This is a genomic window from Variovorax sp. 05N34, assembly GCF_056397405.1.
On the sequence record NZ_JBFTNI010000004.1, the window covers coordinates 452,498 to 509,477 of the forward strand.

50 protein-coding genes, 1 tRNA gene and 1 riboswitch (2 of these 52 cut by a window edge) are annotated in these 56,980 nt (G+C 64.0%); of the genes, 31 read left to right on the forward strand and 20 right to left on the reverse strand.

The features are described 5' to 3' along the window. Window positions 1–916, reverse strand: partial view of a bifunctional diaminohydroxyphosphoribosylaminopyrimidine deaminase/5-amino-6-(5-phosphoribosylamino)uracil reductase RibD gene (gene ribD / locus AC1DMA_RS14060; RefSeq protein ID WP_478144658.1) — the 5' portion only. The gene continues 227 nt to the left of window position 1, outside the view; 916 of the gene's 1,143 nt are visible here — the first part of the coding sequence; its start codon is at window positions 914–916; its stop codon lies off the left edge, out of view. 143 nt (window positions 917–1,059) lie between these two features. Here ribD and pilV point away from each other — a divergent pair, with 143 nt between their 5' ends. The 6 genes from pilV to AC1DMA_RS14090 all read left to right on the forward strand — a co-directional run bounded on the left by pilV (window position 1,060) and on the right by AC1DMA_RS14090 (window position 8,168). Continuing rightward, on the forward strand, window positions 1,060–1,659 hold the full coding sequence (pilV, locus tag AC1DMA_RS14065; RefSeq protein WP_478144579.1) for a type IV pilus modification protein PilV: 600 nt from the start codon (window positions 1,060–1,062) through the stop codon (window positions 1,657–1,659). Next, entirely contained in the window at window positions 1,660–2,613 is a 954-nt protein-coding gene (locus tag AC1DMA_RS14070) for a PilW family protein (protein ID WP_478144580.1), read from the forward strand. Further along, on the forward strand, window positions 2,610–3,224 hold the full coding sequence (locus AC1DMA_RS14075; RefSeq protein WP_478144581.1) for a pilus assembly PilX family protein: 615 nt from the start codon (window positions 2,610–2,612) through the stop codon (window positions 3,222–3,224). The genes AC1DMA_RS14070 and AC1DMA_RS14075 overlap by 4 nt, the downstream gene beginning before the upstream one ends. Window positions 3,225–3,406: 182 nt before the next feature. Next, window positions 3,407–7,204, forward strand: coding sequence for a pilus assembly protein (locus AC1DMA_RS14080; protein WP_478144582.1), 3,798 nt, complete (start codon window positions 3,407–3,409; stop codon window positions 7,202–7,204). Beyond that, complete coding sequence (locus tag AC1DMA_RS14085) at window positions 7,201–7,635, forward strand: type IV pilin protein (RefSeq protein ID WP_478144583.1); 435 nt, start codon at window positions 7,201–7,203, stop codon at window positions 7,633–7,635. Before AC1DMA_RS14080 ends, AC1DMA_RS14085 begins: the two co-directional genes overlap by 4 nt. Beyond that, complete coding sequence (locus AC1DMA_RS14090; protein ID WP_478144584.1) at window positions 7,632–8,168, forward strand: GspH/FimT family pseudopilin; 537 nt, start codon at window positions 7,632–7,634, stop codon at window positions 8,166–8,168. Before AC1DMA_RS14085 ends, AC1DMA_RS14090 begins: the two co-directional genes overlap by 4 nt. A 52-nt stretch (window positions 8,169–8,220) precedes the next feature. Here AC1DMA_RS14090 and nrdR read toward each other — a convergent pair whose 3' ends face one another. The 3 genes from nrdR to AC1DMA_RS14105 form a co-directional block, all read right to left on the reverse strand. Continuing rightward, entirely contained in the window at window positions 8,221–8,664 is a 444-nt protein-coding gene (gene nrdR / locus AC1DMA_RS14095) for a transcriptional regulator NrdR (protein ID WP_478123555.1), read from the reverse strand. A gap of 33 nt (window positions 8,665–8,697) precedes the next feature. After that, the gene (gene glyA / locus AC1DMA_RS14100; RefSeq protein ID WP_478123554.1) at window positions 8,698–9,942 is read right to left on the reverse strand and encodes a serine hydroxymethyltransferase; all 1,245 of its coding nucleotides are present in this window, start codon (window positions 9,940–9,942) and stop codon (window positions 8,698–8,700) included. 41 nt (window positions 9,943–9,983) lie between these two features. After that, a riboswitch (ZMP/ZTP riboswitch) is annotated at window positions 9,984–10,110 on the reverse strand. Between the two features lie 37 nt (window positions 10,111–10,147). Then, window positions 10,148–10,996 carry a transglycosylase SLT domain-containing protein gene (locus tag AC1DMA_RS14105; protein ID WP_478123553.1) on the reverse strand — a complete coding sequence of 283 codons (849 nt, stop codon included), beginning with the start codon at window positions 10,994–10,996 and terminating at the stop codon, window positions 10,148–10,150. Window positions 10,997–11,601: 605 nt separating this feature from the next. Here AC1DMA_RS14105 and AC1DMA_RS14110 point away from each other — a divergent pair. Further along, window positions 11,602–15,420, forward strand: a complete 3,819-nt coding sequence (locus AC1DMA_RS14110; RefSeq protein WP_478144585.1) for a DUF748 domain-containing protein — start codon at window positions 11,602–11,604, stop codon at window positions 15,418–15,420. Between the two features lie 91 nt (window positions 15,421–15,511). Continuing rightward, complete coding sequence (locus AC1DMA_RS14115) at window positions 15,512–18,361, forward strand: DUF349 domain-containing protein (RefSeq protein ID WP_478144586.1); 2,850 nt, start codon at window positions 15,512–15,514, stop codon at window positions 18,359–18,361. A gap of 39 nt (window positions 18,362–18,400) precedes the next feature. On the opposite strand, the gene AC1DMA_RS14120 is transcribed toward AC1DMA_RS14115, so the two are convergent. The 5 genes from AC1DMA_RS14120 to AC1DMA_RS14140 are packed head-to-tail and all read right to left on the reverse strand — an operon-like array spanning window position 18,401 to window position 21,712. Continuing rightward, a complete protein-coding gene (locus AC1DMA_RS14120; protein WP_478144587.1) occupies window positions 18,401–19,195 on the reverse strand; it encodes a M90 family metallopeptidase in 795 nt (264 codons plus the stop codon). Next, window positions 19,195–19,956, reverse strand: coding sequence for a UDP-2,3-diacylglucosamine diphosphatase (locus AC1DMA_RS14125; protein ID WP_478123549.1), 762 nt, complete (start codon window positions 19,954–19,956; stop codon window positions 19,195–19,197). The genes AC1DMA_RS14120 and AC1DMA_RS14125 overlap by 1 nt, the downstream gene beginning before the upstream one ends. Window positions 19,957–19,963: 7 nt before the next feature. Next, window positions 19,964–20,473, reverse strand: a complete 510-nt coding sequence (locus AC1DMA_RS14130; protein WP_478123548.1) for a peptidylprolyl isomerase — start codon at window positions 20,471–20,473, stop codon at window positions 19,964–19,966. Between the two features lie 14 nt (window positions 20,474–20,487). After that, the gene (locus AC1DMA_RS14135; RefSeq protein ID WP_478123547.1) at window positions 20,488–21,072 is read right to left on the reverse strand and encodes a peptidylprolyl isomerase; all 585 of its coding nucleotides are present in this window, start codon (window positions 21,070–21,072) and stop codon (window positions 20,488–20,490) included. 49 nt (window positions 21,073–21,121) lie between these two features. Next, a complete protein-coding gene (locus tag AC1DMA_RS14140; RefSeq protein WP_478123546.1) occupies window positions 21,122–21,712 on the reverse strand; it encodes a tetratricopeptide repeat protein in 591 nt (196 codons plus the stop codon). 193 nt (window positions 21,713–21,905) lie between these two features. Here AC1DMA_RS14140 and cysS point away from each other — a divergent pair, with 193 nt between their 5' ends. The 11 genes from cysS (at window position 21,906) to AC1DMA_RS14195 (ending at window position 33,225) form a co-directional block, all read left to right on the forward strand. Further along, complete coding sequence (gene cysS / locus AC1DMA_RS14145) at window positions 21,906–23,285, forward strand: cysteine--tRNA ligase (RefSeq protein ID WP_478123545.1); 1,380 nt, start codon at window positions 21,906–21,908, stop codon at window positions 23,283–23,285. 14 nt (window positions 23,286–23,299) lie between these two features. Continuing rightward, window positions 23,300–23,950, forward strand: coding sequence for a DNA-3-methyladenine glycosylase family protein (locus AC1DMA_RS14150; protein WP_478123544.1), 651 nt, complete (start codon window positions 23,300–23,302; stop codon window positions 23,948–23,950). Window positions 23,951–23,966: 16 nt separating this feature from the next. Then, window positions 23,967–24,947 (forward strand): acetyl-CoA carboxylase carboxyltransferase subunit alpha, encoded by a 981-nt coding sequence (locus tag AC1DMA_RS14155; RefSeq protein ID WP_478123543.1) that lies wholly within the window; start codon window positions 23,967–23,969, stop codon window positions 24,945–24,947. A gap of 44 nt (window positions 24,948–24,991) precedes the next feature. Beyond that, window positions 24,992–25,942, forward strand: a complete 951-nt coding sequence (gene tilS / locus AC1DMA_RS14160) for a tRNA lysidine(34) synthetase TilS (protein ID WP_478144588.1) — start codon at window positions 24,992–24,994, stop codon at window positions 25,940–25,942. Between the two features lie 114 nt (window positions 25,943–26,056). After that, a complete protein-coding gene (locus AC1DMA_RS14165; protein WP_478123541.1) occupies window positions 26,057–27,325 on the forward strand; it encodes an aspartate kinase in 1,269 nt (422 codons plus the stop codon). Window positions 27,326–27,348: 23 nt separating this feature from the next. Next, window positions 27,349–27,441 (forward strand) — tRNA-Ser (locus AC1DMA_RS14170). Between the two features lie 236 nt (window positions 27,442–27,677). Then, complete coding sequence (locus AC1DMA_RS14175) at window positions 27,678–29,015, forward strand: MFS transporter (RefSeq protein WP_478144589.1); 1,338 nt, start codon at window positions 27,678–27,680, stop codon at window positions 29,013–29,015. Window positions 29,016–29,066: 51 nt separating this feature from the next. Then, entirely contained in the window at window positions 29,067–30,107 is a 1,041-nt protein-coding gene (locus AC1DMA_RS14180; RefSeq protein WP_478144590.1) for an aromatic ring-hydroxylating dioxygenase subunit alpha, read from the forward strand. Further along, window positions 30,104–31,069, forward strand: coding sequence for a PDR/VanB family oxidoreductase (locus AC1DMA_RS14185; RefSeq protein WP_478123538.1), 966 nt, complete (start codon window positions 30,104–30,106; stop codon window positions 31,067–31,069). Before AC1DMA_RS14180 ends, AC1DMA_RS14185 begins: the two co-directional genes overlap by 4 nt. A 49-nt stretch (window positions 31,070–31,118) precedes the next feature. Further along, window positions 31,119–31,586, forward strand: a complete 468-nt coding sequence (locus AC1DMA_RS14190; RefSeq protein ID WP_478123537.1) for a MarR family winged helix-turn-helix transcriptional regulator — start codon at window positions 31,119–31,121, stop codon at window positions 31,584–31,586. Window positions 31,587–31,656: 70 nt separating this feature from the next. Further along, window positions 31,657–33,225 (forward strand): fatty acyl-CoA synthetase, encoded by a 1,569-nt coding sequence (locus tag AC1DMA_RS14195; protein WP_478123536.1) that lies wholly within the window; start codon window positions 31,657–31,659, stop codon window positions 33,223–33,225. Here the strand turns inward: AC1DMA_RS14195 and AC1DMA_RS14200 are convergent. The 5 genes from AC1DMA_RS14200 to AC1DMA_RS14220 all read right to left on the reverse strand — a co-directional run bounded on the left by AC1DMA_RS14200 (window position 33,198) and on the right by AC1DMA_RS14220 (window position 36,900). After that, complete coding sequence (locus AC1DMA_RS14200; protein ID WP_478123535.1) at window positions 33,198–33,389, reverse strand: hypothetical protein; 192 nt, start codon at window positions 33,387–33,389, stop codon at window positions 33,198–33,200. The two genes, AC1DMA_RS14195 and AC1DMA_RS14200, sit on opposite strands and share 28 nt — an antisense overlap. A gap of 117 nt (window positions 33,390–33,506) precedes the next feature. Next, window positions 33,507–34,313: a PPK2 family polyphosphate kinase gene (locus tag AC1DMA_RS14205; RefSeq protein WP_478123534.1), complete on the reverse strand. Its 807-nt coding sequence runs from the start codon at window positions 34,311–34,313 to the stop codon at window positions 33,507–33,509. 59 nt (window positions 34,314–34,372) lie between these two features. Continuing rightward, the gene (locus AC1DMA_RS14210; RefSeq protein ID WP_478123533.1) at window positions 34,373–34,795 is read right to left on the reverse strand and encodes an RNA-binding S4 domain-containing protein; all 423 of its coding nucleotides are present in this window, start codon (window positions 34,793–34,795) and stop codon (window positions 34,373–34,375) included. 15 nt (window positions 34,796–34,810) lie between these two features. Beyond that, window positions 34,811–36,223, reverse strand: a complete 1,413-nt coding sequence (locus AC1DMA_RS14215; RefSeq protein WP_478123532.1) for a sensor histidine kinase — start codon at window positions 36,221–36,223, stop codon at window positions 34,811–34,813. Continuing rightward, window positions 36,220–36,900, reverse strand: a complete 681-nt coding sequence (locus tag AC1DMA_RS14220) for a response regulator (RefSeq protein WP_478123531.1) — start codon at window positions 36,898–36,900, stop codon at window positions 36,220–36,222. Before AC1DMA_RS14220 ends, AC1DMA_RS14215 begins: the two co-directional genes overlap by 4 nt. A 110-nt stretch (window positions 36,901–37,010) precedes the next feature. Between AC1DMA_RS14220 and AC1DMA_RS14225 the strand changes: the two genes are divergently transcribed. From AC1DMA_RS14225 to AC1DMA_RS14235, 3 genes are read left to right on the forward strand one after another with little or no spacing between them, the layout of a single operon-like run. Continuing rightward, window positions 37,011–37,970: a Bug family tripartite tricarboxylate transporter substrate binding protein gene (locus tag AC1DMA_RS14225; protein WP_478123530.1), complete on the forward strand. Its 960-nt coding sequence runs from the start codon at window positions 37,011–37,013 to the stop codon at window positions 37,968–37,970. A gap of 2 nt (window positions 37,971–37,972) precedes the next feature. After that, window positions 37,973–38,503: a tripartite tricarboxylate transporter TctB family protein gene (locus AC1DMA_RS14230; RefSeq protein ID WP_478144591.1), complete on the forward strand. Its 531-nt coding sequence runs from the start codon at window positions 37,973–37,975 to the stop codon at window positions 38,501–38,503. Window position 38,504: 1 nt separating this feature from the next. Beyond that, on the forward strand, window positions 38,505–39,995 hold the full coding sequence (locus AC1DMA_RS14235; protein ID WP_478123528.1) for a tripartite tricarboxylate transporter permease: 1,491 nt from the start codon (window positions 38,505–38,507) through the stop codon (window positions 39,993–39,995). 73 nt (window positions 39,996–40,068) lie between these two features. Here the strand turns inward: AC1DMA_RS14235 and AC1DMA_RS14240 are convergent, their stop codons facing one another. Further along, complete coding sequence (locus tag AC1DMA_RS14240; protein ID WP_478123527.1) at window positions 40,069–40,509, reverse strand: hypothetical protein; 441 nt, start codon at window positions 40,507–40,509, stop codon at window positions 40,069–40,071. Between the two features lie 177 nt (window positions 40,510–40,686). Between AC1DMA_RS14240 and AC1DMA_RS14245 the strand changes: the two genes are divergently transcribed. Then, complete coding sequence (locus AC1DMA_RS14245; protein WP_478123526.1) at window positions 40,687–41,391, forward strand: Crp/Fnr family transcriptional regulator; 705 nt, start codon at window positions 40,687–40,689, stop codon at window positions 41,389–41,391. A 22-nt stretch (window positions 41,392–41,413) separates the two neighbouring features. Here AC1DMA_RS14245 and AC1DMA_RS14250 read toward each other — a convergent pair whose 3' ends face one another. The 4 genes from AC1DMA_RS14250 to AC1DMA_RS14265 are packed head-to-tail and all read right to left on the reverse strand — an operon-like array spanning window position 41,414 to window position 47,651. Then, a complete protein-coding gene (locus tag AC1DMA_RS14250) occupies window positions 41,414–41,851 on the reverse strand; it encodes a hypothetical protein (RefSeq protein ID WP_478144592.1) in 438 nt (145 codons plus the stop codon). Further along, complete coding sequence (locus tag AC1DMA_RS14255; protein WP_478144593.1) at window positions 41,848–44,970, reverse strand: efflux RND transporter permease subunit; 3,123 nt, start codon at window positions 44,968–44,970, stop codon at window positions 41,848–41,850. Before AC1DMA_RS14255 ends, AC1DMA_RS14250 begins: the two co-directional genes overlap by 4 nt. Before the next feature lie 12 nt (window positions 44,971–44,982). Next, entirely contained in the window at window positions 44,983–46,149 is a 1,167-nt protein-coding gene (locus AC1DMA_RS14260) for an efflux RND transporter periplasmic adaptor subunit (protein WP_478144594.1), read from the reverse strand. Next, window positions 46,146–47,651 carry an efflux transporter outer membrane subunit gene (locus AC1DMA_RS14265; protein ID WP_478144595.1) on the reverse strand — a complete coding sequence of 502 codons (1,506 nt, stop codon included), beginning with the start codon at window positions 47,649–47,651 and terminating at the stop codon, window positions 46,146–46,148. Before AC1DMA_RS14265 ends, AC1DMA_RS14260 begins: the two co-directional genes overlap by 4 nt. 198 nt (window positions 47,652–47,849) lie before the next feature. Between AC1DMA_RS14265 and AC1DMA_RS14270 the strand changes: the two genes are divergently transcribed. The 8 genes from AC1DMA_RS14270 to AC1DMA_RS14305 all read left to right on the forward strand — a co-directional run bounded on the left by AC1DMA_RS14270 (window position 47,850) and on the right by AC1DMA_RS14305 (window position 56,015). Continuing rightward, window positions 47,850–49,379, forward strand: a complete 1,530-nt coding sequence (locus AC1DMA_RS14270) for a sigma-54 interaction domain-containing protein (protein WP_478123521.1) — start codon at window positions 47,850–47,852, stop codon at window positions 49,377–49,379. Window positions 49,380–49,696: 317 nt separating this feature from the next. Continuing rightward, window positions 49,697–50,893, forward strand: a complete 1,197-nt coding sequence (locus AC1DMA_RS14275) for a substrate-binding domain-containing protein (RefSeq protein WP_478144596.1) — start codon at window positions 49,697–49,699, stop codon at window positions 50,891–50,893. A 154-nt stretch (window positions 50,894–51,047) separates the two neighbouring features. After that, entirely contained in the window at window positions 51,048–51,812 is a 765-nt protein-coding gene (locus AC1DMA_RS14280; protein ID WP_478123519.1) for an ABC transporter ATP-binding protein, read from the forward strand. After that, the gene (locus AC1DMA_RS14285) at window positions 51,809–52,534 is read left to right on the forward strand and encodes an ABC transporter ATP-binding protein (protein WP_478144597.1); all 726 of its coding nucleotides are present in this window, start codon (window positions 51,809–51,811) and stop codon (window positions 52,532–52,534) included. Before AC1DMA_RS14280 ends, AC1DMA_RS14285 begins: the two co-directional genes overlap by 4 nt. Next, a complete protein-coding gene (locus AC1DMA_RS14290; protein ID WP_478144598.1) occupies window positions 52,531–53,511 on the forward strand; it encodes a branched-chain amino acid ABC transporter permease in 981 nt (326 codons plus the stop codon). Before AC1DMA_RS14285 ends, AC1DMA_RS14290 begins: the two co-directional genes overlap by 4 nt. Window positions 53,512–53,521: 10 nt before the next feature. Further along, window positions 53,522–54,586, forward strand: coding sequence for a branched-chain amino acid ABC transporter permease (locus AC1DMA_RS14295; protein WP_478144599.1), 1,065 nt, complete (start codon window positions 53,522–53,524; stop codon window positions 54,584–54,586). Next, the gene (locus AC1DMA_RS14300) at window positions 54,583–55,458 is read left to right on the forward strand and encodes an alpha/beta fold hydrolase (RefSeq protein ID WP_478144600.1); all 876 of its coding nucleotides are present in this window, start codon (window positions 54,583–54,585) and stop codon (window positions 55,456–55,458) included. The genes AC1DMA_RS14295 and AC1DMA_RS14300 overlap by 4 nt, the downstream gene beginning before the upstream one ends. A 50-nt stretch (window positions 55,459–55,508) precedes the next feature. Then, window positions 55,509–56,015: a DUF1993 domain-containing protein gene (locus tag AC1DMA_RS14305; RefSeq protein ID WP_478144601.1), complete on the forward strand. Its 507-nt coding sequence runs from the start codon at window positions 55,509–55,511 to the stop codon at window positions 56,013–56,015. Window positions 56,016–56,020: 5 nt separating this feature from the next. Here the strand turns inward: AC1DMA_RS14305 and hemH are convergent, their stop codons facing one another. Then, window positions 56,021–56,980, reverse strand: partial view of a ferrochelatase gene (hemH, locus tag AC1DMA_RS14310; protein ID WP_478144602.1) — the 3' portion only. The gene runs 72 nt beyond the window's last position; only the last 960 of its 1,032 coding nucleotides appear in the window; the start codon falls outside the window, past its right edge — the gene reads right to left on this strand; the stop codon is at window positions 56,021–56,023.

Here is a 56,980-nt window from a genome sequence, read left to right on the forward strand (position 1 = left end):
CGGCTTCCACATGCAGTTCATTGATTTCGCGATCGGCGAGGTCGCGCAGCATGGCGGAAAGATCCACCTTGCCATCGGCGTTGGGCAGGACCGTGATCGTGGCACCCCGCGCCTCCAGGGCTCGGGCTTTGGGCTCGTCCCTGCTCGCGGCGTAGATCCAGATCTTGCGGCCCGGGACGCCGAAGATCTTCGCCTCGGGCGGCGTTTGCAGGCGGCTGTCCACCACCACCAGATGCGGTTGTCGGGATGTTTCGACCAGGCGCACGTCCAGGCGCGGGTCGTCGTCGATCAGCGTGCCGACACCGGTCAGCACGGCGCTCGCTCGCGCCCGCCATGCATGGCCGTCAGCGCGGGCGGGTTCCGAAGTGATCCATTGGCTCACGCCATTGGTGAGCGCCGTCTTGCCGTCGAGCGAGGCCGCAACCTTGAGGCGCACCCACGGCGTCTTGCGCACCATGCGGCTGAAAAAACCGATGTTGAGTTCGCGCGATTCCGCGGCGCCAGGCCCGACCACGACTTCCACGCCGGCGGCGCGAAGACGCTCGAAGCCCTTGCCACCGACGAGAGGGTTCGGGTCCGAGACGGAAGCAACCACACGGCGAATGCCCGCCGAGACCAAGGCGTCACAGCAAGGGGCGGTGCGGCCGTGATGCGAGCAAGGCTCCAGCGTGACGTAAGCCGTCGCGCCCGCGACCGAATGACCTCTTGCAGCAGCGTTCTGCAAGGCCATCACCTCGGCATGCGGGCCTCCCGTGCGCTGCGTATGGCCGATCCCGATGACCTCGCCTGCGGCGTCCGTCAGGACGCAACCCACGCGCGGATTGGGATCGGTGAGATAGCGCGCTTCGAACGCGAGTTGTTGCGCAGCGGCGATCTGCTGTTCATCGGCATTGAGTGGGGGCACGGAAGCAACCATGTAGTCGAACGGAGTACCGCGGAGCGAGAGTCTGAGGGACATCGCGGGACGCACCGGCCGAATCATACGAGCGGTAGAAAAACCGGGATGAACGGCGAAGGCTCGTCATTAGACTGCGCGGCCAAAGAGGGAGAGGAAAAATCATGGCGTTAAGCAAACGTCCGGCCGGAGGCTTTTCGCTGATCGAGGTGCTCGTCTCGATCGTCGTTCTCAGCCTTGGATTGCTGGGCATGGTGGGGATGTTGTTGACATCCGTGAGGAGCACCAGCGAATCGGCGTCGTTCACCGAAGCGGTCAACCTCGTGCGTGAGCTTTCGGAGAAGACGCGCGTCAACAAGAATGTCGCGGCGCGAAATGGCCGGGCCAATCCTTATCTGGTCGACTTCAAGAGCACGGATGCGCTTCCGGGGCAGGGCGACACCTGCGTCGGCATCGATGCCGCATGCGACGAGGCGAGCCTGGCGGCCTGGGATATGGAGCAGTGGCTCAGTCGTGCCAGACGTGCTCTCCCGCAGGCCCACGTGGTGGTGTGCTTCGATGACGCCGTGGTGAGCGACGACAGCGACGACTTCCGGTACGCATGGAACTGCAGCGACGAGGGCCGCAACCTCGTCGTCAAGCTGGGCTGGGTGCCCCGAATCGGCAGCGAAGACGAAATGGCCCAGCGAGAGCCTCGCATCGTCATGCAGCTGATTCCGGGGCATAACTACGGCGATACCGAGAGCGACGGCGGGAGTTCCTGAATGGAGTCTCGATTGCGGCAACGCGGCGTGACGTTGATCGAGCTGATGATCGCCATGGCGGTCGGCTTGGTCATCGTGCTCGCTGCCTCGACGGCTTTTCTCGCAGGAAAGAGGCTGTTCAACACCAGCGCCGACGCCCAGGCGGTCCACGAATCGCTTCGCTTTGCGCGTCATGTGGTGCAGGGGCAGCTTCGTCAGGCGGGCTACTCGGACTATGCGCCTGACCACCTGACGCAGGGTGTTGTCGTCGGCGGCGGCGACGCAGCGCCGCTCGATGGTGCCGATGGTCTTTTCGACCTTCCTGTCGTGGGTGCCAGCAACACGGCAGTCGGCAAGAACGGCAACAGCTTCGGAGAGGACGACACCGACCTGAGCGCGGGCAACGACTCGCTTGTCGTTCGCTTCTTCGGCCGCAGCAGCGCCAACGATGCCGGCAAGGACGACGGGACCATCATCGACTGCCTGGGTGTGGGTCACGCTGGACCTGCCGAGGCTTCTCCCACCGGTGGCCGTGTGTCCAGCTTCTTCTTCGTGGCTCCCGCGGACGATGGAGAGCCCGAGCTCTACTGCAAGGCGCCATCCAGCACGGGGTCCTTGTATTCGCAGCCCTTGGCGCGCGGTGTCGAAAAATTCAAGGTCGTCTACGGGCATGACGGCGACGGCGACGGCGTGCCTGATGCGTGGCTCGAGGCCAGGGAGATTTCGGCCAAAGCTGCGGGCGGGGGGAGCGTCAATGGCGAGTGGCGCAAGGTCGTGGCAGTTCGCGTGGGCGTGGTGGCCCGGAGCAGTCGCCCCAACGGCGATCTGAGACAGGTCAGCGGCGAAGACTATCGGCGCTACCCACTGGGCAAGGGGTTTGAGAAGATCTACTTCGATCCGCCGGACGATGGGCGCTTTCGTGCCGTTGCGACATTCACCGTGAAGCTGCGAAACGCAGCGAGGAATCCCGCATGAGTCGCGAATCGGGCTTCTCGCTGATCGTCGTGCTGCTCCTGTTGATCGTCGTCACCGTGTTGGGGTTGGGTGCGGCGCAGCTTTCGGTCGTCGATGAAGTTGCGGCAAGGAATGATCGAGACAGGGAGATCGCCTTCCAGGCCGCGGAGGCGGCATTGGTCGATGCCGAACTCGATGTTCTGGGACCGAACAAGCACACCTCTTCGCGTCTTTGCCTGTTCAACAGCAAGGATGTGGCGGCGTTCGTCCCGGGGTGCGGCAGCGCCGGAAATAACCAGGGCCTTTGCGCTCCCGCGCAAAGCGGCGCAACGCCGGCGTGGATGCGCGCCGATCTCTCGCCTGAAAGCCGCACATCGGTTGAATACGGCGCCTTCACTGGACAGAAATACGTGACCGGCACAGGCGCGACACCCGCTGCTCCGCCACGCTACGTCATAGAGGCCATGCGCAACAACGGGGGGTGGGAGTCCGATCGCCTTCAAAGCGCGAGTGCCGGCAAGACGACTTATCTATTTCGGGTCACGGCCATCGGGTTTGGTGTCAGGAAAGAAACGCAGGTGGTTCTACAGACGAGTTTGCACAAGCCAACCGTCAGTAGCGGTTGCCCATAAGAAGATCAGCAAGGGAGTTGAAATTGTTCGGGATTCGAGAGAAAGATTTGAGAAGGGCCGCCTTCGCTATGGCCCTTTATGTCGCCGGCATGTCCACATGGGCTGCTAGTGTTCAGGCTCCGCCAGACGCYGTCCTTCCGGATCTGCCGCTTTACGCCGCGTCATCGCCAGTCAAGCCCAACATGGTGTTGGACCTCTCCGTCACATCTTCGACAACAGGAGCTGCGTATCGAACCTCTTTCGACATCAAGGCGGCCTATGTCGGCTATTGGGACCCGATGGGGTGCTACGACTATTCGACGGCGGACGGGTATTTCAAGCGGACCGCGACGGCGAGCATCTCGAATGAGGCCATTGCCTGTTCGGATCAATGGAGCGGCAACCTGTTGAACTGGGCCGCCTCGTCCGCCGTGGACATGTTGCGATACGCGTTGACAGGCGGCGATCGTGTGAAAGACACACCGAGCGCCACCGTGCTCCAACGCGCGGTGCTTCCGTCCGACTTCTATAACTCGAGCCATTTCTCCCAACGGTCTGTGGAGGGCCATCTCGACAAGTTGACGCCATTGGTCGCGAAGAGGGGCGTCGAGAAAGACGGCACTTTGCACTTTTCCAATTGCAGCAATCTTTTGTTCGTGGGGCCGACGTCGTCCGGAACATGCAGCAACCCAGGAACGGATCAGAGTTTTGGACCTGATGGATCTGGGCCGTATCTGGCGCGCGTCGAGGTTTGCTCGACGTCGGAAGGCCCCGTTCGCAGCGACCTTTGCGTGAGATATCCAAATGGCAAGTTCAAGCCAGCGGGCACGATCCAGGCGTTTGCAGAAAAGATGCGCTTCGCGGCTTTCGGCTATTTGATGGACCAGGGCAATGCCCGTTACGGCGGTGCCCTGCGTGCGCCAATGAAATTCGTGGGCCCGACGACGGAGAGCGACAAGTTCGAGAAGCTCGCCAACGCCGAAGCCGAATGGGATGCCGATAGCGGGGTGTTCCTGGCAAACCCCCTGTCGAGCAGCGAAGGGACCAGCGGCGTCGTTAACTACATCAATCAATACGGACGCACCGGTTCTGCAATCGCCAACTACAAGGATCTCGACCCGGCCGGCGAGATGTATTACGAGTCTCTCCGGTATTTGCAGGGGCTGGAACCGACGACCGCTGCCACCAGAAACATCACTGCAGCAATGGGAGACGGATTTCCTGTTTACAACGAGACGAGGCGCTGGGGCGCAGGTGCAAAGAGCGGTTGGGATCCTATAGTCTCAAGCTGCCAGCGCAATCATGTTGTTGTGATCGGAAGTCCTTACACGGACCATGACGGCTCTCTTCCAGGGCTGATGACGGATGGACTCGACGGATGGGCCGGGCTTCGCCAGGTAGAGGCAGCGGATCCTGACACTGCCTTCTGGTCGAGGATCGTCGGGGCATTCGAGAACAATGAGGCTCTTTCATACCCTGGTCCTTCGGGAAGCAATGCCACTTTGATGACGCGCGGCAATGATGCCGGGCCGCGCGCTATTGCCTATACCGATCATCTTGCGAACAGGCAAACAATCACCTCTGCAAACATCGACACCTTGGATGTCGGGTCCGACCAAGGATCATTGGGATGGGCAGGATTGGCCTATTGGGCCAACACGCAATCCATTCGGGGCGATTACCCGGGCGTGCGCGTCAAGACCTACGCCGTCGACATGGACGAATCGGGCTCGGGCACCATGGGTGAGAAGCAACGCGGCAGTTCGTTCTATTTGGCCGCAAAGTACGGCGGCTTCGACGACAAGAACAACGATGGCAATCCATTCGTGACTTCCATCGGAGCGGGCGCCGATGAATCCTTTTCGAATGCCGAATGGCAATCCGGGGTCGACGACGACGCAAAGCCCAAGCCGGCCAAATATTTCCTCGCCGACGAGCCTCGGAAGATGGTCGCGGCCGTTCGCAGGATTTTTGCGAGTGCAAGTGCCGGCGCGTCGAGCGTGAGCAGCGGGAGCCCTGCAGGGGGTGCATTGTCGAATTCGCGCATTGCGTCCACCGGGGGGACGCTTTACGTTCCTCAAGCGGACAGCACGCGATGGTCTGGCTCGGTGCTCGCCTATAAGTTGCGCCATGAAAACGGTGCAGCAGGCCAGGACGCCACGCCGATCTGGAATGCTGGCGATCGACTGACCGGCAACCTTCAGGCGAATCCGCCGATCCAGGCTCGCGACCCTGATACACGGCGCATCTTCACCATGCTCAGTTCCGGCGCCGGCGCTGAATTCACCTGGAATGCGCTGAAGGAAGACGCCACGTTGAAGGGTCGCCTGGACACGGAACCCTATTCCGCGACAGGTACAAAAGACAATCTCGGCGAGGCCCGCGTCGACTATCTCCGCGGCGATCGTTCGAAGGAAGCCGAAGGCGGCAATGGCCAGTTCAGAACACGTGATTCGGTCATGGGCGACATCGCGAATGCTGCCCCACTGTGGGTCGAAAACGCCGCTGCGCAGGCTGTGTACGTCGGCGCGAACGACGGCATGCTCCACGCGTTCGCAGCCGATAGCGGCGACGAATTGTTTGCCTACGTGCCACGTGCGTTGCACGCAAGGCTCGGCGCCTACACCTCGCCTGACTACGGCCACCAGTCCTATGTCGACGGCAATTCCGTCTCAGGTGAAATCCAATCGGCAAACGGATCGGCGAAGACGGTGCTCGTCTCTGGCATGGGCGGCGGCGCACGCGGCGTCTTCGCACTGGACATCTCCGACCCGGCGCGCTTTTCTGAAGATCGGGTGATGTGGGAGTTCACGGGGGCCGATGACCCGGACATGGGGCACGTCACTCAGGCGCCGCGCATCATGAAGTTTCGGACAGAGGCGGCCGCGGCTGGCCAGGCCGGCGTCTATCGATGGTTTGCCGTGGTGCCCTCGGGCTTCAACAACGGCAATCCGAACAAGGCAGCGGCTCTGTTCCTGCTGGCCTTGGACAAGCAAGCCAACACGCCATGGGTGATCGAGAAGGATTATTTCAAGATCGTGCTGCCTGATCCGGTCGATGCGACTGTCGTCAATGCGTTGGGTCCGGTGGGCGACTACACAAGCGCAGACAACACGACCCTACTGCTCTTCGCCGGCGACACCCAAGGCAATTTGTGGAAGTTCGATTTCACCAAGAGTGCGCCGTGGAACGAGTCGGCCAAGTCTGGCGCGCTGGCACTGAGCGGTGCACCGCTCATGGTCGCGAAAGACGATGCGGGCAAACGGCAGCCCATCACAATTGCGCCGGAGGTGGGTGCAGGGCCGAACGGTGGTGCGATCGTGCTCTTCGGCACCGGCAAATTCGTCGAAGTCGATGACCTGACCAGCCGCAACACGCAGACGCTCTACAGCGTATACGACACCGGCATGGCCATCTCCGACAGCGAGACTCGCACGCACTTGCAGCAGCGACAGGTGAAGGCCGATATCGAGCACGCGGGTCAGTTCACCATCTCCGGCGATGCCTTCGTCTACGGCAACTACAACGCCAAGACGCCGCACCGTCGAGGCTGGTACTTCGATCTGCCGGACGCGGAGAGCCAAGGAGAGCGCCAAGTTTCCCAAATGTTGCTGAGCGATGGCTATTTGGTGTTCAACACGTTGATTCCGGACTCGAACGTTTGCGGCCTGGAAGGCAACGGGGGCGGCGGGCACAGCTGCGCGGTGAATGCGATGACCGGACTGTCATCGGGCAGCACCTGCATTCCGTCCACCGTTGGTGTGCTCGGGGCGCCGCTGTTGATCCAGGAAGGCGAGGGCGCTTTCAGCTCGACCGATACCTTTGGCCGGCGCATCGAGCGCAAGAAGGTTTCTGTCATCAACCTCGGTTCGGGAGAGGGCTCCCGTCCGGGGAGTGCAATCGTCAGCCCTATCGCAGGCGATGCAGGCGGCGTGATCTCGCAAATTGCCGGCCGTCTCAACTGGCGCGAAGTGCTCAACTTCAAGGACATCCGCAAATGAAGCACTCGGCTACCGAACGGCCGTGCTTGTCTGGCGGCTTTACGCTGATCGAAATGCTGATCGTGGTGGCGCTGGTTGCCATCCTTGGCGCTATCGCCTATCCGTCGTACATGGATTCCGTCCGAAAGGGTTGGCGCGCTGAAGCTCGTACCGCACTCATGCAGGAAATGCAGCAGCAGGAGCGCGTCTACACGCAGCGCGCAAGGTACAACAAGGCGCTGTACAAGACAGGCTCGGGCGACAGCGAAGGCACCAGCAAGTACGAGATCGCTCTCGGCGCATGCGACGGACGCGATGACCCTGACCATTGCATCCGCCTGACTGCCACTTTGAGGGCCGGCTTCTCCGACCCTGCCGTAGGCAACATCTGGCTCGAAAGCACCGGAGTCAAGGGATGCGACGGCGACGACCAAAGCAGGTGCTGGCAATGAACGCACGCTTCTTTCGCCCTGCATATCGCCGCGGTGCCCGCGGGTTCACATTGATAGAGATGATGATCGTCGTTGCGCTCGTCGCAATCCTGAGCGCAGTCGCCGTTCCCAGCTTCAGGGATCTGCTGCTCAATCAACGTCTCGCCTCGACCGCGAGCGATTTCATTGCTGCATTGAGTCTTGCGCGATCGGAGGCCATGAAGCGTTCGCAAAAGGCAACGCTGACCGCAATGAGTCGCGACTGGAACAATGGATGGGAGGTGACCACTGCGGTTGATGACGAGTCGGCAGTGCTGCGCACATTCGAAGCGCTCAGGACTGGAATCGAAGTCGATACCAGCACCGGCAACGGCTTCGACAAATCGATCACCTTCGATGCCAATGGCTTCTCGCGAGCGAGCGCTGGGTGCGTGACATTCAGGGCATCGACGGGGCGACGCAGTTCCGTCGTTCTGTCCGTAGCGGGCCGGGCACGAATTTGTGATCCCGACAAAAAGGGCAACTGCGGCGGGGGCGTTTGCGGCAAGGGATGACCGCTCCGGGGCCCTGCGCCCCCTTGGACTGCAGGGTTGAGGTTGACTCTCGCTAGATGTCTCTGAGCAACTGCCTGAACTCGTCCACGTCCTCGAAGCTGCGGTAGACCGAAGCAAAACGGACGTAGGCGACCTTGTCCAGTCGCTTGAGCTCGCGCATCACGAGCTCGCCCACTTTCGTCGATTCGATCTCGCGCAAGCCGCTGGAAAGCAGCTTCTGCTCGATGCGCAGCAACGCCGTGTCGATCTGCTCGATGCTGACCGGGCGCTTGCGCAACGCCAGCATCATCGAGGCGCGGACCTTCGCGGCCACGAAGTCGGCGCGGCTGCCGTCCTTCTTGACCACGACCGGAAAGTTCACGTCCGGCCGCTCGTAGGTGGTGAAGCGCTTGTCGCAAGCGCTGCACTGCCGGCGACGGCGGACGAAGTCGCCGTCCTCCGAAACGCGCGTCTCGACGACCTGCGTTTCGAGGTGGCCGCAGAAAGGGCATTTCATGCGGCGGCTCCGCCGGGCACGGCAGTCATGGGATCAGCGATAGACCGGGAAGCGGCTGGTCAGCGCGTTCACCTTGGCGCGCACCGCCTCGATGTTGGCCGCATCGCGCGGGTTTTCGAGCACGTCGGCGATCAGGTTGGCGGTCATTCGCGCTTCTTCGTCCTTGAAGCCGCGGGTCGTCATCGCCGGCGTGCCGATGCGCACGCCGCTGGTGACCATCGGCTTTTCCGGGTCATGCGGGATGGCGTTCTTGTTGATCGTCATATGGGCGGCACCCAGCACGGCTTCGGCTTCCTTGCCCGTAATGCCCTTGGCGCGCAAGTCGACGAGCATGACGTGGCTTTCGGTGCGGCCGCTCACGATGCGCAGGCCTCGCCCGGTGAGCGTCTCGGCGACGATCTGAGCGTTCTTGACCACCTGCTGCTGGTACGCCTTGAATTCGGGGGAGAGCGCCTCCTTGAAGGCGACCGCCTTGGCGGCAATCACATGCATCAGCGGGCCACCCTGCAGTCCCGGGAAGATCGCGCTGTTGATGGCCTTTTCGTGCTGCGACTTCATCAGGATGATGCCGCCGCGCGGGCCGCGCAGGCTCTTGTGCGTGGTGGAAGTGACGACGTCGGCGTGAGGCACGGGGTTGGGATACACGCCCGCGGCGACCAGCCCGGCGTAGTGGGCGATGTCGACCATGAAGATCGCGCCGACATCCTTGGCCACTTTGGCGAAGCGCTCGAAGTCGATGCGCAGCGAATAGGCCGACGCGCCCGCGATGATGAGCTTGGGCATTGCGTCATGCGCCTTGCGTTCCATCGCGTCGTAGTCGATTTCTTCCTTGTCATTCAGGCCATAGCTCACGACGTTGAACCACTTGCCGCTCATGTTGAGCGGCATGCCGTGCGTCAGGTGCCCCCCTTCTGCCAGGCTCATGCCCATGATGGTGTCGCCGGGCTTCAGGAAGGCCAGCATGACGGCTTCGTTGGCGGAGGCGCCGCAATGCGCCTGGACGTTGGCCGCGTCGGCGCCGAAGAGTTGCTTCGCGCGATCGATGGCCAACTGCTCGGCCACGTCCACGTGCTCGCAACCGCCGTAATAGCGCTTGCCCGGATAGCCTTCGGCGTACTTGTTGGTGAGTTGCGAGCCCTGGGCAGCCATGACAGCCGGCGACGCGTAGTTTTCGCTCGCGATGAGCTCGATGTGGTGTTCCTGGCGGGCGTTTTCGGCCTGGATGGCAGCCCAGATTTCAGGATCGGTCTGTTCGACCAGATGATTGCGGTTGTACATGGCAGTCCTTCAAGACGATGGTCCTTGTTCTTCAACCAAACAAGGGCTGCCCAGGCGAACGGCGGAACGCCTGCTCGAGACTGCAGGCGGCACGCTTCCCAGTGGTAGTCCACGTCAGCGCAAAGCACCTGAAAAGGGTTGCGCCTATCGCCAGTCGCGTGCTGGCCGAGTGTAGCTGACGACGGTCGCCGTCGTCTCGAAAAGCCTACGAATCCCCAAGCAAGGCGACGCGCTCGGGATCAGTCGCCGGCTGCTTGGCGGGCGCTGGGCCCACGACGGGAACAGGATTCGGGCGCGCTGCCGGCGACGGAGCCATGATCGAGGGTGCGCGCCCCGCGACGACCTGGCGCAGACGCTCGTGCTCGGCCAGGACCTTGGAGGCGTAGCCGCCATCGTCGGTGAGATTCGCTGCCCCGACGTAGAAGCGCAGGCCGCCCTCGAGAGAGCCGGCGCGGGCGATGCATTCCTGCAGCACCTTGACGCCGACGCGCATGTTGGTGACGGGATCGAAAGCAGTCAACGTGCCGCCGGCGCTTTCGTATTTTTCGCCGTGGACGCGGGTCATGACCTGCATCAGGCCCTGAGCGCCGACATGGCTCTGGGCGAAAGGATTGAAGCTGGATTCGACGGCCATGATCGCCAGAATGAGCGTCGGATCGAGCTTCGTGCGTTTGCCGAGCTCGAAAGCTTCGCCGACCAAGACGGTCAGGGGCTCGACGGCCACGCGGTATTTCTTGCTCAGCCAGTACGCGACGGCGGCTTGCTGCTTGGGCAATTCCTGAGGGCTGGCGGCCGTGGTCCGCTCAATGGCTGTGGGTTCGAGATCGGTCGTTGCAGCGACTTCGGGGGCCGGCTTGCGTGACTGGAGCCAGCCCATGAGTTGTTCTTCACCAGATTGGCGAAGATCGGGCCGAGCGACCATGGCAATGGCGGCAAAGACGATCGCGAGCCCGACAAGGGCAAACCCGTTGTGGGTGATTTCGAAAAAGCCGTCGACAACGTCGGACGCGAAGGTACGTAGCCCTCGGGCGGTGGCATCAAGCACCTGCTTCATCGCTTTTTTTCCTTTCTGGCGGCGCCTGTTCGCAATGCCCTTGGGCTAAGCAGAACGCAGCAGCGCTTGGATTGGTACGAATCAGGTCCGCGCATGGTGGAGGAGCGCGGTCGCCTGATCAAAGCCGGGGAAAGTCGGCAGCGGAGTTGTGAGAGTCCTGGGCCGTCCGGCGCCAGGGCTGCGGCATTCTAGGAGCGGCTAAATACCCGGTCAAGAATAAGGAATGCAATCGATATTCGAAAACTTGGCCGTTCATGTAAACGTTAGTTCGCGCATCGGGCACCAATTTTCGATTGAAAACCTCACTTGAAAATTCTCCGCGAGGCGCCTACGCTCAAGAGGCCTCGAATTGAGGCGTATCACCAAGGTCCAGCAGCCGAAGGAGGAATCCCGCGGTTCAGCGACTGAGGCCAAATGGTGGCAATCCCTTGCTGCCAGCCTGGCCGGAACATTGAACTTCCGGTCGCGCGAAACGATGGCATGGGCGTTGCGCCCGCCATCAAGCCCGGTGTCTCGGCTCAGCGTCGAGACACCGGGCTTTCTTCTTTGGCAACTCAATGTCAACACCGTTTCGCCTTCAATTGTTTCGGGCACACTCCCGGTCGATGAATGCAGCTTGGCTGAAACAAAACAAATGGGTGCGGCGTGGGATCGTCGCTTTGCTGGTCCTTCTGGGCGTCTGGGCTATCGCGTGGCTGGCGGTTCCGCCGATTGCCAAGAGCCAGCTACAGAAGATCGCGAGCGAGAAGTTGGGCCGACAGGTCACGGTCGGCAAGATCGATTTCAAACCCTGGACACTCGAACTCGCCGTCAACGACTTGAAGATCGCCACGGCCGATGGCGCGCGCTCGCAGTTGGCCATCAAGCGCATCTATATGGATGGGGAGTTGCAGTCCATTCTCCGGTTTGCACCGGTGATCGATGCAGTGACCATCGACTCGCCGGCGATCCTCCTGACTCATCTTGAGGACGGCAAGTACGACATCGATGACATCCTGCAAAAACTGGCCCCCGCGCCGGACGCTCCCAAGGGCGCTCCTCCGCGCTTTGCCATCTACAACATCGGAATCTCGGGCGGGTCTTTCGATTTCGACGACCAGAAGGTCAAGCGCAAGCACGAACTGCGCGACTTCGTGCTCAACGTGCCCTTCCTGAGCAATCTGGCCTCTCAGCGGGAAGTCAAGACCGAGCCCAAGCTCGCTTTCGTGCTCAACGGCAGCAAGTTCGATTCGTCCGCATCGTCCACGCCTTTCGCCGAAAGCCACAAGACTGATGCGCAACTGAGCTTCCAGGGGCTCGACCTCGTTCCTTATCTGGCGTACATGCCGGGCGATCTTCCCGTGTTGGTGCAAGCCGGCAAGCTCGATGCCGACCTGAAGGTGGATTTCGAGCAGGCGGCTACGGCGGGGCTCAAGATCACAGGCACCATCGCCGCGAACGGCATCAAAGTCGCGGACACCAAAGGCAAGGATCTTCTGGGTTTCGACTCGCTGAAGATCGCCCTGGCTGACGTCAGGCCGCTGGACCGGGTCGTTCACCTCAGTGAAGTTGCTCTGGCAGGGCCGCAACTTGCGGTGGCGCGAGACCCGGGCGGCCAGATCAACCTCCTGGCGATCAACCCCAGCACCGGCGCAAAGGAAAAAGTCGTCGCGGTGCCGGCCCCGCCACAAGACGGAGAGGGCGCTGCCAAGGTCGCCGAGCCGCCCGAATGGCGCGTTCAGGTCGACAAGGTCGCACTGACACAGGGCGCCATCGGCTGGCGTGACGAGACCACGCAACCTGCAGCGGCCATCGACGTCAAGGACCTGGCGGTCGAAGTCAATGCGGTGACCTGGCCCATGGAAAAACCCGCGACGTTCAACGGCTCGACTTCCGTCGGCGGCGCGGCCGTCAAATTCAATGGTGAAGCGACCGACAAGGTGGCGCACGTCCAGACTCAGGTCGACGCGCTCCCGTTGTCGCTGGCCGCTCCTTATCTGGCGCAAAGCCTTGAACCGACGCTGGACGGAAAGCTGACCGGGCATGTCGAGATTGCGTGGACGCAACCCGAGCTCAAGCTCAAGGCGAGCAGCGTCGTTGCCGAAGGGCTGGCGCTCACGCAACAAAAGACCGCGCTGGCGAGCCTGGGACGTTTCGAGATCAAGGATGCCGAAGTCGACATGACCGCGCACACGCTCGCGATCGGTTCGTTGACGGCTGGCAGCCCCAAGATTCGTGTCGAACGGGACAACGAGAAGCGATGGATGTTCGAGCGCTGGCTGAAGGCTCCTGCCGGCGGCAGCCGCGGCGGCACTGTGGACGCGAAGGTGGCCGCGCCCAAGAATCCCCAGCCGTCCGAGGCCCCCGAGGGATCCACGCCAGCGGCGAACACCAAGCCATGGGCTCTTTCCATTGGCACGGTGGCAGTGGAAGATGGCGCAGTGTCCTATGCGGACAACGCGAGCGCGACGCCCGTCGCCTTCGAGATCAGCGCCTTGAAGGTGAACGCGCAAAAGATCGCGCCCAATACGCCGACTGTCTCGCCGCTCAAGCTGTCTGGCCGAATCGGGTCGGGCCGAGCAGAGCCGGGGCGCTTCGAATATGACGGCAATCTGGCGCTGAAGCCGTTGGCAGCCGAGGGCCGGCTCCTGGTCGCTTCTCTTCCAGCTCACGCTTTCAAGGCGTACTACGCCGACGCGCTGAACATCGACATCCGCCGCGCATTCGCGAGCTATCGAGGCACCGTCCAATATTCCGACACCGGTAAGGGCATGAATGTCCGGTTGGCCGGGGACACCGCTGTCGATGATTTCCGCGCCAACAGCGCCGCCCTCACGCAAACCGCAGGCTCGTCCAGCAGCAACCAGCTGCTGAGTTGGAAGACCTTGGGTTTGCGCGGCGTGCAGGTCAACATGGTTCGCGGTTCGCCGCTGACGCTCGACGTGCGAGAGACCACGCTGAGCGATTTTTTCGCGCGCGTCATCATCGATCCGACCGGGCGCCTCAATCTGCTGGACTTGACCAAGAAGCCGGGGCAGCCGACGCCGACTGCAGCCGAGAGCGCTCCGCCAACGGAAATCAAGACGCAGCGCAGTTGGCGGGGGACGAATACGACGACTGCCGCGAAGAAGGAGAAGGCACCGCTTTCGGGCGACAAGGCACAGCCTGCGGAACTGGTCGGCGGCGCGCCTTCGGCCCCTTCGGCTTCACCCGCGGCGGGTGCGCAGCCCGCGGAACCGGCCGATCCAATGGCCCCGATCATCAATTTCGGGCCGATGGCGCTGGTCAACGGCAAGATCGACTTCTCCGATCTGTTCATCAAGCCCAACTATTCGGCTGATCTGACGGAGCTCACGGGCAAGCTGAGCGCTTTCTCGTCCAAGCCCCAGGGCGACAGGCCGGCACTGGCGGACCTCGAGCTTAGAGGAAAAGCCCAGCAGACGGCATCGCTGGAGATCAACGGCAAGCTGAATCCGCTCGCCAAGCCGCTCGAACTCGACATCACCGCGAAGATGCGCGAGCTCGACTTGCCGCCTCTGTCGCCGTATTCAATCCGGTTCGCGGGACATGGCATCGAGCGCGGCAAGCTCAGCATGGACGTGACGTACAAGATCGCTCCGGACGGCAGCTTGACAGCGTCGAATCGGCTGATCCTCAATCAACTCCAGTTCGGCGAGCAAGTGGAGGGCGCCCCGGCCAGCCTGCCGGTTCGCCTGGCCGTGGCGCTTCTGGCCGATCGCAACGGCGTGATCGACGTCGATCTGCCGCTGAAGGGATCGATCAACGACCCGGAATTCAGCATAGGACCGCTGATCCTCAAGGCCATCGTCAACTTGATTGCGAAGGCCGCGACGGCGCCCTTCGCCTTGCTGACCGGCGGAGGCGGGGGCGGCGAATCGAGTTCCATCGTGTTTGCATTGGGCAATTCCGACCTGTCTGCCGAAGCCAAGGAAAGCCTGGACAAGGTCGCAAAAGCCATCGTCGACCGGCCGGCCCTGCAGATGACGGTCGTGGGCACGGCCAGCCTGGAGCGCGAGCGCGAGGCCTACCAGCGCCAGCGAGTTCGCGCTCTTGCGCAGACTGAGAAGCGGAGAGCCGCCGTCCGGGCGGGCAAGAATGCGGCCGACGTCGAGCCGCTCACGGACGCCGAGTACCCGGCGCTGCTGGCCGCTGCCTACAAACGTTCGGAGATCACCAAGCCCCGGAACATGGTGGGATTGGCCAAGGATCTGCCAACCGAGGAAATGGAGAAGCTGCTTGCCGCCAACGTCGCCGTCGATGAAGAGTCGATGCGGCAACTGGCCGTGGATCGCGGCGCGGCCGTGCGCGATTACCTGCTGGCGCAAAAGGTGCCGAGCGAGCGTCTTTTCCTCGGCGCGGTGCGGACCAAGGCCGAGGGCGACAATTGGAAACCGGTCGCCGAGCTGAAACTCGCAACCCGCTGAGCCGGGCGCCAGCAAGTCGGTGAAAATGGAGCGGTGCGCCGGCAATTGCCGGCGCCTTCGCTTTTCTTCTACAGATAACGATATTCGCGCAGTGACATCAACTTCTTCCAAGCCTCACGACCTCCAGTCCCTCGACACCCTGACCGGCGGCGCATTCACGGCGTCCACCTCCGGCGAGCGTGCGCAGCGCATTCGCGAGTGGATCGCCGGCAATCCTTCGCCCGAGCAAATGCAGGACGTGTTCAAGGAACTCAGCGGACGCGACAAGGGTGCTGCGCGGTTGCTGCGAGAAAAGCTCGACGAACTCAAGCGCGCCAAAGGCCAGGAGGCGATCGCCGTCGAATGGACGCACAAGGCCGAAGCGCTGCTCGCCCAGCCCAAGCTGAACATCGCCGATGCCCTGGCGTGGCAGCGCGACGCCGCCAAGGCCGGTGCTCCGCTGTCGCGTGAACCGCTCGCGGGCTTCAAGGCGCGCCTGTCCGAGCGCGTGAAGGGCATCGAAGACCTTCAGCATCGCGCACAAGTGCATCGTGAGGCGGCGGTGCTTCTGGCGCAGCGCTTCGAAGTGCTGTCGACAAAGAGCTGGCGCGACGCGCAGGCCGCCGAAGAAGCCTTGCGCGCGGATGTCGCGCACTGGCAGCAACAGGCCGCCGAGATTGCAGCCGACAGCAACTGGAGCAGCCTTGATGCCAAGTTTGCGCCGCAACTCGAGTCCTCCAAGGCACAACTCCTGGTGGTCTCGGATGCATTCCATGCGGCGCTGGCGCAGGCGCTCGCCGCTGCGGCGGATCCTGCCGCGCCGCTCCCGCCGGTGCCGGTTTGGGCCGACGAGCTGCGCATCGCGCGCGGCGGTGCTCCCGAGGCAGCGGCTCCCGCTCCGCAGAAGCCAGCCGGCCCGAGGGTCGACCCTGAAAAACGGGCTATCGCTCAAGAGGCGGTTCAAGCCGCGCTCGCGAAGCTCGAGCAGGAAACGGCTGAAGGTCATGGCAAGGGGAGTGCCGGCGCGGCGGCGGCCCTTCGCGCGGTGCTCAAGGAGCACGGCCGGTTGGTCGACGCACCCCTGGAGGCCCGTGTTCATGCTGCGCTGGTGGCCGCTGGCGAACTCGAAGGCTGGCAGCGCTGGAGCGCCGACAAGGTCCGCGAAGAACTCGTTGCCAAGGCCGAAGGCTTGTTGAAGCGCCCCGAAGGCCAGGCCCTGGGCGGCCGCAAGATGCAGGAGACGCTCCGCGCGCTGCGCGAGCAGTGGAAGCAGTCCGACCAGGGCGGCGTCCCCAATCACGCGCTCTGGAAGCGATTCGATGAGGCATGCAACGAAGCCCACAAGGTGGTCGAGGCCTGGCTCGAAAAAGTCCGCGCCGACGCCGCCGAGCATCGTGCCCAGCGCCTCGCCCTGATCGAAGAGCTCAAGGCCTGGACCGCGGAACACGCCCAGACTTCCGATCTCAAGGCGGTCAATCGTGCGCTGCATCAGTTCGCCGATCGCTGGCGCGATGCGGGACACGTTGGCGAAAAGGTGTTCGCCGATCTGCAAGCGCAGTGGAGCGAGGCTTTCGGCGCCGCGCGTGCGCCGTTCGAGGTCCAGCAGAAGGCGAGCGTCGAGCGTCGCCAGGCCATGATTGCGGAAGCCGCCGAACTCGGCGCCACGCCGGTGCTGCGCATCGATGCGGTCAAGGCGCTCCAGCAGCGTTGGCAAGCCGAAGCTCAAGCCGTGCCTTTGGACCGCCGTCAAGAGCAGAAGCTCTGGGACGCATTCCGCGCGCCGATCGACGAAGCCTTCAACCGAAAGACTGCCGAGCGCGAAAAGGCATCCGCAGCGATGAGCGAGCACGACCGCAACGTGCTGAATGCGTCGAAGGCGCTCGAGGCCGCGAACGCAACCGGCGACGCGCAGAAGATCCGCCTCGCAGTCGCCCAGCTCGAAGCGGCCATCCGCGGCGAGGCCCCTGCACCCACGCCGGCGCCCGCGCCCGCACCCAAGACTGCGCCCGCAGACTCCGCCGCAGCGGATGGCCCTTCGGTGGGGGCGACGGAAGTGGTCGCACCCGGTCAAGCTGCTGCCGAGTTCAGCGAAAGCGCCGAACAGGCGCCTTCCCCGGAAGATGCTGACGCCGTGTCCGCGGAGCCGGCAGCCGCCGAGCCGGGCACGCCAGATCTGGTCGCGCCTGCCGATGGCGCCGACGCATCCGCGCGCGCGGACGCCCAAGCCACCCCTCCGGCGGCACCGCCGAAGCCGGCACCCAAGCCGGTGATCGCCGTGCGAGGCGATGACCGACCCGGCAACAAGAAGGGTGAAGGCGTTCCGGCCGCGCGCGGCGGAAGGTTCGGCGATCGCCGCGACAGCCGTGGGGCTCCTGGCGGCCCGGGCGGTCGTTCCGGCCCCGGCAGCGACCGACCGCAGCGTGGCGCCGAGCGCGGTGCCCCCGCGGGCGCTGGTCGCTTCGGCGACCGCCCGCCGCGATTCGAAGACCGCGGCCCCCGCTTGGGCGATGCCGCCTTCCGCGCGCAACGCGAAGCGCTCGAACGTGCAGAACTCGCGTTGCGCAAGCTTGCGGCGCAAGCACATGGTGAGGCACTCACGCAGGTTCTTGGCGCCTGGGAAAAGCGCGATCCGGCGCAGTTGCCGAGCGCGCAGGAGTTGGGTCGTGCCGTAACGCCTGCGGTGCGAACCAGTTGGTCGCAGGCAGTGGGATCGGCACCTTCAGTGCAAGCTGTCGAGGCCGCCGAAGCGCTGCTGCGCCTTGAGATGGCCGCCGAGGTACCGACGCCGGCGGAGCAACTCGACGCTCGCCGCGCATTGCAACTCAAGCTCCTGACGCGACGCGGCGACCCCACGCCTGCGCAAACCTGGGGCCAGGATGCCGGCAAAGTGCTGGCGGCACCGCACGATGCGGCCACCGCGCGCCGACTGCAGAACGCGCTCAAGGCGCTGCTTCGCAAGTAAGGGAGATCGGCCGGTTTTGCGCCGGCCGATTCCTGAGGATCAAGCCTCGGTCGGCGGCAGGAAGAAATCGTCGAACAAGGCGGCCAGCGCGGGGAAGTCACCCGCAAGCTGGATGCGATTCACGAAATAGGCCTCGCAAGCGACCGCGAAAAATTCGCCCGGTGACTGGGCGCCGTACCCGTCGAGCCAAGGGGGCTCCCCGCCAAAGCGCTCCGCCACGATGGTTTTCTCCCTGAAGGCATCGAAGGCGGGTTGCAGTACTGCCATCCACGCGGCACGCGCTTCGCGCGCATTCGAGGTCCCTCGGAAGTTGGGCGGCAAGGGCGGGCACCCGTCGACCGAACCGCCTCGCATGTCGATCTTGTGGGCGAATTCGTGGATCACGACGTTGTAGCCCTCGGCTTGAGTTGCGCCGCTGGCGAGCACGTCTTGCCAGCTCAACATCACGGGCCCTCGGTCCATGGCCTCGCCGGCGACGATCTCTTCATATTGATGGACTACGCCGGCCGCATCAATGGTCGTTCGTTGGGCCACGACTTCGGACGGATGCACGACGACGCCGACAAAATCGTCATACCAGTTGAGGCCGCCCTTCAGGTGCAGCACCGGGAGAACAGCCTGAGCGGCGATCGCCAGGGCGACTTCATCGGAGATGACGAAACCGTGCGCGCCATGGAAGCGCTTGTCGCGGAGAAATTCGGCCGCCAATTCGCGAAGGCGTTCCACGTCGGCTGCGGGACGTTCTGCAAGGAAGCGATAGCGCGCGAGCGTTGCCCGCCAAGCCGGATCGGGTATGCGGAGCGGCGCGCGCAGCTTGCGCAGCCATGCAAGCATCAGCGGAGATCGACGCGTTGGGCGCCGGCGCTGGAGATGCACAGCAACTGAGCGCGCGGAGGATGGGCGGCGACGTCCCAGTCGCTCAGGACGATGCGTTGGAGCCCTTCGCCCAGCGGGTGGACTGCGGGTTTGTGAGTGTGGCCATGCACCAGCGTTGCGGCGCCCGCCTTGTGCAACCAGTCGCGCGCTGCATCGGCATCAACATCAGCCCAGACCATGTCGGGACTGTGCTTGCGGTCTTCACTCTGCGCGCGAACCGATCGGGCGAGCGTGCGGCGTTCCTCGATGGGCCGCGCAAGCACGGCGTCTTTCCAGGCGGGCGTCCGCACCTGTGCCCTGAACCGCAGGTACTCGGTGTCTTCAAGGCACAGAAGATCGCCGTGGCTCAGGAGCCAACGCTTGCCGTGGAGGACCAGCACCGTCGGATCGTCGATGAGCGTCATGCCGCTTTGCGCCGCGAAGGCGGGGCCGAGCAGGAAGTCCCGATTGCCATGCATGAAGTAGACGGGCCGACGTGCCGTTGCGACGCGGAGCACGTCGGCGCACTGAGCTTCGAAGCCGGGGAGGGTGGCCGCGTCGTCGCCGACCCACACCTCGAAAAGATCGCCGAGGATGAAGATCGCATCGGCCGGCGAGGTTTCGAGGTAGCCGCGCCAGACGTCGAAAGTGGCCTGTTCCGCGGCCTGCAGGTGGAGGTCGGAGATGAGATCGACCGTGCGCCAGGTCACCGGCGCCACGATCTCTGCAAACGCCTCCATGGGAACGTCAGGCCTTGACGACGGCCTTTTCGATCACGACGTCGTCGAGCGGCACGTCGTCATGGAAGCCTTTGCGGCCCGTTTTCACGGCCTTGATCTTGTCCACGACTTCCTTGCCTGCAACGACCTTGCCGAAGACCGCATAGCCCCAGCCCTGGGCCGACGGTGCGGTGTGATTCAGGAAGCCGTTGTCGGCCACGTTGATGAAGAACTGCGCCGTGGCCGAGTGCGGCGCGCTGGTGCGTGCCATTGCCACGGTGTAGTTGTCATTCTTGAGGCCATTGTTGGCCTCGTTCTGGATTTCGGCGCCTGTCGGCTTTTGCGACATGCCGGGTTCGAATCCGCCGCCCTGAACCATGAAGCCAGGGATGACGCGGTGGAACACCGTGTTGTCGTAGTGGCCCTTGTTGACGTAGTCGAGAAAATTCTCGACCGTCTTTGGCGCCTTGTCCTGGTCGAGTTCGAGCGTGATGACGCCCTGGTCCTTGATGTGCAGTTCGACTTGGGGATTGCTCATGAGGGCTCCTTTGATTACTTCGCCACGGTGGCGGACTGGATGGTGATGGTTTCGACGGGGACGTCAGGCATGCCGCCCTTGTTGCCCGTGCGGGCGGTGCGGATTTTGTCGACGACCTCGGTGCCGGAGACGACCTTGCCGAACACCGCATAGCCATAGCCATCGGGGTTTGGCGCATTGAGGTTGGCGTTGTCCTTCACGTTGATGAAGAACTGCGCGGTCGCCGAATTCGGGTCGGACGTGCGGGCCATCGCGATCGTGTACTTGTCGTTCTTGAGGCCGTTCTTGGCTTCGAGCGGAATTGGAGCCCGCGTCGGCTTCTGCTTCATGTCAGGCGTGAAGCCGCCGCCCTGGATCATGAATCCGTCGATGACGCGGTGAAACACCGTGCCGTCATATTGCTTGTCCTTGACGTACTGAAGGAAGTTCTCGACGGTCTTCGGCGCCTTGTCGGGGTAGAGCTCGACGACGATGTCGCCGGCCGACGTGCTCAGCTTGACTCGCGGCGCGTTCTGCGCCTGCGCCCAAGCGGATCCGGTGATGGCCAGCGTGGCGGCCGCAATCAGCGCCGCACGGCGCGAGATGGCTTGAAGAGTCACGGGAGAGTCGCTTTCCGAAAGTTGCGCCGAAGCGCGTTGGAGAAGTGGCCTACCGGCGCACGGGCTTGCGGCCGTCGGCGGGTGCCGGCGGGAGGTCACCGGCGTTTGGCGCGCTGAACATCTGGCGGATCAGTGCGAGCTTTGGCGGCACCGTGGTGTTGGCGGGTTCGAGTTGCTTTGCGCGGCTATAGGACTGCGCCGCGAGTCGGACATACACGTCGCCGAGGTTCTCATGCGCGGTCGCGTAGTCGGGGTTGAGCTTGGTCGCCATTTCGAGCGCCGCGCGCGCCTTGTCGAACTGGCTTTGCGCCGCATACAGCGCGGCGAGGTTGTTGTACGGCTCAGGCAGCTCCGGGAAGTCTTGCGTGAGCTGCGTGAAGGCGGCGATCGCCTCCGTCTGCTTGCCTTGCTCGGTGAGGATCACGCCGCGCAGGAAGCGCATTTGCGGATCGCGAGGCTTGCCGGCGATGTAGGCATCGGCCTTGGCAAGTGCTTCGTCAGGCTTGCCTTGGCGGAGAAGCGCGTTGACATCGCCATAGTCGTCGGCATGTGCCACGCTCAAGGTCAGCGCCAGGGTCAGCGCCAGAAGGGCAGGGAAAAGGCGAAAAAGCGATGAGGTGAAGGTAGCGGCGCTCTGCATGAAGCCTCGAGTATTGGGGAGGACACGGGCCTCGTAAACACGCGGAAAATATCCGTCGGTGGCCGTTTATACTGCGAGGAATTGTAGCCGAGGGGCCACCTCCAACCCCTCGTCCCAACAGTACATTCACCCCTGAAAAACCCGCTGTCTTTCGCCCGTTTTGGCGCGCGCGAACCGACGCTTTTCGAGCTTCATGAGTCTTCGCATCTACAACACGCTTTCGCGTGAACTGGAGGAATTTTCTCCTCTGCAACCAGGCAGGGTGCGCATGTACGTGTGCGGGATGACTGTCTACGACTACTGCCACCTGGGCCATGCGCGTTCGATGATCGCGTTCGATGTCGTGCAGCGATGGCTCAAGGTGTCGGGTCTCATGGTGGACTACGTTCGCAACATCACCGACATCGACGACAAAATCATCCGACGCGCCGTCGAGAACGGCGAGAGCATTCGCGCGCTCACGGATCGGATGATCAACGCGCTGCATGAGGACGCCGACGCGCTCGGAATCGAACGGCCGACGCACGAACCCCGTGCGACGGACTACATCCCGCAAATGCTGTCGATGATCACCACGCTCGAACAAAAGGGGCTGGCCTACCGCGCGCCCAATGGCGACGTGAACTATGCCGTGCGCAAGTTCCCGGGCTACGGCAAGTTGAGCGGCAAGTCGCTGGATGAACTGCACGCCGGTGAACGCGTTGCGGTGCTTGACGGCAAGGATGATCCGCTCGATCCGGTCTTGTGGAAGAGCGCCAAGCCGGCCGAACCCGACGAAGTGAAGTGGCCGAGCGCGTTCGGTCCTGGTCGGCCGGGCTGGCATATCGAGTGCTCGGCGATGGCGTGCGAACTGCTCGGCGAAACCCTCGACATTCACGGCGGTGGCGCGGATCTGCAGTTTCCCCACCATGAGAACGAGATCGCTCAAAGCGAAGGCGCCAACGGCAAGCCCTTGTCTCGCATTTGGATGCACAACGGCTTCATCAACATCGACGATGAAAAGATGTCCAAGAGTTTGGGCAACTTCTTTCTCATTCGCGATGTGCTGAAGGAATTCGACGCCGAGACGATCCGATTCTTTGTGCTGCGAGCGCACTATCGCAGCCCGCTCAACTACAGCGATGCCCACCTGAGCGATGCGCGTGCCTCGCTCAAGCGGCTGTACAACGCGTTACTTGCGGTGGCGCCTGCGCCGCTGGCAAGCATCGATTGGAGCAATACGTATGCCGCGCGCTTCAAGGCGGCGATGGATGAAGACTTCGGTACGCCCGAGGCGGTGGCGGTCCTTTTCGACCTTGCCGGCGAAGTCAACCGCACGCGATCGGCGGAATCGGCAGGGCTCTTGAAGGCGCTGGGCGGTTGCCTCGGTATTCTTCATTCAGATCCGCAAACATTCCTGCAAGCTGGTACGGTGCTTGACGATGCCTCGATCCAGGCGCTGATTCAGCAGCGTGCCGAAGCCAAGGCAGCGAAGAATTTTGCTGAAGCCGACCGAATTCGTAGCGATTTGCTGGCGCAAGGCATCGTCCTGAAAGACTCCCTGACCGGCACGACATGGACGTCGGCTCAGTGAACGCGACAAGAACGATGCCGTCTGCGAAGCAGCCAGAAATCCAGGTTTTCACCCCCGACTACTGGGAAGAGGCCTGCAAGCACCTCGCCAGGAAAGACCGCGTGATGAAGCGGCTGATTCCGCGCTTCGGCGACGCTTGCCTGGAGTCGCGCGGTGACGCATTCACAACCCTGGCGCGAAGCATCGTCGGGCAGCAGATCTCGGTGAAGGCGGCGCAATCGGTCTGGGACCGTTTCGCGGAACTGCCTCGCAAGATGGCGCCGGCCAGCGTGCTCAAGCTCAAGGTCGACGACATGCGCGCGGCCGGGCTTTCGGCGCGCAAGGTGGAGTATTTGGTCGACCTCGCGCTGCATTTCGATTCGGGCGCCGTGCACGTCGACTCGTGGAAGGACATGTCCGATGAGATGATCATCGCGGAACTGGTCGCAATCCGTGGCATCGGCCGCTGGACCGCCGAAATGTTCCTGATCTTCCATTTGATGCGACCCAACGTGCTGCCACTGGACGACCTCGGCCTGATCAACGGGATCAGCCAGAACTACTTCTCGGGCGACCCCGTCAGCCGCAGCGATGCGCGCGAGGTGGCTGTTGCCTGGGCCCCCTATTGCAGCGTGGCGACTTGGTATATTTGGCGATCGCTCGACCCGCTACCGGTCGCATACTGAATAACAGGAGAAGACGTTGGCGAAACGAACCTTTCTCGACTTCGAGCAGCCCGTCGCTGAACTCGAAAGCAAGATCGAAGAACTGCGCTATGTGCAAACAGAGTCGGCAGTCGACATCTCGGAAGAAATCGATCAGCTTGGCAAGAAGAGCCTTCAGCTCACCAAGGATATCTACAGCGACCTGACGCCTTGGCAGATCACGAAGATCGCCCGGCATCCGGAGCGTCCCTACACGCTGGACTACATCAACGAAATCTTCACCGATTTCGTCGAACTGCACGGCGACCGTCACTTTGCCGACGACCTGTCGATCGTCGGCGGTCTGGCGCGATTCAATGGCACGCCCTGCATGGTGCTCGGCCACCAGAAGGGCCGCGACACCAAGGAACGCACCGCACGCAATTTCGGCATGAGCAAGCCGGAAGGCTATCGCAAGGCGCTTCGGCTCATGAAGACGGCCGAGAAGTTCAAGCTGCCGGTCTTCACCTTCGTCGACACGCCTGGCGCATACCCAGGCATCGACGCCGAAGAGCGCGGCCAGTCCGAAGCCATCGGCCGCAACATCTTCGAGATGGCTCAGCTCGAAGTGCCGATCATCGTGACGATCATCGGAGAGGGCGGCTCCGGCGGCGCGCTGGCGATCTCGGTCGGTGACCAGGTGCTGATGCTGCAATATTCCGTCTATTCGGTGATCAGCCCCGAAGGCTGCGCATCGATCCTCTGGAAGACCAGCGACAGGGCGCAGGAAGCTGCTGATGCACTTGGTATTACGGCGCATCGACTCAAGGCGCTGGGGCTGGTCGACAAGATCGTCAACGAGCCGGTCGGCGGTTCGCACCGCGATCATCGGCAAATGGCGGCGTTCCTCAAGCGCGCGTTGAACGACGCCTTCCGCCAGGTCAGCGACCTGAACGTCAAGGAATTGCTGCATCGCCGCTACGAGCGCCTGCAAAGCTACGGTCGCTTCGCCGACACCAAGGCCGACAACGGCAAGTAGGCGCGGAGGCGCGGCGCAGGCCGGAGCCTGTTGCGCAATCCAAGATGGAAAATCCCGCCGACCATGCACTGGCTTCATGGGCGGCGCCGTTGCCGTTTGCCGTGGCCTACAGCGGCGGCGCGGACTCGACCGCACTGCTTCATGCTGCCGCCAGCCGCTGGCCTGGCCAAGTGCATGCGCTCCACGTGCACCACGGTTTGCAAGGCGCCGCAGACGAATTCGAGGCACATTGCACCGCGACTTGCCTGGCGCTTGGCGTTCCTTTGCACGTAGGCCGCATCGATGCTCGGCACGCGCCGGGCGAGAGTCCCGAGGATGCGGCCCGCCGGGCGCGCTACGTCACTCTGGCCTCATTGGCGCTGGCCCATGATCTCGCGCATGTCGTGCTTGCACAGCATGCGGACGATCAGGTCGAGACGATGCTCATCGCGCTCAGCCGTGGTGCTGGGGTCGATGGCTTGGCTGGAATGCCGATGCGTATGCGCCGGCACGGTGTCGAGTTCCATAGGCCGTTGCTCGCGGTGCACGCCGATGCGCTGCGCGAATGGGTCGTCGCCGAACGGGTTCCGCATATCGAGGACCCGAGCAATGCCGATCTTCGATACACACGCAATCGCATCCGCCGGCAAGTGCTGCCGGTGCTCGCAGCTGCGCTGCCGCAGTACCGCGAAACCTTTGCACGCTCGGCGCGCAACGCGGCACGGGCTTCTGCGCTGCTCTCGGATGCTGCGGCACGCGATCTTCTTGACGCGGGCACCCCGCCGTCACTGGCGGCATTGCGCGCATTGCCGCGCGAGAGGCTTGCCAACGTCTTGCGCCATTGGTTGAAGCGCGACCATGCCGCCGTCCCCAGCGAGGCGCAATTGGAGCAGCTGCTCGACCAGATTGCCGCGTGCAGCACGCGTGGCCATCGCATCCAACTGAAGATCGCATCCGGCCGCATCGAGCGGGAGGGCGACACGCTGCGTTGGTACAATTCTTCGCCCTTGCCGTAGCTCACAGACTTTGCGCTGAACCAGGCTGCAGGCGGGTGCATGAATGCCGGTGTGGGCCGTTTTGCCGGTGTGGCCGCCGTTGCGGCATCCGAACTCTTCTCTTTGACTTTACCCATGGCATTGATCGTTCACAAATACGGCGGCACGTCGATGGGCTCCACCGAGCGCATCAGGAATGTCGCCAAGCGGGTCGCCAAATGGGCGCGCGCCGGCCATCAGATGGTCGTGGTCCCCAGCGCGATGAGCGGCGAAACCAATCGCCTGCTCGGCTTGGCAAAAGAACTCGCCACCGGCAAGCCCGGAGACGACTACAACCGCGAACTCGACATGCTCGCCTCGACAGGCGAGCAGGCATCGTCGGCGCTGCTGGCCATCGCGCTGCAAGCCGAAGGTCTCCAAGCAGTGAGCTACGCCGGCTGGCAGGTTCAGGTCAAGACCGACAGCGCCTTCACCAAAGCCCGCATCGAGAGCATCGACGACGAACGCGTGCGTGCGGATCTCGATTCCGGCAAGGTGGTGGTCATCACCGGATTCCAGGGCGTGGACGATGCCGGCAACATAACGACGCTTGGCCGCGGCGGCAGCGACACTTCGGCAGTCGCCATTGCGGCGGCGCTGAAGGCCAGCGAGTGCCTTATCTATACCGACGTGGACGGCGTCTACACCACCGACCCGCGCGTCGAGCCTGATGCACGTCGCCTGGCGACGGTCAGCTTTGAGGAAATGCTCGAAATGGCGAGCCTGGGCTCCAAGGTCCTGCAAATCCGCTCGGTCGAATTTGCCGGCAAGTACAAGGTCCCGCTGCGTGTGCTTTCGAGCTTCACGTCGTGGGACATCGATATCGACGAAGAGGCCAAATCCGGCACGCTGATCACTTTCGAGGAAGACGAAAACATGGAACAAGCCGTCGTATCCGGCATTGCGTTCAATCGCGACGAAGCCAAAATTTCCGTGCTCGGCGTGCCTGATAAGCCGGGCATCGCGTATCACATCCTCGGCGCCATTGCCGACGCGAACATCGAGGTCGACGTGATCATCCAGAACCTGAGCAAGGACGGGCGTACCGACTTCAGCTTCACGGTTCATCGCAACGACTACGCCAAGGCGATCGACCTGCTCAAGGCCAAGGTCCTGCCGACCCTGGGTGCGGCCGATATCGTGGGCGACACCAAGATCTGCAAGGTCAGCATCGTCGGCATCGGCATGCGCAGCCACGTTGGCGTTGCAAGCAAGATGTTCCGCGTGTTGAGCGAGGAGGGGATCAACATCCAGATGATCTCGACCAGCGAAATTAAGACTTCAGTTGTGATCGACGAAAAATATATGGAGCTCGCTGTACGCGCGCTGCATAAAGCCTTCGATTTGGACCAACCGGCGTCCTGAACGCTGGCATAATCGTTGGCTCAGGAACTGTGACCGAGTGGCCGAAGGTGCTCCCCTGCTAAGGGAGTATGGGGTGTAGAGCCTCATCGAGGGTTCGAATCCCTCCGGTTCCGCCAGACATCGTCTTTGACGATCCCAAGAGCCCCCGCGCTGATTTAGCTCGGGGGCTTTTTCGCATCTGGAACCGTCAAGTCTCGCGCCACAACCATCTACGGGTTAACACTAGGTATCGGAATGTCAAGGACATTCAGTACACTTATCGACATTGATTCAGCACACTGAATCGATTCGAGCCCCACAACTGCTTCAAAAGCGCACCGAAGACGCGGCAGACATCAATCCGGAGAACTTGATGACCACCAATTTGCGCCGCACCTTCGACCAAGGACCCATGAGTCGTTTTCAGTGGAGTGCGATCGCCATTTGCGTGACGCTAGTCATGCTCGACGGCTTCGACGTGCTCGTGATGGCGTTTACGGCTGCCAGCATTTCAGCTGAATGGAAGCTCACCGGCGCGCAGTTGGGAGTGCTGTTCAGCGCTGGCCTGCTGGGCATGGCTGCCGGTTCGCTGTTTCTGGCGCCATTGGCCGACCGCTTCGGCCGCCAATCGATCATCCTTCTGTGTCTGACGGTGGTTGCCCTCGGAATGGGAGCCTCCGCGCTTGCGCAAGACAGCATCCAGATGGCGGCCACTCGCGCGTTCACGGGCGTCGGCATTGGCGGAATGCTCGCCAGCGTCGGCGTCATCACGTCGGAATACGCGTCGAACAAATGGCGCAGCACAGCGGTTGCGCTGCAGGCGACGGGCTATCCCATCGGCGCGACCATCGGCGGAAGCATCGCGGCTGTGCTGCTCGAGCTTTACGGTTGGCGCTCGGTGTTCGTCTTTGGTGCCTTGGCCACCGCGTCCATGATTCCGCTCGTGATCTGGCGGTTGCCCGAGTCCGTGGATTTCCTCGCTTCCAAGCGTCCCCGCGGTGCGCTGCGCAAGCTCAACGTCTTGATGCAACGGATGCAGCGCCCGCAACTGGCCGAGTTGCCGCCGCGAGATGCCGAAGCGCTGCGCTCGTCCAATTCGATTTCGGGGCTCTTCGCCGGCGGCCTTGGCCGGTCGACCTTGTTGCTCTGGCTCGCGTTCTTCCTGTTGATGTTCAGCTTCTACTTTGCGCTCAGCTGGACGCCCAAGCTGCTCGTTTCCGCTGGCCTTTCTGCCCGCCAGGGCATCACCGGTGGCGTGCTGCTGAATATCGGCGGCATCATCGGAGGCAGCGTCTTCGGCCTGCTGGCGTCGAAGCTCGATCTGGGTCGCCTCACCGGCGCGAACCTGGCGATCACGGCGCTGGTGATGGCGCTTTTCGGCGCCGTCACAGGTCATCTGAGCGCGTCGTTCAGCGTTGCATTCTTGATCGGGATGTTCATCTTTGCCTCGATGGCCGGGCTCTATGCATTTGCGCCAGCGATCTATCCGGCAGCAGTTCGTACCACCGGCATGGGCTGGGCGATCGGCGTCGGCCGCATCGGCGCGATCGTCGCGCCGCTCACGGCGGGCGCGCTCCTCGACGACGGATGGCAGCCGCCTCAGCTCTATTACGCGTTCGCACTGCCATTGCTGGCCGCGACGGTCTCGGTGCTTGCACTTCGGCGCGGTGCCGCGCCGCGCCAGCCGGGCGACGTGATCCCCGCGCACTGAAGCCGCGCTCCGAACGCTTTTCCCGTACCCCACAGCACAAGGAGTTCCCACATGTTCCCCAAGAACAACTGGTACGTTGCCTGCTCGGGCAGCGAAATCGATGACAAGCCTCTGGGTCGCAAGATCTGCGGCGAAAACCTGGTTCTCTACCGCGCTATCGAGGGCAAGGCCACGGCGCTGGAAGATTTCTGCCCCCACCGCGGCGCTCCGCTGTCGCTGGGTCAGGTGGTCGAAGGAAAGCTCGTCTGCGGCTATCACGGCCTCGAAATGGGCTGCGACGGCAAGACCATTGCCATGCCCGGGCAGCGCGTTCGCGGATTTCCCGCGATCCGGACTTTTCCGGTGATCGAGCGCTATGGCTTCGTCTGGGTGTGGCCGGGCGATCCGGCACTCGCCGATGCGGCCAAGCTGCATCACCTCGAATGGGCCGAGAGCCCCGATTGGGCGTACGGCGGAGGACTGTTCCACATCAATTGCGACTACCGCCTGATGATCGACAACCTGATGGATCTGACGCACGAGACTTACGTGCATTCCACCAGCATCGGCCAGAAGGAAATCGACGAGACGCCCACCACGACCAAGGTCGAGGGCGACATGGTCGTCACCAGCCGGTTCATGGAAAACATTTCCGCGCCGCCGTTCTGGCGGATGGCCCTGCGCGGCAATCACCTCGCCGACGACGTGCCGGTCGATCGCTGGCAAATCTGCCGCTTCACGCCGCCGAGCCATGTCATGATCGAAGTCGGCGTCGCGCATGCGGGTAAGGGCGGCTACAACGCGGACCCGGCGCACAAGGTGTCCAGCATCGTGGTGGACTTCATCACGCCCGAAACCGAGACTTCGCACTGGTACTTCTGGGGCATGGCGCGCAACTTCCAGCCGCACGACAAGGCGCTGACCGCCTCCATCCGCGAAGGCCAGCACAAGATCTTCAGCGAAGACCTGGAGATGCTCGAATCGCAGCAACGCAATCATCTCGCCTACCCGGATCGGCAGTTGCTCAAGCTCAACATCGACGCCGGGGGAGTGCAATCGCGTCGCGTGCTCGATCGATTGATGGCGGAGGAACGCCAGGCGGTGACGTCATGAATGCCGCTGAACTGGAGGTGCGCATCGCGCGCAAGCAGACGGAGGCGGTCGACATTTGCACTTTCGAACTGGTGCAAGCGGATGGTCGACCGCTGCCGGCGTTTTCGGCGGGCTCGCACATTGACGTGAATATGCCCGGCGGCGTCACGCGACAGTATTCGCTGTGCAATGACCCGCGCGAAAGCCATCGCTACCTGATCGGCGTTTTGCGCGATCCCGCTTCGCGGGGCGGCTCGCGGACCATGCACGACGCGATGCAAGAGGGCGCTTCTCTGCGTATCAGTGCGCCGAAGAACCACTTTCCGCTCGCCAACGGTGCCACGCACAGTGTGCTGATTGCAGGCGGGATCGGCGTGACGCCCATTCTGTGCATGGCCGAGCGGCTGGCCATGACGGGTGGCTCTTTCGAGATGCACTATTGCACCCGGTCGCGCGAGCGGACGGCGTTCGTCGACAGGATCGGGCAATCGAGTTTCGCCTCGCAGGTTCAGTTTCACTTCGACGATGGCGATGCTTCGCAGAAGCTCGCACTCGGGCCCTTGGTCGGCACGCCGAAAGCGGGCGTACACCTGTATGTCTGCGGCCCAAAGGGATTCATGGATTGGGTACTCGACGCCGCACGCACCGCGGGATGGCCGGCCGAGCAACTCCACTATGAATTCTTCTCGGCCGAGATCGCCAAGTCGGATGCCGACGCGTCCTTCGAAGTCAAGCTGGCGAGTTCGGGCCGCGTGGTGACCGTGCCCAAGGACCAGACGGTGGTACAGGCGCTGGCTGCCATCGGCGTGGAGGTCGCGACTTCCTGCGAGCAGGGCGTGTGCGGCACCTGCCTCACACGAGTCCTCGAAGGGGAGCCGGACCACAAGGACATGTACCTCACGCCGGAAGAGCAAGCGGCCAACGACCAGTTCACGCCCTGTTGCTCTCGGTCCCGTTCGCCGATGCTGGTGCTCGATTTGTAGAGCAGAAACAGCATTCGATAATGGCGGGTTAAGTACTACGTTCGCCATCATGCAGTGCAAAGTATCCAATGCTGTCGAGATCGATCTGAATGACCAGCCGGGCCATCTGATCCGTCGCGCGCACCAGATCTCGGTGTCGGTCTTCTACGAAACGCTGGGGCGTGAAGTGACCCCGGTGCAATATGCGGTGATGCGCACTCTGCAGAACAACCCCGGCATCGATCAGGTCACGCTGGCCCAGCAGGTTGCGCTGGACACGTCCAGCGCCGCCGATATCGCGGTACGGCTCGAGGGCAAGGGCTGGATCTCGCGCAAGTTGCTGGCGCGAGGCCAGCGCGAACTGCGGCTGACCGAGCTCGGCGAAAGTCTCCTGGCCCAGATGGTGCCGGGCATGCAGGAGATGCAGAACGAACTCCTTGGCATGCTCACCGAAGAAGAGCGGCGCGACTTCATGCAGCTCCTGAGCAAGTTCGTCACGGTCAACAACGACCGAAGCCGCGCGCCGATGCGGACCTAGCGATACACCTATCTGGCGATGGCGTCGAACGGGCACTATCCTCGCGGTGACCCGCCCAAGGAGACGCCCGATGACTCATGAGACAGCCCGCCGCCAGACGCTGGCCGACCTTTTGCGACGCAGCGCGAGGCGCGAGCCCGGCAAACTGGCGATTGCCTGCGGCACCACGCGGTGGACCTATGCGGAGTTCGATGCCATTTGCAGCCGGGTGGCCAGCGGCCTCGCACAACAAGGGGTGGGCAAGGGTGCCCGTGTGGCGGTCCTCGCCCGAAACTCGCACGCATTCGCGGCCCTTCGCTTCGCGCTGGCACGACTCGGCGCGGTGCTGGTGCCGATCAACTTCATGCTGAAGGCCGATGAAGTGGCGTACATCCTGCGGCATGCCGGGGCCTCTCTTCTGGCCACCGATTCCGGCTTGGCCGGCCTGGCGCGCGAAGCCGCGGCGCTCGACACCTCCGTGGGTGAGTTTCTCTGGTTGCCCTCCGAAGACCCAAGCGATCCGGCGCCGGGCATGCTGCGATTCGACCAGCTCGCCGAAGCGGGTTCCGAGCCGCCCGATGTGGATTTGCAAGGCAGCGACCTCGCGCAGATCGTCTACACCAGCGGCACCGAATCCACACCCAAGGGCGCGATGCTCACGCACGACGCAGTGATCTCGCAATATGTCAGTTGCCTCGTCGATGCCGAAATCAGCGCCGGCGACTTGACCTTGCATGCATTGCCGCTCTATCACTGCGCGCAACTCGATGTGTTCCTCGGGCCCTCGCTCTACGCCGGCGGCACCAACGTCATCACGGCGAAGCCCACGCCAGACAACCTGCTTCCGCTGATCGAGCGCTTTCGGATCGGCTCTTTCTTCGCGCCGCCCACCGTGTGGATCTCGCTGCTGCGCTCGCCGAAATTCGACAGCACCGATCTCAGCAGCTTGCGAAAGGGCTACTACGGCGCGTCCATCATGCCGGTCGAGGTGCTGCGCGAACTCAGTCGCCGACTCCCGCAGGTGCGGCTATGGAACCTCTACGGCCAGACGGAGATCGCGCCGCTCGCGACGATGCTCGGCCCTGACGATCAACTGCGCAAGCCAGGCTCCGCGGGACGCGCCGTGCTGAATGTCGAGACCCGCGTGGTCGACGACCGGATGAAGGATGTCGCGGTGGGCGAAGTCGGCGAGGTGGTGCACCGTTCGCCGCACCTGATGCTTGGCTATTTTCACGACGATGAACGCACCAAGGCCGCGTTCGAAGGCGGCTGGTTTCATTCGGGCGATCTCGCGGTGATCGACGACGAGGGCTTCATCACGATCGTCGACCGCAAGAAAGACATGATCAAGACCGGTGGCGAAAACGTCGCGAGCCGCGAGGTCGAGGAAATGATCTACCGTCTGCCGCAGGTGTCGGAAGTCGCCGTGGTCGGCGTGCCGCATCCGCGCTGGGTCGAGGCTGTCGTGGCTGTCGTAGTCGCCAAGGCGGGCCACGCGCTCGACGAGGCGGAGGTTCTCGCCCATTGCGCGAAGCATCTGGCCGGCTTCAAGGCGCCCAAGCGGGTGGTGCTCGTCGAAGCCCTGCCCAAGAATCCGAGCGGAAAGCTACTGAAGCGCGAATTGCGCAAGGCTCACGAGGGCCTTTTCGCGCGGGAGTGAGGATTGCATTCGTCCAGCACCGCGATCGACTGCTCGACACGCTCTGCGATTTCGTTGCTGAGGAGCCGCAGCGGCCGTCCCACGTTCACCAACAGCATGCCGGCGCCCAGGATCAGAAGGTAGAAACCGGCAATGAGAGCCATCGGTGTCAAGAAAATGCTCATCAAGATTCTCCGAAAACGTGGCGGCGTGAGCCGAACGAGAGGCACTCTCGTGGCGGCTGCTCAACGCTGAAGTACGTTTTTGGGAGAGACGGCAGTCGGACGCGGCCTACAGAACCTTTATTCGACGATGAGTCCTTTCAGCGCCGGGTCGAACGGCGGCGTCGAAAGGCCCATGTCCTTCAGCGACTTCACGAGCAGTTCGGCGACCATGAGATTGCGGTGGCGCTTGCTGTCCGCCGGCACGACGTACCAAGGCGCGTGGTCGGTCGAGGTCGCAGCTAGCGCATTTCCGTAGGCGCGTTCGTAGGCGTCCCACTTCTTGCGAACGTCGAGGTCGCCCATGGCGAACTTCCAGTTCTTGCCCGGATCGTCGACGCGCGCCTGCAGCCGCGCGCGCTGCTCGTCTTTGCTGATGTGCAGCATGCATTTGATGATCACGGTCCCGGTCTCGGAAAGCATCCGCTCGAAGTCGTTGATCTGCGCATAGCGGCGGCGCGTTTCGGCCTTGTCGATCCAGCCTTCGACCACCGGAACGAGTACGTCTTCATAGTGGCTGCGGTTCCATACGCCGATTTCTCCGGACCGCGGCACGTTGGCGTGGCAGCGCCACAGGAAGTCGTGGTCGCGCTCTTCCTCGCTCGGCGCCTTGAAGGCCGTCACCCGGACGCCCAAGGGCGAGGTGCGAGAAAAAACCCAGCGGATCGTGCCGTCCTTGCCGCTCGTGTCCAGGCCCTGCAGCACGAGAAGCAACTTGCGCCTGCCTTCGGCGTGGAGCAGGTTCTGCAGGTCGTCCAGCCGCCCGGCCAGGGAGTCCAGTGCCTCGCGTTGTACTTCTTCGGCGCCTTTCTGAAAAGGCACGGCGGCCGGATCGATGTCCGCGAGCTTGAACTTCTTGCCCACGCGGTATTTCTTGAAGCTGGCCATGAGTTGGGATTCCTCGCGCAAAGCCCGCAGCGTACGCGATGGCGCCCCGGCAAGTGGGCCTATTCGTCCGTATCGATCGACGCGCTCCAGCGGTTGTCCCAATCACCCCGGCGGGCGCCGTCCAGTTCGCGGCGATCGCGCTTGGTCGGGCGTCCCTGCTCAATGCTGAGCGCCGGCTCGCTGCCCAGGCGCCTTTGCTCGCGCGCGGCCGCCTGCGCGGCAAGGCTTTCTGGCGTCTCTTCGTAGAGTTGCTGTGCGACTGGCGCCGGTCCGCGCTGTCCGCTGATGCCCAGAACCCGTACCACTCGCGTGACCGGGCCCAGCCGGATCGCCACCGTGTCGCCGGGCTTGACCTCCCGCGACGCCTTGGCCACATCGCCGTTGAGTTGCACGCGGTGCTTGCCGATCTCATCAGCCGCCAGCGAGCGCGTCTTGAAGAAGCGCGCGGCCCAGAGCCATTTGTCTATGCGAAGACGATCCATGTATGCATCCACGTATCAATGATTGTCGCGCGCCAGCGGCAGATGCACGAGAGCATCCAGCCCGATCTTGTGTCCGCCGGATTCCCGGTTGTCCAGCGCAATGTGGCCCCCGAGCGCCAGCACGATTTCGCGGCAGATGGCGAGGCCGAGGCCTGAGCCGCTGGCGAGGTCGCCGGCAGCGAAAGGCGCAAACAGCCGCTGCCGCAGTTCGTCCGAAATGCCAGGCCCGTGGTCACTGACGGTCAGGACCGCGAAACCTTCGGCGGCTTCGACACGGACCACCAGCGCGGCCTCCTGCGGACTGTGCTTGATCGCGTTGTGCAGCAGGTTGCGCGCAAGCTCCTGCAGCATCCAGCGGTGCGCCCGCACCGGTACCGGCGCCGGCGCGTAGAGCTCGAAATCGAGCGCCTTGTCGGCCACCAGCGGCGACAGGTCGAGCGCTATCTCGCGCACCGTCTGCGCCAGGTCGAGCACCATCGATTCGGGTTGCTGCCGCAACTGCTCGACCTTGGCGAGCGACAGCATCTGGTTGGCGAGCGTGGTCGCGCGTTCCACTGTCTGGCCGATTTCGGCGTAGGCCTGCTCGGGCGGCACATCGCCGCGGCGGGCCGACTGCACCTGTGCCTTCAACACGGCCAGCGGGGTGCGCAACTGGTGGGCACTGTCGCGCACGAAGCGCTTCTGATGGTCCAGCAGCCGTTGCAGGCGTCCCATGACTTCGGTGGTCGCGTCGATCAGCGGTCGGAGTTCGCGCGGCGCATCGGGCGCATCGATGGGGGACAGGTCGTCGGCCGGGCGCGCCTCRATCGCCTCGCCGAGTTCACGCACCGGCCGCGTCGCGCGTTGGACGACGATCACGGTGACCGCCGCGATGACCGATATCAGCACCAGTTGCCGCCACAGCGTGTCGAGCAGCAGTTTGCGCGCGAGCGTCTGGCGCAATTCGAGCGTCTCCGCGACCTGCACAACGGCCATGCCGCGGCCGTTCGCACTCGCAACGGGCTGCAGCAGGACCGCAACTCGTACCGGCATGCCCCGGAATTGCGCGTTATAGAAATCCACCAGCGCGGCGTAGGGCGGTCGGTCCGGCAGCTTGCCGGTCCAGAACGGAACCTCGTCGAATCCGGAAACCAATTCACCGTCGAGCGTGGACACCCGGTAGTACATCCGGCTCTGGTTGTCTGCCTCGAAGGCTTCGAGCGCCGAATACGGGACGATGGCACGCAGCGAAGCCGCTTCGTCATAGCCGACCACGTCGAGCTGCTCGCCGATGGTCTTGGCGGAAGCGAGGAGGGTGCGGTCATAGGCGGTCGTCGCCGCCGCGAGGCTCTGGCGATACAGGCTGACGCTGTTGACGATCACGAACAATGCGATCGGCGCGAGGATGCCGACCAGCAGCCTCGCTCGCAGCGAGCGGACTCGGCTCATGCGTCTTCACGCAAGAGATAGCCCAGTCCGCGCAGCGTCATCAGCGTGACGCCGGTGCCGGCGAGTTTCTTGCGCAGCCGATACACCACGACTTCCACCGCCTCGTACTGCACGTCCATCTCGCCTGGAAAGACCAGCTCGAAAAGGCGTTCCTTGGACACCGCATGGCCCGGCTTGACCATCAATGCCTTCAGCATTGCAAGCTCCCTGGGCGTCAGTTCGAGCACGTCGGCGCGGTGGTAGATCGCGCCGCTGTCGGGGTCGTAGCGAAGGCCGCCGACTTCAGGCAGCTTGGCCGGCAGATCGGTGCCGGCATTCTGCTGCCTGCGATGCAGGGCGCGGATGCGGGCTTCGAGTTCATCGAGGTCGAAGGGCTTGGGCAGGTAGTCGTCAGCGCCCGCGTTCAGGCCCATGATCCGGTCGCCGACCGTGCCGCGCGCAGTCAGCAGCAGCACCGGCGTGCGCAGCCCAGCGGCGCGCGCCTGCGCCAGCACCTGCAAGCCATCGAGGTTGGGCAGGCTGAGGTCGAGCGCGACGACATCGGGTTCCAGCGCCTGCCATTGGGCGACGGCAAGCGCGCCATCGCCGCACAGGCGCACGTCGATCTGTCGCCGGCCCAGCGTGCGCTGCAGCGTGGTTTGCATCGACGGATCGTCTTCGACCAGCAGCAACTTCATCCCTGTATTTTCGGTGTTTACCCCAGTTCGCTGGACAGCCAACTGACAGCGGGGCGGCGCATCATAGCGAAGTCAGGTCCTAATCAGCTTTCAGCATCAAGGAGACATGCATGCGTCGAGATACCTTTTTGAAGTCATTGGCCGCGATGGCCGCCACCGGTGCCCTGCCGCTTTCGGCATGGGCCGCGACCAACGTCAAGATGATGATCCCGGCCAATCCGGGCGGCGGCTGGGACACCACCGGGCGCGCGCTCGGCAAGGCGCTGACCGAGGGCAAGCTCGCCGACACGGTGACTTACGACAACAAGGGTGGCGCGGCCGGTGCGCTGGGGCTGGCCCAGTTCGTCAACGGCTCGAAAGGTGACCCGAACGCGATGATGATCATGGGGGCGGTGATGCTGGGCGGCATCATCACCGGGAAGCCACCGGTCAGCCTCTCGCAGGCCACGCCGATCGCCCGCATCACGAGCGAATACAACGTCTTCGTGCTTCCGGCGAATTCCCCGCTGAAGACCATGAAGGACGTGGTCGACCAGCTCAAGAAAGACCCGGGCAGCGTCAAATGGGGCGGCGGCTCGCGCGGATCGACCGAGCACATCGCGGCGGCCATGATCGCCCAGAAGGTCGGCGTCGATCCGTCCAAGATCAACTACGTTGCTTTCCGCGGAGGCGGCGAGGCAACGGCAGCCATCCTCGGCGGCAATGTCACCGTCGGCGGCAGCGGCTTCAGCGAATTCGCCGAATACATCAACGCCGGCAAGATGAAGGCGATTGCGGTCACGTCCGCACAGCGCCTGCCCGGCATCAACGTGCCGACGCTGAAGGAGCAGGGCATCGACGTCGAGATCGGCAACTGGCGCGGCGTCTATGGCGCGCCCGGCATCACGCCCGAGCAGCGCAAGGCGCTGACCGACATGGTTCTGGCGGCGCTGAAGACGCCAAGCTGGGCCGAGGCGGTCAAGAAGAACGACTGGACGCCTGCCGTCCTGTCGGGCGACGCCTTCGCCAAGTTCGTGGACGATGAGTTCGCGAGCCTGCGTGCGACGATGGTCAAGTCCGGAATGGTCTGAACGTGTCCTCGATCGATATTGCAGTCCCGAGGCCGGCGATCTGGCCCCAGACGCTGGTCGGCGTAGGCGTTCTGGTTGCCGGGCTGGCCCTGGCATTCGGCGCGATCGGCATCTCGTCCGAAGCGGGCTATGGGGGCGTCGGCCCCAACTTCCTGCCTTGGCTGGTATCGATCGCGCTCACGGCCTGCGGCGCGTGGATCATCTGGGAATCACGCACCGGCGGCTTTCGCGAGATGGAAGAACCCTCCGGCGCGGTCCAGCCGTACTGGGGCGGGTTCGTCTGGGTTTCTGCCGGGCTGCTGCTCAATGCGGCGCTCATCACGACCATCGGATTCATCTTCAGCTGCACGTTGTGCTACCTGCTCGCCGTACAGGGCCTGCGGCGCGCCAGCGGGCAGGGCGGGGTCAATGCGCCTCGCACCTGGCTGATCGACATCGTGACCGGCCTGCTGATCTCTGCGCCTGTGTTCTGGATGTTCACGCAGTTCCTGGCCATCAACCTGCCGGGTCTTACCAACACAGGGTGGCTCTAGGATGGAAATCTTCAACGCATTGATGCACGGCTTCGCGCTGGCGATCACGCCCGTGAACCTGCTGTGGTGCCTGGTGGGCTGCGCCCTCGGCACGGCTGTCGGCGTGCTGCCCGGCATCGGCCCCGCGGTTGCGGTAGCGATGCTGCTGCCGATCACGGGCAAGGTCGACGTCACGGCTTCGATGATCTTCTTTTCGGGGATCTATTACGGCGCCATGTACGGCGGCTCGACCACCTCCATCCTGCTGAACACGCCCGGCGAGACCGCCAGCATGGTGACGGCGATGGAGGGCAACAAGATGGCGAAGAGCGGCCGCGCAGGCGCCGCGCTCGCGACCGCGGCGATCGGTTCCTTCGTGGCCGGCACCATTGCGACGGTCATCGTCACGCTGTTCGCGCCCTTCGTGGCGGACTTCGCGGTCAAGCTCGGGCCACCGGAGTATTTCCTGCTGATGCTGCTGGCCTTTACCACCGTCAGCGCGGTGCTCGGCAAGAGCACGCTGCGGGGCATGACGGCACTGTTCATCGGGCTCGCGGCGGGATGCATCGGGCTCGACCAGATCTCGGGACAGGGGCGTTACACGGGGGGCATTCCCGAGCTGCTCGACGGCATCGAGATCGTGTTGGTCGCCGTCGGTCTCTTCGCCGTGGCCGAAGTGCTCTACGCGGTTCTCTACGAAGGCAAGGTGGTCGAAGACCAGAACAAGCTCAGCCGAGTCCACATGACGGCGCGCGACTGGAAGCGTTCGATTCCTGCGTGGCTGCGCGGTACCGCGATCGGCACGCCCTTCGGCTGCATCCCGGCCGGCGGCACGGAGATCCCGACCTTCCTGAGCTACGCCGCCGAAAAGAAGCTCGCCAAGGATGCCGATGCCAAGGCGGAGTTCGGCACCAAGGGTGCGATCGAAGGCGTCGCCGGCCCGGAGGCAGCCAACAATGCAACGGTGACCGCGGCGCTGATCCCGCTGCTGACGCTGGGCATTCCGACATCGAACACCACAGCGATCCTGCTCGGGGCGTTCCAGAACTACGGCATCCAGCCCGGTCCGCAACTCTTCACCACGTCGGCGGCGCTCGTGTGGGCGCTGATCGCGTCGCTCTATATCGGCAACGTGATGCTGCTGGTGTTGAATCTTCCAATGGTGGGCCTGTGGGTCAAGCTGCTCAAGATTCCGAAGCCGCAGCTTTACGCGGGCATCCTGATCTTTGCGACGGTGGGCGCCTATGGCATGCGCCAAAGTGCGTTCGACCTGCTGCTGCTCTATGCCATCGGTGTGCTGGGCGTGGTCATGCGCCGCTTCGATTTTCCGACCGCGCCGGTGGTGGTCGGGATGATCCTCGGGCCGCTGGCCGAGGCGCAATTGCGCAACGCAATGTCGATCGGCGAAGGCAGCGCGGCGGTGTTCTTCCAGCGTCCGATGTCGATCGTGCTGATCGTCATCGTGCTCGGCGTGCTCATCCTGCCGCGACTCGCAAAGCGAATGGGCAAGTAGCTCCTTGATCTGGGCAATCGCCTCGGTCCGGCTCAACCGGCTCCGAGGTGTTTGTCATCGGCTTCATCGGCCGTCAATTCCCGGCCGGCGCGGGCTCCATCTGCGCGGTCGTCGCCGTCTTACCTTGCTTGCGCTGGACTTCCGCCAGGAACTGCGGGCCATTGCGCATCCGCTGGTAAGACGCAAACTGCGCACGATACGCCGCGCTCGTCGGATCGAAGCTGTCCGAATTGGCCACCTGGCTCATTCCAGACTTGATCCACAGGCTCAGGTCGGCTGCGACTTCTGCGCGGCTTTCAGCGCCGGGGACAGGGTCTGCAGGGCCGACGCGCAATTCCGGCGCGGCAGCCGTGAACGAGCGACTGGTGTTGAAATCCGCCGCGACCTCGGCGCGAGTGAAATGACTCGCCGTCGGGATCGCCGCGCCGACCCATTGCTCCGCAGGCACGGTTTGCGCGGACACGGCGCCAGCCAACGCGAGTGCGGACAAGCCGACAAATAGCTTCGCATTCATGATGAAATCTCCTTGAGGCTACGGGTGTGTGACAGCGGAAATCGCGGACATCACGGGGTGCAACTGTGGCGATTCATCTGCTTTCACGCTGTGCGTTTGCGCACAGGTTTTCTCAACGGCTTTTCAACGGCTCTTCAACGCTGTTCTCAACCGCTTTCCGGGCGTGAGAGGTCGAGCATGACAGTCCATCGTTCCAGTCTTGCCCTGCGGCACATTGCGCTGCTGGAAGGCTTGTCGCAAGAGCGCCTGGACGACATCGCCCAGCGTTGCGCGTGGCAGAGCATTCCGGCGGCCAGGCCGCTGCTGCTTCGCTCGGAAGAAAAGAGCGATGTCTTCTTCCTGGTGTCGGGCCAGTTGCGCGTGACGACCTATTCACCGAACGGGCGGCAGGTCACGTTTCGCGACTCGAATGAAGGCGACTATTTCGGCGATCTGTCCGCCATCGATGGCAAGCCGCGGTCCGCCGACGTCGTGACCCTCAGGCCCAGCGTGGTCGCCAGCCTGGATCGCACCGCTTTCATGTCGCTGCTGCGCGAAGAGCCGATCGTTGCCGAACGCGTGATGCGCGGCTTGGTCGGGCTCGTGCGGCAACTGTCAGAGCGCGTGATCGACCTCAGCACCATGGGCGTTCAGAACCGGGTACATGCCGAACTTCTTCGACTGGCGCGAGCGGCCGGTATCGCCGACAACCAGGCTCGCCTGGAGCCCGCGCCGACGCACGTCGAGCTTGCAAGTCAGGTCAGCACGAACCGCGAGCAGGTGACGCGTGAACTCAATACGCTTCGTCGCGATGGAGTGCTCGCGCGCGACGGCAAGGCGCTCGTGATCTTGAACGCACGCCGGCTCGAAGCCATGGTGGCGGCGGTGCGGGGCGTCGCCTGAAGACGAACGAACCCTGTTCTGATCAGCGCGAAGGCTGGTTGGCTGGGGGCACCACCGTCGACCGGCCTTCGGGCGACCTCGCCGAGGCCGTGCCGCTGGAGGGCACCTGCGAGCCGTCGGGTGACACCACCGTCGATCGGCGATCAGGAGTCCGCTTGGTCGTGGTTCCGCTGGCAGGCACCGGGGCGCCTTCAGGGGTCACGACGGTAGAGCGCCGATCGGGTGTCCGGGTGGTGACATGGCGCGGAGGACCTCCGCGCGCGCGATCGAGGTCGTGGCCTGYCTTGCGCACGCAGGCTTCTCGCTCGGGTGCCGGGAGCTTTCCGCTATTGCACTCGGCGATTTGCGCGTCGAAGCGCTGCTGCGCATCGGCGTGGCCGGTGTGAGTCTGTGCGACAGACGCCGACGAGAGGCCCAGGATCGCGCTGGAAATCGCAGCAAGCCGAAGAATTCTGATCACGGTGTACCCCTGTCGATCGACGATTCGCCGAGTCTATCGCGCGGCTCATGAGCGCCAATGGAGCCGCGGATGCGCCGCGTCGTCTTGCGAATCCAATGCTCGATGTCGTCGATGTAGGTGAACACCGCCGGCACCACTAGCAGGCTCAGCACCGTCGATGTGATGAGTCCGCCTATCACGGCCATCGCCATTGGCGAGCGGAAACTGGAGTCGGCAGCGCCAAATCCGAGTGCGATGGGCGTCATGCCCGCGCCCATGGCGAGCGTGGTCATGATGATCGGGCGCGCGCGCTTGTGGCAGGCGTCCCGCAGTGCGTCCCAGCGGCTCATGCCATGGTCGCGGCGCGCGACGATGGCGTATTCGACCAACAGGATCGAGTTCTTGGTTGCAATGCCCATGAGCATGATCAGCCCGATCAGCGAAGGCATCGACAGTGCCTTCTGGCCGATCAGCAGCCCCACGAAGGCGCCGCCCAGTGCCAGCGGCAGCGCGCAAAGAATCGTGATCGGATGCAGGAAATCCTTGAACAGCAGCACCAGCACCACGTAGATGCAAAGCACGCCCGTCAGCATCGCCAGCCCGAAGCTCTGGAACAGCTCGGTCATGACTTCGGCGTCGCCCACCTCGGCCACGCGCACGCCGGGCGGCAGATGGCGAATCGAGGGCAGCTTCATCGCGGCGTCTTTTGCATCGCCAAGGCCGACGCCTGAGAGTTCGATCTCGAAATTGACGTTGCGCGACCGGTCGTAGCGGTCGATCACGGCCGGGCCGCCTTCCACCGTGAGCTGTGCGACCTGCTCGAGCATCACTGGTCCGTTGGTGCCCGGCAGCGCAAGGCGTCCGAGAAGTGCGAGATCTTGCCGCGCGGAATCTTCCAGCTTGACGACGATCGGCACCTGGCGCTGTGCAAGGTTCAGCTTGGGCAGGTTCTGGTCGTAGTCGCCGAGCGTGGCGACTCGCAGGGTGTCGGCGATGGCTGAACTGGTCACGCCGAGATCGGCTGCGGCCGCAAAATCCGGGCGCACTGCGATTTCCGGCCGGATCAGGCTTGCGGTCGAAGTGATGTTGCCGAGGCCGGGAATCGTGCGCAGGTCGCGTTCGACGGCGCGCGCGGCCTGGGTCAGCGCGGCCGGATCGTCGCCGCTCAAGGCCAGGATGTACTTTTCACCTGAGCCACCGAGGCCCACGGTACTGCGCACGCCGGGCAGGGTTTCAAGCGCGGCGCGGATCTTGTTCTCGATCACTTGCTTGCGGGGGCGATCGCCGCGAGGGTCGAGCTGGACGGTGAGCGTCGCCCTGCGTGTTTCCGGCGTGCCGAAATTCGCGAACGGGTCGCCGCCCGCGCTGCCACCGCCCACGGTGGTGTAGACGCTGCGCACATGCTCGATCGCCATCACGCGTCGCCGGGTTTCCTCGGCCGCGGCCGTGGTCTGCGCCAGCGTCGAACCCGGCGCCAGAGAGAGATACACCTGCGTCTGCGAGTTGTCGTCTGGCGGAATGAATCCGGTCTTGAGCAACGGGATCATCGCCACCGAACCGAAGAAGAAGAGGGTGGCCAGCACCATCGTCGTGAACCGATGCCTCAGGCACCACTCGGCCATGTGCATGTAGGCCGCGAGCCAGCGGGGCTCCTTCTCGGCCGTGACGATCGGCTTGAGGATGTAGGCCGCCATCATCGGCGTGAGCATCCGCGCCACGACCAGTGAAGCGAACACCGCGAGCGCAGCCGTCCACCCGAATTGCTTGAAGAACTTGCCAGCCACCCCGCTCATGAAAGCCGTCGGCAGAAAAACGGCGATCAGCGTGAAAGTGGTGGCGATCACCGCGAGCCCGATCTCGTCGGCCGCTTCCATCGCGGCCTGGTACGGCGTCTTGCCCATGCGCAAGTGGCGCACGATGTTCTCGACCTCGACGATGGCGTCGTCCACCAGGATGCCGACCACGAGAGACAACGCCAGCAGCGAGACCACGTTGATCGAAAAGCCGAGCAAATACATCCCGATGAATGCCGGAATGGCCGACATGGGCAGCGCCACCGCCGACACGAAAGTCGCGCGCCAGTCACGCAGGAACAGCCACACCACGACCACCGCCAGGATGGCGCCTTCATAAAGCAGATGCAGCGAGCCTTCGTATTCCTCGCGCACGGGCTCCACGAAATTGAAGGCTTCGGTGAGTTGAATGTCCGGCCGCTCGACACGCAACTGCTCAAGCGACTTCTGCACCGCCGCACCGACCTCGACCTCGCTCGCGCCGCGGCTGCGAGCGACCTCGAATCCGACCACCGGCTTGCCGTTCAGGAGGGCTGCCGCGCGTGGCTCGGCGATGGTGTCGCTGATGCGCCCGACCTGGTCGAGCCGTATGCGCCGGCCGTCCGAAAGCGCGATCTGCATGTCGGCGAGTTCGTCGGCAGACTGCACTGTCGCGAGCGTGCGCACCGGCTGCTCGCTGCCGCCCACGTCCGTGCGACCGCCAGCGCTTTCGGTTTGCACCTGGCGCAATTGGCGCGAGATGTCAGCGGCAGTGGCGCCCAGGGCTTGCAGCTTGCCGGGGTCGAGGTCGACGTGTACCTGCCGCGTCACACCGCCCACGCGGTTGACTGCGCCCACCCCGCTGATCGCCAGCAGCCGCCGCGTCACGTCGTTGTCGACGAACCACGACAGCGCTTCGTCGTCCATGCGGGTCGATGCGATGGTGAACGCAAGCACCGGTTGCGCCGCCAGGTCGAGTTTGGTGACGACCGGATCCCGCACATCGGCCGGCAAGTCGGCCCGCACGCGTTGCACGGCCGATCGCACGTCGTCTACGGCTTCCTGAACAGGCTTTTCGAGGCGGAACTCGACGATCAGCGTGACCGCGCCGTCCTGCACCTTCGTCGTGATGTGCTTCAGTCCCTGAACCGTGGCGATCGAGTTCTCGAGCTTGCGCGCGACATCGTTCTCAAGCTGCGACGGGGCCGCGCCGGGCAGCGATGCGGACACGGTCACCGTCGGCAGGTCGATGTCCGGGAAGTTCTGCACCTTCATCGCGTTGAAGGACAGCAGTCCCGCAAAGGTGAGCAGCACGAACAACATCACCGCCGGGATCGGGTTGCGGATGGACCAGGCCGACACATTCATGGTGGCTGCTCCTTACCTGGCGGCTTCGATCGAGGGCTTGACGCTGGCGGATTGCGATGCGGTGCCTTCGACGACGCGCACGAGGTCGCCGTCATTGAGGAAACCGGCGCCTTGCACGACCACGCGCGCGTTCGCGGGCAGCGGCGTCGTCACTTCAACGCGATCGCCCAGGCGCCGGCCGGTTTCGATGCGCACCATCGAGACGCGGTTGTCCGGCTGCAACACCAGCAGGTGATTGAATCCATCGCGCGGCACGACCGAAGCCTGCGGCACGGTGAGCGCACTGCTGTGGCCCAGCAGGAAATCGCCGCGCGCGAACATGCCGGCCTTGATGCCGGTGTTCTGCAGCACGTTGGGGATGTCGACATAGACGAGCGCGGCACGCGTCTTCGGGTCGACGGTCGGCGCCACGCTGCGCACCTTGCCCTCGACCTGCGCACCGCTCGCGCTGACGACGACTGCCGGCGTTCCGACGGCGATGCGGCCCAGTTCCGAGGAAGTGATTTCGGCGCGCCATTCGAGGCGGCCCTGCCGGATGAGCCGGAACAATTCGGTGCCCGCGGGAACCACGCTGCCCACGGTTGCCGTGCGCGAAGAGATCACGCCGTCATCGGGTGCCAGCACCTGGGTATTGCGGCCACGCACCTGCTGCGCTGCGAGCACCGCTTCGGCCGCCTCGACGCGCGCTTTCGCGGTCTGCTCTGCCGTCTGGTACTGGTTGATCTGCTGCTGGCTCATCGCGCCCGTGGCCTGCAGCGTGCGTGCCCGCGCGGCGGTGCCGGCCGCATCGGCGGCAGTGACGCGCGCCTCCGCCAGCGAGGCGCGCGCCTGGGCGACGTCGGCCTGCACGGTGTCGGCCGAGAAGACGGCCAGGACTTGGCCCTTCTTGACCACGTCACCCACGTTCACCCGCACTTCCGCGAGCTTCAAACCGGCGGATTCGGACCCGACGCTCGCTTCCTGCCATGCTGCGACATTGCCGTTGGCGGAGAGGGTGACGTTGAGTTCGCTCGTCTCCGGCTTGGCGACCGTCACGGTCAAGGTCGGCCGCGCGGTCGCGGCTTCGCTGGGCGGGGGTCGGTCGGCTTGCTTGGCGCGCACGAGCCAGAAGGCCGCGCCGGCAAGGACCAGCACGATGACCAGTCCGGCGATGAGGGTGGAACGCTTCATTCTTTTCATGGTGACGGGGCAGCGGAAGATGTCGTGGTTGCCATGAATTCGGGGCGCGACCAGCCGCCGCCCATGGCGCGATAGAGCGCGACCCAGGCGTCGGCGCGCTCGCGCTGCAGCGCCACGCGCGCGGTCTGCGAGGTGAACAGCGTACGCCGCGCGTCCTCCAGGTCGAACAGGCTTGCAAGGCCGGTTGCGTAACGTGCCTGCGTGGCATTGAAGGAGGTCTGGTAGTTGCTGACCGCGACCTCGGCGTCGTTGGCGCGTTCGTTCGTGCTCTGCAGGTTGATCAGCGCCTCCTCGACTTCGCGCACGGCCTGGCGCACCTTGGCGCGGTAGAGGGCGGCGGCTTCGTCATACCGCACCTTCGCGGCCTCGGAATTGGCGGCGAGGGTGCCGCCGTTGAAGATCGGAACGCTCAGCGCCAGCGGCCCGATCGTCCAGGTGTCGAAACTTTCCCGGAAGACGCCGGCGCGCACTTGCAGGGTCGCAATGGAGCCCTGCAGCGTCAGCCGAGGAAAGCGTTGCGCCAGGGCCGCACCGGCATCGGCGCTGGCGGCTGCAACAGCCTGCTGGGCTGCAAAGACATCGGGACGTTGCGCCAGCGCTTCGGCCGGCACGCTGTGGACCGCCTGCACCGCTGGAAGCGCGACGTCGATCGGAGCGGCATCGAGGCGCGCCTTGAGCGTGGTGTCCTCGATGCCGGTCAATGCGACCAGTGCTTGTTGCTGGACCGCGCACAGGGCGCGCTGCTGCGTGAGGCGCCCGGATGCCTCGGCGGCGCTCGCACGCGCCAGCGCGGCATCCGCCGGTGCCGTGAAGCCGGCCCGCATCGACAGGTCGGTCAGCCGTGCCGTTTCGGCGCGCGATTGCGCATCGGACGTCGACACGACGAGCTGACGCCGGCAGGCGCGTTCGGCGAGGTAGCTGTTGGCCGTCTCGGCCGCGACCGAGACTCGCGCGTCGTCCCAATTGGCATCGGCGCCCATGAGCCGCGCCTGGCTCGCATCGCGGCTGGCACGCAGGCCTCCGAACAGATCGATTTCCCAGTTCGATTGCAGTCCCGCTTGCAGGGTGGTGATCGCGGGCAGCGTGGTGCTGAGGCCATCCGTTGCGGTGCCTGACGCTGGCGCGGTGAGGCCGCTGGTCGGCGAGTTGCCGCGGCTGGCCGAAGCGGTGCCGTTGAGATTCGGCACGAGCGCTGCGCCCGCTGCGACGCGCGTGGCCCGCGCTTCGGCGATTCGCGCACCGGCGCTGGCGACGGTCGGAGCAGCGGCTTCGGCTGCGAAGATCAGGTCGACCAGCAACGGATCGTCCAGTTGGCGCCACCATTCCGCGAGGCTCGGGAGCGAACCGCCGTGAGGCAGGGCGGCCGTGGAAGCGGGCAGTGGCGTGCTCCACTGGGCCGGTGTCGGTGCCTCGACCTTTTCAGGCGGGCGTGGGACTGCGCAGGCGGTGAGCAGCAGCACAGAGGCGACGAGCGTGAGCGCCGGAAGCCGGGGATTCCTCATGAGTTCGGGGTTCCGCAAAAAAGGAGGCGTGTCGGGCGAGCCGGTAAGGACGGGCGTGAACCGGTGGATTGCCCGCGCGCCGCCATGGGCCGATGAGCCCTGCAAGGGGCGGAGCATAGCAAGCCGGCACGCCGCAAATCGTCGGTGCCCGCCGCGTGACAAAGGGCATCGGCCGAAGCCGCGCGCTACGATCCCGCCATGCCATCCGCCACCGCCGCTCCACCCGCATTGCCGCTCGATGCCGAAGGCATCCTTGCGCTCGCCGCGCGATCGATGTTCCATCTGTTCTCGAGCATCAGCCAGGGGATGTTCCTCGTCGATCGAGGCGGCCGCATCGTCTGGGTCAACGAGGGCTACCGCCGGTTTTTGCCGGCGCTCGGCTTTTCATCGATCGACCAGTTTCTCGGCCATCAGGTGGAAGACGTGATCCCGAACACGCAGATGGGCCGCGTGCTGGAAACCGGCGAGCCGATCCTGATCGACCTGCTGACCAACAAGGCCGGCACCTTCGTCGTCAGCCGCATTCCGCTGCGTGAGGAAGGCGAGGGCGCCGCGCTCGGGGACGTCATCGGCGCGATCGGCATCGTGCTGTTCGATCATCCTGAAACCACCCTGCAGCCGCTCATCAGCAAGTTTGCACTGCTGCAGCGCGACCTGGACGACGCACGCCGCGAGCTGGCGAGCCAGCGCAACAACCCGCTCTATCAGCAGTCACCCGACGGCCAGCGGCGCTCCAAATACACCTTTGCCAGCTTTATCGGCAGCAGCCCGGCTGCGGTGGAGGTCAAGCGCCATGCGCGACGCGCGGCGCAGTCGTCCAGCCCGGTGCTGCTGCTCGGCGAAACCGGCACGGGCAAGGAACTGCTCGCCCATGCCATCCACGCGGCATCGACCCGGGCCAAAGGTCCCTTCGTCAGCGTCAACATTGCGGCCGTGCCCGACACGCTGCTCGAAGCCGAATTCTTCGGCGTCGCGCCCGGCGCTTTCACCGGCGCCGACCGCAAGGCGCGCGAGGGCAAGTTCAAGCTGGCGGACGGCGGCACCTTGTTCCTCGACGAAATCGGTGACATGCCGCTCGGGCTGCAGGCCAAGCTGTTGCGTGCACTTCAGGAAGGCGAGATCGAGCCATTGGGATCGAACAAGCTGGTGCCTTTCGATGCCCGCGTGATTGCCGCGACCTCGCGTGATCTGGCGGCGCTGGTGCGCGAGGGCCGCTTTCGTGAAGACCTGTACTACCGCCTCAACGTGCTGCCGGTGCGCGTGCCGCCCTTGCGCGAGCGGCGCAGTGATATCCCCGCCCTCGTCGAAGCATTGGGCGAGGACATGGCCTTTCGCAGCGGCGAGGCGCCGCCCGAACTCACGCCCGACGCCATGGCGCTGCTCGCCGCGCAGCACTGGCGCGGCAACATCCGCGAACTGCGCAACGTGCTGGAGCAGGTGACCATGCGCAGCGATTCGCAGCGCATCGACGCAGCGCAGCTCGAACGCATCCTGCGCGAAGCCGGCCAGGAGCAGATCGCCGCACCGACAAAGATGCAGGCCGAACCCTCGAGCGCCGAGGAAGAAAGCGCCGCCTTGCTGCGACCCCTCGCCCAGCAGGTCGCCGAACTGGAGCGCAAGGCAATCGCCGCCGCCATGTCAGCCACCGGCGGCAACAAGCTAGCAACCTCGCGCCTGCTCGGCATCTCCCGCGCGACCCTGTACGAACGTCTGGAAAACCCTGAATAAACAAAATACAAATGTCTGAAATAAAGACATAAACACCGTCTGAATTTCAGCCATTCCCATCGGGTACCAGAAACCCCGCGGAACCGGCTTCGCCGGGCCGCTGGGGTTGCCCCCGGTAGGGGGTTGGCGAAGCGACACGAAGTGCGCGAGCCTGGGGGCGAGCAATAGGAACCCCGCGGAACCGGCTTCGCCGGGCCGCTGGGGTTGCCCCCGGTAGGGGGTTGGCGAAGCGACACGAAGTGCGCGCAGCCTGGGGGCGAGCAACAGCCTGGCATGAACTGTGCAATATTCAGCCACACATTTTCAGGAGACAAAGAATGCAACGTCGTTACCTCGTCGCGCTGGCAACCCTTGCCATCGCGGGAGCCTCCGCCTTGACCGCTCCGGCCTGGGCCCAGTCCAACGAGATCCGCATCGCCCACATCTACAGCAAGACCGGTCCGCTCGAAGCCTATGGCAAGCAGACGCAGACCGGCCTCATGATGGGCTTCGATTACGCGACCGGCGGCACGATGGAGGTCAACGGCAAGAAGATCGTCGTGATCGAAAAGGATGATCAAGGCAAGCCCGATCTTGGCAAGTCGCTGTTGGCCGCGGCCTACGCCGACGACAAGGCCGCGCTGGCGATTGGCCCGACGTCATCCGGCGTCGCGCTGGCAATGCTGCCGGTCGCTGAGGAATACAAGAAGATCCTGCTGGTCGAGCCCGCGGTGGCCGATTCCATCACTGGCGACAAGTGGAACAAGTACATCTTCCGCACCGGCCGCAACAGCTCGCAGGACGCCATCAGCAATGCGGTCGCGATCGACAAGCCCGGTGTCACAGTCGCCACGCTTGCGCAGGACAACGCCTTCGGCCGCGACGGCGTGAAGGCTTTCAAGGACGCCCTCAAGAAGGCCAAGCTCGCGCATGAGGAATACCTCCCGCCCGCGACGACCGACTTCACCGCGGGTGCGCAACGCCTCATCGACGCGCTCAAGGACAAGCCGGGCCGCAAGATCATCTGGATCGTCTGGGCGGGCGCGGGCAATCCGTTCAAGATCGTCGACCTCGACCTGAAGCGCTACAACATCGAGATCGCGACAGGCGGCAACATCCTGCCGGCCATGGCGGCCTACAAGGCGCTGCCGGGGATGGAGGGTGCGGCCTACTACTACTTCGGAATCCCGAAGAACCCGGTCAACGACGCGATGGTGTCGATGCACTACAAGGAATTCAAGTCGCCGCCGGACTTCTTCACCGCTGGTGGTTTCTCTGCGGCAATGGCGGTGGTGACTGCGCTCAAGAAGACGGGCGGCGACACCAACACCAACAAGCTCATCTCGACCATGGAAGGCATGAGCTTCGACACGCCCAAGGGCAAGATGACTTTCCGCAAGGAAGACCATCAGGCGATGCAGAGCATGTACCACTTCAAGATCAAGGTGGACCCAGCATTCGCGTGGGGCGTGCCTGAACTCGTGCACGAGATCAAGCCCGAAGAGATGGACATCCCGATCCGGAATAAGCGGTAGAGCGCTACCCCCAGGCTGAGCGCACTTCGTGTCGCTCCGCCTACCCCCTTTCAGGGGGCAACACCAGCGGCCCGGCAAAGCCGGTTCCGCGGTGTTTCACGAACTGGCTTCGCTGCGCTTGCCGGGAGACGGGGCGCGGTGTGCGGAATACTTGATGCTCGAAACTCGAAATCTCACGATTCGCTTTGGCGGACACGTGGCGGTGAATGCCGTCAGCTGCGCTTTCGCGCCTGGCACATTGACTGCGATTGTTGGCCCGAATGGAGCTGGCAAGACGACGTACTTCAATCTCATCTCTGGGCAGTTGAAGGCTACGGAGGGGACTGTCTCGCTCGACGGGCAATTGCTGTCCGGATTGCCGGCTTCGGCTCGCACGCGGGCGGGGCTGGGGCGTGCTTTTCAGCTGACCAATCTTTTTCCGAACCTCACGGTTCTGGAAAACGTGCGGCTGGCCGTGCAGGCGACGCGCGAAGGTGCGCATCGACGGGGCCTCAATCTCTGGAGCATCTGGAGTGATCACCGGGCGCTGACCAAGCGGGCCGACCAGATCCTGGCGGACGTCGCGCTGAAGTCGAAGGAGCACGCGAGCGTCGCGAGCCTGCCGCATGGCGATCAGCGCAAGCTCGAAGTCGCACTGCTGATGGCGCTGGAGCCGAAGGTGTTCATGTTCGATGAGCCGACCGCTGGCATGAATGCAGCGGAGGCGCCGGTCATCCTCGACCTGATCCGCGCGCTGAAGAAAGACAAGACAAAGACGATCCTGCTGGTGGAGCACAAGATGGATGTGGTGCGCGAACTGGCCGACCGGATCATCGTGCTGCACAACGGCCAGTTGGTGGCCGATGGCGAACCGGCCGAGGTCATTGCGTCGCCGGTGGTGCAGGAAGCCTATCTGGGCGTCGCGAAGGAGGGCGCATGAGCGACAACCTGCTGGAGATGACCGGCGTGCACACGCACATCGGCGCGTATCACATCTTGCACGGCGTTGAACTCGCGGTGCCGAAGGGGCAGCTCACGATGCTGCTGGGCCGCAATGGCGCGGGCAAGACCACGACGCTGCGAACGATCATGGGCCTGTGGCACGCATCGCAGGGCACTGTTCGCTTCGGCGGCAAGGACATCACCGCGCTGCACACGCCGCAGATCGCCGAGCTCGGCATTGCCTATGTGCCGGAGAACATGGGCATCTTCTCGGATCTGACGGTCAAGGAGAACATGCTGCTTGCCGCACGCGGTGCGAAGAACGCCGAGCAGATGGACGACAAGCGCCTGCAGTGGATCTTCAAGCTGTTCCCGGCCGTCGAGAAGTTCTGGAATCATCCCGCAGGCAAGCTGTCGGGTGGGCAGAAGCAGATGCTGGCGGTGTCGCGTGCCATCGTCGAGCCGCGTGAGTTGCTCATCATCGATGAGCCGAGCAAGGGTCTTGCGCCGGCCATCATCAACAACATGATCGATGCTTTCAGCGAACTGAAGCGCAGCGGCGTGACGATCCTGCTGGTCGAGCAGAACATCAACTTTGCGCAACGTCTCGGTGACACCGTGACCGTGATGGACAACGGCGTCGTCGTGCACAGCGGAAGCATGGCGGCGTTCTCTGCGGACGAGCAGTTGCAGCAGTCGCTGCTGGGGTTGGCATTATGAAGATCGAATTCGACTGGAAGCCACTGGCCCTGGTGCCAGTGCTTGCGCTCGTCGCGCTGCCGCTGACGGGCTCCTTCTCGACCTGGCTCACGCTGACGGTTGCGGGGCTCGCGATGGGCATGATCATCTTCATCATTGCCTCGGGCCTCACATTGGTTTTCGGGCTGATGGACGTGCTGAATTTCGGCCACGGCGTGTTCATCGCACTCGGCGCCTTTGTCGCCAGCAGCGTGCTTGGCGGCATGAGCGACTGGACCGGTTCGCAGGAGCTCTGGCGCAACCTCGTTGCCGTGTTCCCTGCGATGCTGGTTGCGATGGCCGTCGCGGGCGCGGTCGGACTGGCGTTCGAACGCTTCATCGTGCGGCCCGTGTACGGACAGCACCTGAAGCAGATCCTCATCACGATGGGCGGAATGATCATCGGCGAGGAGATGATCAAGGTCATCTGGGGCCCTGGGCAGATTCCGCTGCCCTTGCCCGATGCACTGCGCGGTTCGCTGCTCGTGGGAGACGCGGCCATCAGCAAATACCGAATCCTCGCGGTCATCGTCGGTGCTTTCGTATTTGGCCTCTTGGCCTGGACGCTGGGCCGTACCAAGATCGGACTGCTGATTCGCGCGGGCGTGCAGGATCGCGAAATGGTCGAGTCGCTCGGCTATCGCATCGGACGGCTTTTCATCGGCGTCTTCGTGGTGGGCAGTGCGCTCGCGGGCCTCGGCGGCGTGATGTGGGGGCTCTTCCAGCAGAACCTGGTTCCGCAGATGGGTTCGCAGGTCAACGTGCTGATCTTCATCGTGATCATCATCGGTGGCCTGGGCTCGACCACTGGCGCGCTGATCGGCGCCTTGCTCGTCGGGCTGATGAACAACTACACGGGGTTCTTGCTGCCGGCGTTGACGCAGTTCGCCAGCATCTTCCTGATGGTGGCCGTGCTGCTGTGGCGTCCGCAGGGTGTGTACCCGGTGGCGAACCGTTGAAGGGACGACCATGCTGACCCGTCTTCTTTCCAACGACCTGCCGCGCAGCCGGCTGCTGGCAGTGTTGCTCGCGGTGCTGGTGCTCGGCCTTGCATTCGCGCCCTTCATCTTCCCGGGCGTCAAGGCGCTCAGTGTTGCCGCCAAGGTGCTGGTGTTCATCGTGCTGGTCGCGAGCTTCGACCTGCTGCTGGGCTACACGGGCATTGTGAGCTTTGCGCAGACGATGTTCTTCGGCATCGGCGCCTATGGCATTGCGATCTCGGCGAGCCGGCTCGGCGCAGGGTGGGGCGCGCTGCTCATCGGGCTGGGTGCGGCGCTTGCGATCTCGCTCGTGCTGTCGCTTGCAATCGGGCTCTTTTCGCTGCGTGTGCGCGCAATCTTCTTCGCGATGATCACGCTGGCGGTGGCTTCGGCGTTCCAGACGCTGGCCTCGCAACTGTCGGATTTCACCGGCGGGGAAGACGGGCTGACCTTCAAGCTGCCTGAACTGATCTCGCCGAGCTTCGAGTTTTCGGAAGAGCCGTTCCTCGGTGTGTCACTCGACGGGCGCTTGCTGTGCTACTACCTGCTCTTTGTGCTGGCGGTAGTGCTCGTGCTGGCGCTGCTGCGCATCGTGAATTCGCCGTTCGGCCGCGTGCTGCAGGCGATCCGCGAAAACGAGTTCCGCGCCGAGGCGATCGGCTATCGGGTGGTGGTCTATCGCACGACAGCATCCGTGCTGTCGGCACTGTTTGCCACGCTGGCGGGCGCGATGCTCGCGGTCTGGCTGCGCTACAACGGGCCGGACACTTCACTGAGCTTCGAAATCATGATCGATGTGCTGCTGATCGTGGTGATCGGCGGCATGGGCACGATCTACGGCGCGGTGATCGGCGCTGTGATCTTCGTCATCGCGCAGAGCTATCTGCAGGACCTGCTCCGCCTCGGGAGTGAAGCCGTGAGCGGCGTGCCTTTGCTCGCCGCGCTGCTGTCGCCTGACCGCTGGCTGCTGTGGCTCGGCGTTCTGTTCGTGCTCTCGGTCTACTACTTTCCGACCGGCATCGTCGGCCGTCTCCGTGCAAGGGCATCGCGATGAAATCACCGACTTCGAACTACGCGCAACTCGCGGGCCGCGAGATCCACTGGATGGATTGGGGCCAAGCGGACGGCCAGGTGATCGTCGCCTGGCATGGTCTCGCGCGCACCTGCCGCGACATGGACGAACTCGCGGCGCATTTCGCCGAGCGGGGCTTTCGCGTGATCTGCCCGGACACCATCGGCCGTGGTCTGAGCCAATGGAGCCCTGCGCCGGACGATGAATACCAGTTGTCCTTTTACGCGCGGGTGGCGACGGCGTTCTTCGATGAATTGAAGCTCACGAATGTCCATTGGGTCGGCACGTCGATGGGCGGGGCGATCGGCATGGTTTGCTCGGGCGGGATCGCCGAACCTTCGATGAAGCCGCGCATCGCAAGCCTGGTGCTCAACGACAACGCGCCCCAGATCGCCGATGCGGCGGTCGAACGCATTCGCTCGTACGCCGGCAAGCCGCCGGCCTTCGACACGGTGGCCGAGCTCGAAGTCTTCTTTCGCACCGTCTACAAGCCTTACGGATGGCTCAGCGATGCGCAGTGGCGGCGGCTCACCGAGACGTCGACACGCCGGTTGCCCGATGGCCGGGTGACGCCGCATTACGACCCCGCCATGGTTCGGCAGTTCACCGCGCATCCCGACGACTACCTGCTGTGGTCGCACTATGACGCGATCGACGTGCCCCTGCTGTGCCTGCGTGGTGTCGATTCGGATCTGGTCTTGCGCGAGACGCTCGACGAAATGCGCGCCCGAGGCCCCGGCGTGAAGGGGCGGCTGCAGATCATCGAGGTGCCGGGTTGCGGCCATGCGCCCGCGCTCAACGTGCCCGAGCACCTGGCGCCGATCGAAGCCTTTATTCGCGCCGCCAGCATCTGAGCGCCGGGGGCCGCACAATCGTGCCGCCTCTTTCAACTCGGAGTCATTTCATGGCGCTCTCGCTCTACGACGTTTCCGTCCCGGTGTTCATTCGCGGACTCGGCCAACTCACGCACATCCTGGACAAAGGCCTTGCACACGCGCAAGAAGCCGGCATCGATCCTTCGGAACTCGTCAGCGCGCGCCTCGCGCCGGACATGTTCACGCTGGCCGGGCAGGTCCAGAGTGCGAGCGATGCCGCGAAATTCGGCACCGCGCGCCTCGCGGGCGTTACCGCGCCGAGCTTTGCGGACGACGAAACGACCTACGCACAGCTGCAGGCACGCATCGCAAAGACGGTCGACTATCTGCAGACGGTCGAGCGGTCGTTGATCGATGGCGCCGAGGAGCGCGAGATCACGATGAAGGTGCGCGGCACTGAACTGAAGTTTCCGGCCCAGCGCTACCTGCTGCAGTTCTCGCTGCCCAACTTCTTTTTCCATGTCACCACGGCGTATGACGTGCTGCGTCACAGTGGCGTACCTGTGGGCAAGCCCGACTATCTGGGACGCCTCTGATCCGCTCAGGCTGCCCGAGTGGGCCAGCCCGCAAGATGGCGGTCAGCGATGGCTGCCAGCGCCGTGATCCACGCGTTGCTGTCGTTGAGACAGGGGATGTAGTGAAAGGCCTTGCCGCCGGCTTCGAGGAATGCATTGCGCCCCTCCATGGCGATCTCTTCGAGGGTCTCGAGGCAGTCCGCCGGAAAGCCGGGACACATCACGTCGACGCGCGAAACACGCGCGCTGCCGAGTTCGCGCAGGGTGGGCTCGGTGTAGGGCTGTAGCCATTTCGCGCGGCCGAAGCGTGACTGGAAGGTGACGCGATATTGAGCCGGCGTCAGGCGCAAGCGTTCGGCCAGGAGCCGCGCCGTGGCAAGGCATTGCGCCTGGTAGGGGTCGCCAAGCTTGATGTTGCGCTGCGGAATCCCGTGGAAGCTCATCACGAGCTGGTCGGGCCGTCCGTTCTGCTGCCAGTAGCGCATCACGCTCTGCGCCAGCGCGTCGATATAGCCTGGGTCGTCGTGATAGTCGTTGACGAAGCGAAATTCCGGCAAGCGGCGCACGCGTGCGCTCCACGCATTCACGGCGTCGACCACGCTCGCGGTGGTGGTGGACGAATACTGCGGATAGGCCTGCAGCACGAGCACCCGGGTCACGCCTTGCGCCTTGAGTTCGTCCAGGCGGCTCGCGATTGAAGGCTGGCCGTAGCGCATCGCGTCTCGAACCGACACGCGGTGCCCGCTTTCGCCGAGCCAGCCGTTCAAGAGAGTCGCTTGCTTTTTCGTCCAGACCTTGAGGGGGGAGCCCTCCGGTGTCCAGATGCTGGCGTACTTGGCGGCTGACTTCGCGGGCCGTGTGCGCAGGATGATTCCGTGCAGGATCAGCGCCCAGACTGCGCGCGGTATCTCGACCACGCGCGGGTCGCCGAGAAAGTCTGCAAGGTAAGGGCGCACCGCCTGCGCCGTAGGCTCGTCGGGGGAGCC

Coding starts and splice junctions, on each gene's coding strand:
- AC1DMA_RS14195 (WP_478123536.1), top strand. CDS start 31,657: ATGACTCATGAGACAGCCCGCCGCCAGACGCTGGCCGACCTTTTGCGA.
- AC1DMA_RS14265 (WP_478144595.1), bottom strand. CDS start 47,651: ATGAGGAATCCCCGGCTTCCGGCGCTCACGCTCGTCGCCTCTGTGCTG.
- AC1DMA_RS14125 (WP_478123549.1), bottom strand. CDS start 19,956: ATGGAGGCGTTTGCAGAGATCGTGGCGCCGGTGACCTGGCGCACGGTC.
- AC1DMA_RS14130 (WP_478123548.1), bottom strand. CDS start 20,473: ATGAGCAATCCCCAAGTCGAACTGCACATCAAGGACCAGGGCGTCATC.
- AC1DMA_RS14235 (WP_478123528.1), top strand. CDS start 38,505: ATGGAAATCTTCAACGCATTGATGCACGGCTTCGCGCTGGCGATCACG.
- AC1DMA_RS14120 (WP_478144587.1), bottom strand. CDS start 19,195: ATGCTTGCATGGCTGCGCAAGCTGCGCGCGCCGCTCCGCATACCCGAT.
- AC1DMA_RS14180 (WP_478144590.1), top strand. CDS start 29,067: ATGTTCCCCAAGAACAACTGGTACGTTGCCTGCTCGGGCAGCGAAATC.
- AC1DMA_RS14280 (WP_478123519.1), top strand. CDS start 51,048: ATGCTCGAAACTCGAAATCTCACGATTCGCTTTGGCGGACACGTGGCG.
- AC1DMA_RS14260 (WP_478144594.1), bottom strand. CDS start 46,149: ATGAAAAGAATGAAGCGTTCCACCCTCATCGCCGGACTGGTCATCGTG.
- AC1DMA_RS14190 (WP_478123537.1), top strand. CDS start 31,119: ATGCAGTGCAAAGTATCCAATGCTGTCGAGATCGATCTGAATGACCAG.
- nrdR (WP_478123555.1), bottom strand. CDS start 8,664: ATGAAATGCCCTTTCTGCGGCCACCTCGAAACGCAGGTCGTCGAGACG.
- AC1DMA_RS14080 (WP_478144582.1), top strand. CDS start 3,407: ATGGTGTTGGACCTCTCCGTCACATCTTCGACAACAGGAGCTGCGTAT.
- AC1DMA_RS14295 (WP_478144599.1), top strand. CDS start 53,522: ATGCTGACCCGTCTTCTTTCCAACGACCTGCCGCGCAGCCGGCTGCTG.
- cysS (WP_478123545.1), top strand. CDS start 21,906: ATGAGTCTTCGCATCTACAACACGCTTTCGCGTGAACTGGAGGAATTT.
- AC1DMA_RS14075 (WP_478144581.1), top strand. CDS start 2,610: ATGAGTCGCGAATCGGGCTTCTCGCTGATCGTCGTGCTGCTCCTGTTG.
- AC1DMA_RS14290 (WP_478144598.1), top strand. CDS start 52,531: ATGAAGATCGAATTCGACTGGAAGCCACTGGCCCTGGTGCCAGTGCTT.
- AC1DMA_RS14185 (WP_478123538.1), top strand. CDS start 30,104: ATGAATGCCGCTGAACTGGAGGTGCGCATCGCGCGCAAGCAGACGGAG.
- pilV (WP_478144579.1), top strand. CDS start 1,060: ATGGCGTTAAGCAAACGTCCGGCCGGAGGCTTTTCGCTGATCGAGGTG.
- AC1DMA_RS14220 (WP_478123531.1), bottom strand. CDS start 36,900: ATGAAGTTGCTGCTGGTCGAAGACGATCCGTCGATGCAAACCACGCTG.
- AC1DMA_RS14245 (WP_478123526.1), top strand. CDS start 40,687: ATGACAGTCCATCGTTCCAGTCTTGCCCTGCGGCACATTGCGCTGCTG.
- AC1DMA_RS14300 (WP_478144600.1), top strand. CDS start 54,583: ATGAAATCACCGACTTCGAACTACGCGCAACTCGCGGGCCGCGAGATC.
- AC1DMA_RS14150 (WP_478123544.1), top strand. CDS start 23,300: ATGCCGTCTGCGAAGCAGCCAGAAATCCAGGTTTTCACCCCCGACTAC.
- AC1DMA_RS14270 (WP_478123521.1), top strand. CDS start 47,850: ATGCCATCCGCCACCGCCGCTCCACCCGCATTGCCGCTCGATGCCGAA.
- glyA (WP_478123554.1), bottom strand. CDS start 9,942: ATGTACAACCGCAATCATCTGGTCGAACAGACCGATCCTGAAATCTGG.
- AC1DMA_RS14090 (WP_478144584.1), top strand. CDS start 7,632: ATGAACGCACGCTTCTTTCGCCCTGCATATCGCCGCGGTGCCCGCGGG.
- AC1DMA_RS14165 (WP_478123541.1), top strand. CDS start 26,057: ATGGCATTGATCGTTCACAAATACGGCGGCACGTCGATGGGCTCCACC.
- AC1DMA_RS14105 (WP_478123553.1), bottom strand. CDS start 10,996: ATGAAGCAGGTGCTTGATGCCACCGCCCGAGGGCTACGTACCTTCGCG.
- tilS (WP_478144588.1), top strand. CDS start 24,992: ATGGAAAATCCCGCCGACCATGCACTGGCTTCATGGGCGGCGCCGTTG.
- AC1DMA_RS14175 (WP_478144589.1), top strand. CDS start 27,678: ATGACCACCAATTTGCGCCGCACCTTCGACCAAGGACCCATGAGTCGT.
- AC1DMA_RS14275 (WP_478144596.1), top strand. CDS start 49,697: ATGCAACGTCGTTACCTCGTCGCGCTGGCAACCCTTGCCATCGCGGGA.
- AC1DMA_RS14140 (WP_478123546.1), bottom strand. CDS start 21,712: ATGCAGAGCGCCGCTACCTTCACCTCATCGCTTTTTCGCCTTTTCCCT.
- AC1DMA_RS14070 (WP_478144580.1), top strand. CDS start 1,660: ATGGAGTCTCGATTGCGGCAACGCGGCGTGACGTTGATCGAGCTGATG.
- AC1DMA_RS14305 (WP_478144601.1), top strand. CDS start 55,509: ATGGCGCTCTCGCTCTACGACGTTTCCGTCCCGGTGTTCATTCGCGGA.
- AC1DMA_RS14205 (WP_478123534.1), bottom strand. CDS start 34,313: ATGGCCAGCTTCAAGAAATACCGCGTGGGCAAGAAGTTCAAGCTCGCG.
- AC1DMA_RS14225 (WP_478123530.1), top strand. CDS start 37,011: ATGCGTCGAGATACCTTTTTGAAGTCATTGGCCGCGATGGCCGCCACC.
- AC1DMA_RS14200 (WP_478123535.1), bottom strand. CDS start 33,389: ATGAGCATTTTCTTGACACCGATGGCTCTCATTGCCGGTTTCTACCTT.
- AC1DMA_RS14110 (WP_478144585.1), top strand. CDS start 11,602: ATGAATGCAGCTTGGCTGAAACAAAACAAATGGGTGCGGCGTGGGATC.
- AC1DMA_RS14085 (WP_478144583.1), top strand. CDS start 7,201: ATGAAGCACTCGGCTACCGAACGGCCGTGCTTGTCTGGCGGCTTTACG.
- AC1DMA_RS14255 (WP_478144593.1), bottom strand. CDS start 44,970: ATGAATGTGTCGGCCTGGTCCATCCGCAACCCGATCCCGGCGGTGATG.
- AC1DMA_RS14210 (WP_478123533.1), bottom strand. CDS start 34,795: ATGGATCGTCTTCGCATAGACAAATGGCTCTGGGCCGCGCGCTTCTTC.
- AC1DMA_RS14285 (WP_478144597.1), top strand. CDS start 51,809: ATGAGCGACAACCTGCTGGAGATGACCGGCGTGCACACGCACATCGGC.
- AC1DMA_RS14240 (WP_478123527.1), bottom strand. CDS start 40,509: ATGAATGCGAAGCTATTTGTCGGCTTGTCCGCACTCGCGTTGGCTGGC.